The following is a 57671-nucleotide window of genomic DNA, read 5'->3' as shown; positions in this document are numbered from 1 at the left end:
CTGCGAGACGGCGGAGCCGACACCGCCGGCCCGGCTGTTGTCCTCGACGGTGACGACGACCCGGTGCCGTTCGGCGAGCGGGGCCATGGCGTCGTCGACCGGCTTGACCCAGCGCGGGTCGACGACGGTCGTCGAGATGCCCTGGGCGTCGAGCAGGCCGGCGATCTCCAGACACATGGGAGCGAGCGCGCCGACGGAGACCAGCAGGACGTCCGGCCGGTCGGTTCCGGGCTCGCGCAGCACGTCCATGCCGCCGACCCGGCCCACGGCCTTGACCGCCGGGCCGACCGCGCCCTTGGAGAAGCGGACCACGGTCGGTGCGTCGTCGATGTCGACGGCCTCGCGGAGCTGGGCGCGGACCTGGTCGGCGTCGCGCGGGGCGGCGATCCGGAGCCCGGGCACGCACTGCAGGATCGACATGTCCCACATGCCGTTGTGCGAGGCGCCGTCGGTGCCGGTGATCCCGGCCCGGTCGAGGACGAAGGTCACACCGCAGTTGTGCAGCGCGACGTCCATCAGGACCTGGTCGAAGGCGCGGTTGAGGAAGGTGGCGTACACCGCGAAGACCGGGTGCAGCCCGCCGGTGGCGAGACCCGCCGCGGAGACGGCGCCGTGCTGCTCGGCGATGCCGACGTCGTAGATCCGGTCCGGGAACTCCTTCTCGAACTGGGTGAGGCCGACCGGCTGGAGCATGGCCGCGGTGATCGCGACGATGTCCTTGCGTTCCTTGCCGAGCTTGACCATCTCCTCGCCGAAGACGGAGGTCCAGTCGAGGCCCGCGGTGGCGACCGGGAGGCCGGTGTCGGGGTGGATCTTGCCGACGGCGTGGAAGCGGTCCGCCTCGTCCTCGAGGGCGGGGGTGTAGCCGCGGCCCTTCTCGGTGAGGCAGTGCACGATCACGGGTCCGCCGAAGCGCTTGGCGCGCTGGAGCGCGGACTCCAGGGCCTCGATGTCGTGGCCGTCGATCGGGCCCACGTATTTCAGGCCGAGGTCCTCGAACATGCCCTGCGGGGCGATGAAGTCCTTCAGCCCCTTCTTCGCGCCGTGCAGCGTGTCGTAGAGCGGCCTCCCGACGACGGGGGTGCGTTCCAGGATGTCCTTGCCGCGCGCCAGGAAACGCTCGTAGCCGTCGGTGGTGCGCAGCGTCGCCAGGTGGTTGGCGAGGCCGCCGATGGTCGGCCCGTAGGAGCGCTCGTTGTCGTTGACGACGATGACGAGCGGACGGTCCTTGGCGGCGGCGATGTTGTTCAGCGCCTCCCAGGCCATGCCGCCGGTGAGCGCGCCGTCACCGATGACCGCGACGACGTGGTCGCCCTTGCCGAGCAGTTCGTTGGCCTTGGCCAGGCCGTCGGCCCAGCCGAGGACGGTGGAGGCGTGCGAGTTCTCGATGATGTCGTGCTCGGACTCCGCGCGGGAGGGGTAGCCGGAGAGGCCGCCCTTGCTCTTGAGCTTCGAGAAGTCCTGGCGACCGGTGAGGAGCTTGTGCACATAGCTCTGGTGACCGGTGTCGAACAGCACCTTGTCCTTGGGCGATTCGAAGACCCGGTGCAGGGCGATGGTGAGCTCCACCACACCCAGGTTGGGGCCGAGGTGGCCGCCGGTCTTCGAGACTGCGTCGACGAGGAAGGTCCGGATCTCTTCGGCGAGCTGGTCCAGCTGCTCGGGAGTGAGCCGGTCCAGGTCACGCGGTCCAGCGATGCGGGTCAGCAGATCCCACCCGCCCGCCGCCGCCCTTGCACGTCGCGCTTCGCGCGGCTGTGTCACCGTGCCTCCTTGCGTCTTGAGCTGGGTCGAGCATGCTGATCCGATGAGTCTAGTGTTCCGTCCGTGCGGGAGGTCATCGGGCGGGGCCTTCGGGACGGAGTCGGTACACGACCGGGACACGGCCGCGTACGCGCCCGGTACGCGACGCGCGCGACCGCGTGCGCCCGCCCGCGTGCACCTTCGGTACGTGAGGGGGCCCGGTGCCGGGACGGGCACCGGGCTCCGGGAGCGGGCGGCGTGAGATCACGCACGTCCTGCGGTCTTCTGGGTGCGGCGGGAGACCGAGTCGATGACCACGGCGGCCAGCAGTACGGCGCCGGTGATCATGTACTGAATGGCGTTGGCCATACCGATCATGTTCAGCCCCTGCTGGATCGACTGGATCACGATCATGCCGAGCAGCGCCGACCAGACCGTGCCGCGGCCCCCGAAGAGACTGGTGCCGCCGATGACGGCCGCCGCGATGACCAGCATGAGCGTGTTGCCGCCGCCGACGCTCTTGGTGGCGCCGCCGGACAGACTGGCGATGAACAGGCCGCCGAACGCGCCGAGCGTGCCGGACAGCGCGAAGACGGCGATCCGCACCCGGACGACGTCGACGCCGGCACGGCGCGCGGCCTCCGGGCTGCCGCCGACCGCGAAGACCCTGCGGCCGAAGCTCGTGCGCCGGGCGCCGAAGTCCGCGACGACCAGCACGGCGAGAAAGAGCACCAGGGCGAGCGGCAGCCCACGGGCGCCCGGGGGCTCGTTCAGGACGTACGCGACGGCGAAGCACAGGACCGCGACGGCCGCGGTGCGCAGCACGACCTCGCCGTTGGTACGGGCGGGCAGGCCCGCGGACCGGCGGCGCCGGCCGTCCACCAGGAGCGAGGCGGCGTACGCGAGGACGGCGAGGAGGGCGAGCCCGTAGCCGGCGGCCTTGTCCTCGAAGAAGTAGTTGGTCAGGTTCTCGACGACGCTGCCGGAGGGCGTGTTGATCGACCCCTCGCCGCCCATCATCCAGTCCTGGAGCCCGCTCCATCCGAGGAAGCCGGCCAGGGTCACGACGAAGGCCGGTACGCCGATCCGGGCGAAGAAGAAGCCGTGCAGCGCGCCGAGGGCCGCCCCGGAGAGCAGGGCGACGGCGATCGCGAGCCACTCGTTCCAGCCCCGGTTGACGTCGAGCACGGCCCAGACGGCGGCGCCGACCCCGGCGACGGAACCGACCGAGAGGTCGATCTCGCCGAGCAGCAGGACGAATACGATGCCGACCGCCATGATGCCGAGGCCGGAGCTGTAGACGGCGATGTTGGCGACGGAACCGGCGGAGAGGAAGTTGTCGTTCTGGAACTGGAAGACGCTCGCGATGACGACCAGGCCGACGAGGACCGGCAGCGAGCCGAGATCGCCCTCGCGCACCTTGCGGCCGAATGCGGACCAGTAGCCCTTGAAGCCCTCCTCGCGGACGAGCAGCCGGGGGTCGACGGCGGGGACGGGTGCTTCCACGGGCCGTCCGGGCTCCGTCCGTGCCGGGGTGCCGGAATTCCCGGGGGTCCCCGGAGTACCGGCAGTACCGGCAGTACCGGGAGTACCGGCAGTACCGGGGAGCTGGGAGTCCCCGGGGGTCCGGGGATTCTCGGGGGTCTTGGCGAGGTCGCTCACTTCGCGTCCTCCTTCGTGGCCATGCGGGCCTGGCGGCGCGTGACAGCGTTGTCGGTGGCTCCCGTGATGGCGGCGATGATCTCTTCGTGGGTGGTGCTCGACACGTCGAAGAAGCCGTTGTTGCGGCCGAGGCGGAGCACCGCCACCCGGTTCGCCACTGCCCGCACGTCGGCCATGTTGTGACTGATGAGGATGACACCGTGGCCGCGCTCTCGCAGCCGCTCGACCAGGTCGAGCACCTGGGCGGTCTGCTCGACGCCGAGTGCCGCGGTCGGCTCGTCCAGAATGACGATCTTGGGGTCGCCGAGCAACGCACGTGCGATGGCGACGACTTGGCGCTGCCCGCCGGAGAGCGAGGCGACGGGGATCCGGACACTCGGGATGCGAATGGAGAGGGTGTCCAGCAGTTCCCTGGCACGCTTCTCCATCGCGATCTCGTCGAGGACGGACGCCTTGCGCAGTTCGCTGCCGAGGAAGAGGTTGGCGACGACGTCGAGGTTGTCGCAGAGCGCCAAGTCCTGGTAGACGGTGGCGACTCCGAGGTCCTGTGCGTCGTTCGGCCGGTTGACGCGGACCGGCACGCCCTCCCACTCGATGACGCCTTCGTCGATCGGGTGAACGCCCGAGACGGTCTTGACGAGAGTCGACTTGCCGGCGCCATTGTCGCCGACCAGGGCGACGACCTCACCGGAGCGGATCTCCAGGTCCACATCGGTGAGCGCCTGGACGGCGCCGAACCGCTTGGAGATTCCGCGCAACACCAGCACGGGCGGAGCGGACACGTGAATCATCTCCTTCACCGCCTGAACGGCGGGAATGGTGTGCCGAGCACGGGGTGTGCGTGGGGGGAAGTCCGGCGCCCGCCCCCGCTCGCGGGCATTGACGGGACGGGCGCCGGACCGGCCGGGGCCCGCGGAAACGGCCCGGGCCACGGAAGCGGCCGGTCGTGGGACCGACACGGGACACGGCACCGACCGGATACAGGACCGGTCCGGGGCGCGGCGGCGACACGGGGGCACGGAAACCGGTAGGAGGTACGGAAGCGACACGGGGTACGGAACCGGGACCGGGACCGGGTACGGAACCGGGACCGGGTACGGAACCGGGACCGGGTGCGGGCCTGTGCGGGTACCGGGCCGACTCGGAGTGCGCGCCGGCGCCGTGCACGGACCGCCACCGGGTACGCAGCCGCCACCTGGTACGGACCGACAGGAGGCACGGGCCGACAGGAGCCACGGGCCGGCTCCGAGCACGGGCCGACAGGAGTGCGGCGTCCTACTTGATTCCGGCCGCCTCGCAGGCCGCCTTGTACTCGGGCGTGCAGATCTCCGCGGCCTTGTACACCTGGTCGGCGATGATCGTGCTCGCGACGTTCTCCTTGGTCACGACCTGCGCGTCGTACAACCGGGCGGGGATTCCCTTGAAATCCCCGGATAGGCTGTCGACCTGAGTGGGAGTCAGGTCATCGAACCCCTTGCCCTTGAGGAGCCTGACCGCGATCTCGGCGGTGGTCTCCGCCTCCGGCTTGATCTGCTTGTAGATCGTGAATGCCTGGTCGCCTTCAAGAATGCGCTGGAGTCCGGCGAGTTCGGAGTCCTGGCCGCCGACCGGGACCTTGATGCCGCGCTTGTTCAGGGCCGTGATGATGCCGCCCGCCATGCCGTCGTTGGCGGAGTAGACGCCCTGGAATCCGTTCTTGCCCAGGGAGTCGATGGCCGCGCCCATCTTCTTGTTGGCCTCGTCCGGGGACCAGTCCGGGATGTCCTGCTCGTAGACGACCTTCTTGACCCGGGTGTCCAGGACGCTGTGCGCGCCCTTCTTGAAGAACGGGGCGTTCGGGTCGGTCGGCGAGCCGTTGATCATGACAACGTCGCTCTCCGCGGCCCCGGCACCGAGCGCCTTGACCAGTGCCTCGCCCTGGAGGCGGCCGATCTTCTCGTTGTCGTACGACACGTACGCGGAGATCGGACCCTCCGCGAGGCGGTCGTACGCGACGACCTTGACACCCTTCTTCTCCGCCTGCGCCACCCAGGACTTGGTGGCCTTGTAGTCGACGGCGTCCAGGATGATGACCTTCACACCCTGCGTGACGAGGGCGTCGAACTGCTTCTTCTGGGTGTCGCTCTCCTGTGCCGCGTTGCTGTACTTGACCTCGCAGTCGCCGCACAACTGCTCGACCTTCGCCTCGATGAGGGGGCGGTCGAAGGTCTCGTACCGGGTGGTCTTGTTCTCCGGCAGCAGCAGACCGATGGTCCTGCCGTCACCTCCGCCGCCGGCCTTGTCGTCACCGCCGGCCTTGCCGCAGGCGGCGAGGGAGACGGCCATGGAGAGTGCGGCCGTTCCTAAGACGATGCGACGTGTCGTTGCGTTCATACGGATGCCTCCCTGACGAGGCCGCGGCGTCGCGGCCGAGGTGGCAGGCAGTCAACTCGGCCTTACTGTCAGCGTCAAGGAGTAAATCATTAACGAGATGACAACGGTGCCATTCATTCTCTAAGTGAAGGCAGGACCCTTGGTCGGCAACGTGCTTTCCAAAAGGGTGGAATCCCCCACCTCGCTCAGCACCAGGGCGAGCGCACCCAGCACCCCGGCCCGCGCGCCGAGCGCTCCGGGCAGCACCGAGAGCTGTCTTGCCGCGCTGGGGATGGCGTAGCGGGACACCGAGTCACGGATCGGTGCGAGCACCAGTTCGCCCGCCTCGGCGAGGGGCCCGCCGAGCACCACCCGGCTGGGGTTGAGCAGGTTGCAGAGGTTGGCGACCCCGCTGCCGATGTGGCGTCCGACGTCGGCGACCACCCGGCGGCAGCCCGGGTCCCCCTCCCGGGCCAGCCCGACCATCCCCTCCATGGTGAGGTCGGGGCCGTGGCCGGGCCGGAGCAGCGGCAGGACGTAGCGCGCCGCCGTGAACGTCTCCAGGCAGCCCCGGTTGCCGCAGCGGCACACCGGCCCCGACTCGTCGAGCGTGATGTGCCCGATCTCACCGGCCGTGCCGCCCGGCCCGCGGTAGATGCGGCCGTCGATCACCAGGCCCGCCCCGACGCCGTCGGCGACCTTGATGTACGCGAGGTCCTTCACGCCGCGTCCGCTCCCCCAGACCAGCTCCCCCAGCGCCCCGAGGTTGGCGTCGTTGTCGACGTGCACCGGCACGCCGAGGCGGCCGGCGAGCTCCTCTCGGGGATTGATGCCCTTCCAGCCCGGCAGGATCGACGTGGAGCCCAGCGCTCCGGACTCGATGTCGATCGGGCCGGGCACTCCGAGCCCCACCCCGATCACCTTGTCCGGGCTGACCCCGGTCGCCCCGATCAGCCGCTCGACCAGCCGCTGGGCCCGCCCGAACCCCTCCTCGGACGAGGCGTCGACGTCCAGCGGCTCGGCCTCCTCCGCGATCACCTGATGGGCGAGACTGCCGACGGCCACCCGCAGATGGGTATGGCCGAAGTCGACACCGACCACCACGCCCGCGTCGCCGCTGAGCGCGACGCTGCGGGCCCGGCGGCCGCCTGCCGAGGTGGGGGTCACCTCGACCGTGCCGCCTTCCTTCAGTTCACGAACGATGTTGGAGACGGTGGCCGCCGAAAGGCCGGTGGTCCGCGCGATCTCCGCCTGGGTGAGCGAGCCGGCCATGCGGACCGCGCGCACGACCCGCTCCAGGTTGGCGCGATGCAGGGATGTCTGCGACCCCGGAGTCTCCATCGACTCACTCCTAGTGTTCTCTCCAAGACGTGAACTCCAAGCTGAGCGTTTTGCGGCACTCCCCGTCAAGACCTTGAGCCTTTGAGCCCACCCGAAAGCGCCCGGCGCTTTGGCCGAACGCGCCTCCGGAAGCCGCGCGGGGCACGTGGCGTCGACCCGCCGGCCCGTCCCTGCGAACGGTCGCCCCACACGCGAAACCGCCCGTCGGCACGGGGCCGACGGGCGGTTGGGGAAAGGGACGGTGGGAGGGGACGTGGTGCTACTTCACCGCCCCGGCCGTGAGCCCGGCCACGACCTGGCGCTGGAAGACGATGTACGCCCCGAGGACCGGCAGCATCGCCATCACCAGACCGGCGAACAGACCGGACCAGTCGCCCTTGTACCCCTGGCTGTTGGCCAGTTCGACCAGTCCCTGGGAGAGCACCCGCTGGTTCGGGTCGCTGTTCAGCACCGTGGGCAGCATGTACTGGTTCCACTGCCCGAGGAAGTTGAAGATGCCGACGCTGATCAGGCCCGGCTTCGCCATCGGCAGCATCACCTGGAAGAACGTCCGGGTGTGCGAGGCGCCGTCCAGCATCGCCGCCTCCGCCACCGAGGTCGGCAGCGTCCGGAAGAACGAGGTGAGGAAGAAGACCGTGAACGGCAGCGAGTACGCGATGTAGACCGTGATCAGCCCGTGCCGCGTGTTCAGCAGGTCCATGTTGTTCATGACGAAGAACAGCGGGACCAGCGCCAGGATGATCGGGAAACTCATCCCGCCGACGAACAGGTAGTAGATGAAGCGGTTTCCGGGGAAGTCGAACCGCGCCAGGACGTACGCCGCCATCGAGCCGAGCAGCAGGGTCCCGACGAGCGAACAGCCCACCACCACGACGGTGTTGAAGAAATAGTCGCTCATGTGCGCCTGGCTCCAGGCGCGCGACCAGTTCTCGAAGTGCAGTGTGTCGGGCAGCTTCCACGGCGTCGACAGGATCGAGTCGTCCGTCTTGAACGACGACATGAGCGCCCAGAGCAGCGGCATGACGACCAGGATCGCCCAGATGATCAGCACACCGTGCGAGAAGACGTTGAGGACCTGCCCCTCACTGCTCTTCTCCTTGACCGCGGGCGCGGTCGCCCCGGTCACGGGGGCCGGCCGCCGCGCCGGGGCCGCGGGCGGGGTGTCAGTGGTCTTCACGCGTACTCACCTCGTACTGTCGAGCCGGACACGCAGGCCGACCTGTGGTGCCTGCCGGGAATTCCCGTTGATCGCCGCATCAGAACTCCAGCCGCTCGCGCCGGCCCAGACGCATCACGATGGCGGCGAAGGCCATGGTGACGACGAGCAGTCCGACACCGATCGTCGTCGCGTATCCGGCCTGCCCGTCGCGGAAGGCCGTGTGGTACACGTACAGCGGCAGAACCGTGGTCGAGTAGTCGGGACCGCCGGGACCGACGGTCATGACCTGTACGGCGGTGAACGCCTCCACCCCGAGGGCCAGGATGCCCATGTAGACCCAGCCCGACTGCACCGTGTCCCAGAGCAGCGGGAGCGTGATCCGGAAGAAGGTGGTGAAGCGGTTGGCGCCGTCGAGGAGCGCCGCCTCGTAGAAGTCCTTCGGGATGGACGCCATGCCGGCCGAGAAGAGGACGACGAAGAACCCGACCGTCGACCAGACCAGCACGGTCATGACGCAGATGAGCGCCAGGTTCGGGTCGCCGAGCCACTCCGGCTGGACGGAGTCCAGGCCGAGCGTCTTCAGCGTCCCGTTGATCATCCCGCTGCGGGGGTTGAACGCGAACTGGAACAGCAGGGCGACGATGACGATCGAGAGCACCTGCGGGAAGAAGTAGGCGATCTTGTAGAAACCCGAGCCTCGTACGCCGGAGATCGTGGCGTTCTTGCGCCGGCGGCCCCCCACGTTGAGCATGAAGGCGAAGAACAGCGCGAGGCCCAGCGTCACCAGCGGCAGCACAAGCACGAGCAGCACGCTGTGCTGCAAGGACTTCCAGAAGATGTCGTCCTTGAGCATCTTCGTGTAGTTGTCGAGCCCGACCATCGTGAAGTCGGGACTCAGGCCGGTCCAGTCCGTGAACGAGTAGTAGATGGACTGGAGGAACGGCCAGATCACGAAGACCGCGTAGAGCGCCAGTGGGACCAGCAGGAATCCCACGATGAAACGGTACTTGCCATGCTGCATCGTTTACCGACCCCGATCTTTCCGCGGGTGCCGCCGCTGGTGACGGTTGCTCACTGGTGCTTGTAGTGCTTGATGGACTGGTCCTTGGCCGCCGCGTCCGCGAATGCCTGGATCTTCTTGATGGTCTCCGCCGGGGTCGCGCGGCCGGCCATCATCTCGCCGAGTCCGGCGACACCGATCTGCTCCTTCTGGAGCTTCACGTACCAGTCCTGGAGACGCGGGTTCACCACGTTGTCGCCGGCCTTCTTCAGCACGTCGACGCCGGACTGGAGGGCGGTCGACAGGCTCAGCCCGTCCGTGCCGCCGTTGAACGCGCTGAGCGACTTGACCTGCTTGGTGAAGTTCTTCGAGGACTCCTCGGAGAGCATGATGCGCAGTTGCTCCATGGCACCCTCGCGGTTCTTCGCCTGGGCGGGGACGATGAAGGGCTCGCCGCCCGAGGCCCAGATGGTGCCGAACGGCAGCTTGTCGGACGAGTCGAGACCGGACGGCGGCGCCACCATCATCTTGAAGTCCCCGGGTGTGGTGGGCGCCGCCTCGTTCTCCACCCATGAACCGTTGGGAATGAAGAGCGCCTTGCCCTTGGTCCACTCGGTCTGCGACTGGATGTGCGTCAGGCCGGGGGTGCCCTCCAGGACGTACCCCTTCTTGTACAGCTCGTAGTACGCCTCGAACGCCGCCTTGACCGCGGGGTCCTTCCAGGCGTTCGGCTCCAGGTTGTCGATCTTGTCGAGGACCTCCCGGCCACCGATCTTGGCGATGAACGGGTAGAGCGAGAACGGCAGGTAGTAGGGGTACTTGCCGGGGTACGTCCAGCCGGCGATGCCCTTCTTCTTCGCCTTGGCGCACAGGGCGAGCATGTCGTCCCAGGTCTCGGGGTACTGCGCGTCGAGCTTGTCGAGCGCGGTCTGCGAGTACCAGACGCCGTACACGGTGTACGCGTAGTACATGATCCAGACCGGGTCGCCCTCCAGCTGGCCCATCTCCAGGACGCCCGGACGCAGGGTGTCGCGGACCTTCTTGTTCGGGTCGTCGTAGGACGGGGCGTCCATGAGCGTCGTCAGGTCCGTGAGCTGCTTCTTGCCGGCCAGGATGCCCATGTCCATCTGCTCGGCACCCGAGTTGTCGATCAGGTCCGGCGGGGTGCCGCCGTTGAACCGGGGCTGCAGCTGCGACTGGATCTTCTGCGTCGCGACGTGCTTGACCTTGGGGGCCTTCGGGAACGCCTCGTTGTACTTCTTCTCCGCGTCGATCGCGTACTGCTCACCGAATCCGCCGTTGAAGATGACCACTTCGAGCGGGGCCGTCTCGTTGACACCGAGCGGGTTCTCCTTGGTGACCTTGCCCTTCTCGACCTTCTCGTCGCCGCTGTCGCCGCCGCTCGCGCACGACGCCAGGAAGCTCATCGTCGGCACGGTGAGCAGACCGAGTGCGGCGGATCGCTTGATCACATCGCGACGGCCGAGGCCCTCATTCTTGTGGGCGGAGGTGGATCCCATGCTCAAGTCCTCGCCTTCTCCAGGACTCAGGCGGTGTGTACCGGTCGCCCGTCGATATTCGCCTCAGGCGAAGGGCCCCGCCACCGCGGTCAGTTGCGCTTGGGTAGTGCTGATGTTTCAGGCTAGCCACGTGCAAGGGGAGTCCGGGAAAGAACGGCCGGCGCGAGCACCGTCGTGCCCTCCGGTCCACCCCCTGCCCCCTAGTGCCACTCCCGGCACCAGCCCGCGTCACCGGGAAGCGGCTGCGCGGACGCCGACAGGTATAGTCCACTCGCGGCCAACTGAGCAAGATCAAAGGCAAGTTGAGCAGCAGTCTTTCCCGAGTTGAGACCTCGCGGATACGTGCCGCCCACACGTTCCGTTCCCGGCACGAGCCATTCCGCATGACGACCGATGCCGTCGGTGACACACCGCCAATATCCTTGGTACACAAGGAACTTGGATTCATGCTGGGCCGTACGCATCGGCTCGACGACGTGGTCCGGATGCACTTCTTCGGGAGGAGTTCCGATCACCCTTCGAAGCGAACGAAAGGCAACCGGACTGCATCGGTCGGGTGCGCGGGCCGGTGCCCGCAACGGCCCTACGGGACGGCGCGTCCCCGTCCCATGCCGCTCAGCCCCGTTGCGGTCCCTCCGGCGCCCCCTGCGGGAACAGGCTCTCCGGCAGGGTCACGTTCCACGCCGTGATCACCGGCCGGCCGTGCTCCGTGCCGAGCCGGGACACTGTCCCCGTGGCGAGCTGGAACAGCGTGCCCTCGGCGGGTGTCAGCCGGAGGTAGCGGGCGGTGAGCACCCGCAGGAAGTGGGAGTGGGCGACGAGGGCGATGTCCCCGTCGCGGCCCGCCTCCCGCGCCACCCCCGCCAGTACCCGGTCGGCACGGGCGCCGACCTCGGCGGGTGTTTCCCCGGGGTGTGCCTCGGGGCCGGGGGCGACGCCGTCGGTCCACAAGTTCCAGCCGGGGCGGGCGCGATGGATCTCGTCGGTGGTGACGCCCTCGTAGCCTCCGTAGTCCCATTCGTGCAGCTCGGGCGTGATACGGGGGGCGGCGAGCCCGGCGAGTTCGGCGGTGCGCCGCGCGCGCGTCGAGGGACTGACCAGGGTGAACGCGATCCGCCGGTCGGCGAGCAGGGGTGTCAGCGCGAGGGCCTGGCGCTCTCCGAAGGGGGTCAGGGGCAGATCGGTGTAGCTGGTGTGCCGCCCGGACCGCGACCACTCGGTCTCGCCGTGCCGGATCAGGATCAACTCGCCCATGGGTGCGTTCCGCCTTCTGCGCTCTGCTCTCGCCGTGCCAGTGGCTGGTCCCCGCGCCAGTGGCTCTGTGCATGAACCCGCCGGCCCACGATCGCATTCCATCGGCTGGTGGAGGCGCGCCCGCCCCGGGTGTCGTGCGAAACGCGAGGGGCCGCACCCCGGTGTTCCGGGATGCGGCCCCTCGCCGTTCGGCCTGCTGCCGGGGCGGCCCGGTCGGCCCCCCGGCGTCGCCTACTTGCGGATCAGGCTGCGCAGCACGTACTGCATGATGCCGCCGTTGCGGTAGTAGTCCGCCTCACCGGGGGTGTCGATGCGGACGACCGCGTCGAACTCCACACCGGTGTCGGTGGTGACCTTGACCGTGCGCGGCGTGGTGCCCTCGTTCAGCTCGGTCACGCCGGCGATGGAGAAGGTCTCCTGGCCGGTCAGGCCGAGGTTCTGGGCGTTCGCACCCTCCGGGAACTGGAGCGGGAGAACACCCATGCCGATGAGGTTCGAGCGGTGGATGCGCTCGTACGACTCGGCGATGACGGCCTTGACGCCGAGGAGCGCGGTGCCCTTGGCGGCCCAGTCGCGGGACGAGCCGGAGCCGTACTCCTTGCCGGCCAGGACGACCAGCGGGATGCCGGCGGCCTGGTAGTTCTGCGAGGCGTCGTAGATGAAGGAGACCGGCGCGTCGTCCTGCGTGAAGTCGCGGGTGTAGCCGCCCTCGGTGCCCGGCGCGATCTGGTTGCGCAGGCGGATGTTGGCGAACGTGCCGCGGATCATGACCTCGTGGTTGCCCCGGCGCGAGCCGTAGGAGTTGAAGTCACGACGCTCCACGCCGTGCTCGGTGAGGTACTTGCCGGCCGGGGTGTCGGCCTTGATGGCACCGGCCGGGGAGATGTGGTCGGTGGTGACCGAGTCGCCGAGCTTGGCGAGCACCCGGGCGCCGGCGATGTCCTCGACCGGGGCCGGGTCCATCGTCATGCCCTCGAAGTACGGGGGCTTGCGGACGTAGGTCGACTCGGCGTCCCACTCGAAGGTGTTGCCGGTCGGGATCGGCAGGGCCTGCCACTGGGCGTCGCCCGCGAAGACGTCCTGGTAGGACTTGTTGAACATGTCCTCGCCGATGGCGTTGGCGACGACGTCGTTCACCTCGGCCTCGGTCGGCCAGATGTCCGCGAGGTGGACCGGCCTGCCGTCCTGGTCGACGCCGAGGGCGTCCTTGGTGATGTCCACCTTCATCGAACCGGCGAGGGCGTACGCGACGACCAGCGGCGGGGAGGCCAGGTAGTTCATCTTGACGTCGGGGTTGATCCGGCCCTCGAAGTTGCGGTTGCCGGAGAGCACCGAGGTCACGGCCAGGTCGTGCTCGTTGACGGCCTTGGAGACCTCCTCCGGCAGCGGGCCGGAGTTGCCGATGCAGGTGGTGCAGCCGTAGCCGACGAGGTTGAAGCCGACCTTGTCGAGGTACGGGGTCAGGCCCGCCTTGTCGAAGTAGTCGGTGACGACCTTCGAGCCCGGAGCGAGGGTGGTCTTGACCCACGGCTTGCGGGTCAGGCCCTTCTCGACCGCCTTCTTCGCCACGAGCGCCGCGGCGACCATGACGTACGGGTTCGAGGTGTTGGTGCAGGAGGTGATCGCGGCGACGGTGACGGCGCCGTGGTCCAGCTCGTAGGTGGTGCCGTCGGGGGCGGTCACGGGGACCGGGTTCGACGGGACGCCGTTGGTGGCGGCCGGGGAGTCGGAGGCCGGGAAGGACTCCTTGCCCGCCTCGTCGGCGGTGTCCACGTAGTTGCGGACGTCCTGCTTGAACTGCTCGGCGGCGTCGGCGAGGACGATGCGGTCCTGCGGGCGCTTCGGGCCGGCGATCGACGGGACGACCGTGGAGAGTTCCAGCTCCAGCTTCTCGGAGAAGTCCGGCTCGGCGGCCGGGTCCAGCCAGAGGCCCTGCTCCTTGGCGTACGCCTCGACGAGCGCGACCTGCTGCTCGCTGCGGCCGGTCAGGCGCAGGTAGCTCAGCGTCTCGCCGTCGATCGGGAAGATCGCGGCGGTGGAGCCGAACTCCGGCGACATGTTGCCGATGGTGGCGCGGTTCGCGAGGGAGGTGGCGGCGACGCCCTCGCCGTAGAACTCGACGAACTTGCCGACGACACCGTGCTTGCGGAGCATCTCGGTGATGGTCAGCACGAGGTCGGTGGCGGTGGTGCCCGGCTTCAGCTCGCCGGTCAGCTTGAAGCCGACGACGCGCGGGATGAGCATGGAGACCGGCTGGCCGAGCATCGCGGCCTCGGCCTCGATGCCGCCGACGCCCCAGCCGAGCACGCCGAGGCCGTTGACCATCGTGGTGTGCGAGTCGGTGCCGACGAGGGTGTCGGGGTACGCCTGGCCACCCCGGACCATGACCGTGCGCGCCAGGTGCTCGATGTTGACCTGGTGGACGATGCCGGTGCCCGGCGGGACGACCTTGAACTCGTCGAAGGCCGTCTGGCCCCAGCGCAGGAACTGGTAGCGCTCCTTGTTGCGGCCGTACTCCAGCTCGACGTTCTGGCCGAAGGCTTCCTTCGTGCCGAACTTGTCGGCGATGACGGAGTGGTCGATGACCAGCTCGGCCGGGGCGAGGGGGTTGATCTTGGCCGGGTCGCCGCCCAGCTCCTTCACGGCCTCACGCATGGTGGCCAGGTCCACGACGCACGGCACGCCGGTGAAGTCCTGCATGATCACGCGGGCCGGGGTGAACTGGATCTCCTGGCTGGGCTGCGCCTGGGAGTCCCAGCCGCCGAGCGCCCGGATGTGGTCGGCGGTGATGTTCGCGCCGTCCTCGGTGCGGAGCAGGTTCTCCAGGAGCACCTTCAGGCTGTACGGGAGGCGCGCGGAGCCCTCGACCTTGTCCAGCCTGAAGATCTCGTACGACTCGTCGCCCACGCGCAGCGTGCTGCGGGCGTCGAAGCTGTTCGCCGACACGACAGTCTCCTTCATCAATGTGCGCGTACTCCGCGCCGCGCCTCATTACGGCGGGCGCCGCGTGGTGCCGCCTGCGGCCCCTCGCCCATCCGTTAAGGTAAGACTTAGTTAGGTAACCCTTACCCGATGGCGGACTGCGGTGCGCCTTCGGCAAATATCTCGATGTCGAGATAACTCTAGTACATCACCGCCGAACGGTCATGCGCGGGCACGTGTCGACCTCTCGCAGCGAAGTCTGCGCCTCTCCTTCCCCGGCTCCCTTCCGCGCCTCTCCTTCCCCGGCTCCCTTCCCGGCATGGACCTGCCGCGGGGCGCGAGCGCTCCTCCGGTACGGGGCGCCCGCGTGGCACGGGTCCTCCTCGGCTGCAGGCCGCGCGGCCGGGTCGCGAGCAGGGGAGGACCCGGACCGTCCGGCCGGGACGAGGTCAGAAAGTACGGGCCAGCAGCATGGCGCCCATCGCGAACATGGTGGCCGCGACCAGTGCGTCCAGCACCCGCCAGGCACCGGGCCGGGCCAGGACGCCGCTGAGGAGCCGGGCGCCGTAGCCGAGAGCGGCGAACCACGCCAGGCTCGCCAGCATGGCACCGAGGCCGAAGACCCATCGCAGCGAGCCGCGGTCGGCGGCGACAGAACCGAGCAGCAGCACGGTGTCCAGGTAGACATGCGGGTTGAGCCAGGTCAGGGCCAGGCAGGTGAGCACCGCGGCGCGGACGGAGCCCGCGGAGGCACCCTTCGCCGTCAGCGACTGTCCGGCGGCGGGTCGCAGCACGCGGCGGGCCGCCAGCACGCCGTAACAGATCAGGAAGCCGCCACCGGCCACGCCGACCGCTGTCAGGGCGGCGGGCCACGCGGTGACGACGGCGCCGAGCCCGGCCACGCCGAGGGCGATGAGGACCGCGTCGGACGCGGCGCAGATGCCGACCACCGCGAGCACGGCCCGGCCGCGCGCACCTTGGCGCAGGACGAACGCGTTCTGCGCGCCGATCGCGACGATGAGAGACAGGCCCGTGCCGAATCCGGCGAGGGCCGCCGGGAGGACGCCGTTGTTCATGTCGCCCGACGCTATGGGCCGCCACGTCATCAGTACAGCTAAAGTTTCTTACCTAACATTAGCTCCCATGATGACCGACCTGCCCTTCGACCAGGTACGCACGCTGCTCGCCGTCGTCGACGAGGGCACCTTCGACGCCGCCGCGGCGGCCCTGCACGTGACGCCTTCCGCGGTCAGCCAGCGGGTCAAGGCGCTGGAGCAGCGCACCGGCCGGGTACTGCTGATGCGGACGAAGCCGGTCCGGCCGACGGAGTCCGGGCAGGTGGCGGTGCGGTTCGCGCGCCAGGTGGCGGCCCTGGAGCGGGACGCGCGGACGGAGCTGGGGATCGCGACCGGGGCGGGCCCGGCCCGGGTGCCGATCGCGGTGAACGCGGATTCTCTGGCCACCTGGTTCCTGCCGGCCCTGACCCGGGTGCCGCAGAGCCCGCCCATCTGCTTCGACCTGCACCGCGAGGACGAGGCGCACACCGCGGCGCTGCTGCGCGAGGGGCAGGTGATGGCGGCGGTGACGTCGGCGGCGGAGCCGGTGGCGGGCTGCACGGTGCGTCCGCTGGGGCTGGCGCGCTATCTGCCGGTGGCGAGTGCGGAGTTCGTGGCGCGCCATCTGTCGTCGGGGCCGCTGGAGCACCGGCTGCCCGACGCACCGGTGATCGCCTTCGACCGGCGCGACGACCTGCAGGACCGGTTCGTCCGGTCGCTCACGCCCGACGGTTCGGGCGCCGGTCGCCTACGCCACCACGTACCCACGTCGGAAGGCTTCTGCGACGCGGTGGCCGCGGGGCTCGGCTGGGGGCTGGTCCCGGAACCGCAGGCGGAACCCCTGCTGCGGTCGGGCGTCCTCACGGAACTGGCGCCGGGGCGGCGTGTGGACGTACCGCTGTACTGGCAGCAGTGGAAGCTGGACGTGCCGGCGCTCGCCCTCGTGGCGCGGACCGTCGCCTCCGCAGCGGCCGAGTCCCTGCACCCCCAGGACTGACAACGCCCCCGCGCTCCGCCGCCCACCGGTCGGCGTCAAAACCGGCAGGGCGAGGCGTCGGCGGCGGGAACCCCGCCCGCTCCGAAGGGCGTCGACGGTTCAGACACGCAGGGATCGGGACTCGCGGGAAAGGCGCCGCACACCATGGCCGGAACAGCCGCACGCCATCTCTACCTCGCCCGGCACGGGGAGGCCACGGACGACGAGAGCGACCTCTCCGCGAACGGACGTCGGCAAGCCGCCTCGCTGGGTGAGCGGCTGCGTCGTGTTCCCTTCTCGGCGATCCACCACAGCCCGCTCCCCCGTGCCGCGCGCACCGCCGAGCTGATCGGCGAACGGCTCGACGGCGTTTTGCTCCGGCCGTCCGAACTCGCCGGGGACTACCTGCCCCACCTTCCCGAGCGGCACGAACTGCCACCGGGCATCGCCGACGCCACGCTGGAACGCCTGGCCCGGTTCCCCAAGGACCAGCGTGAAGCCGGCCCCGGGCTCGCCCGTGCGGCGCTCGCGCGGTTCACCGGGCCGGTTGACGGCGACGAACCCCGCCACGAACTGGTCGTCACCCACAACTTCCTCATCGCCTGGCTGGTCCGGGAGGCCCTCGACGCCCCGAAGTGGCGCTGGATCGGCCTGAACCACGCCAACGCCGCGCTGACGGTCATTCGCTACGCCCCCGGTCGTCCCGCCTCCGTACTCCTCTACAACGACACGGGACACCTTCCCGCCGACCTGCGCTGGACGGGCCTGCCGCCCGAACTCCACGTCTGAGGCCGCGCACACGGCTTCCCGTCCCCGTCCCCGTCCCCGTCCCCGTCCCCGAACGGGCGTGCACCGCGCGCCGAGGCGGCGAACCAGGTGGACCATGGAACGCACGTGCCACCCGTGCCGTGCCACGCCCGTGACGTGCACGTGAGCGGTCAACGGTCGCGCCTGCGCACTGTGGTCACCCGAACAGCGCACCCCACCGGAAGGCGCATCTCATATCTGAGATAACCTTTCGCCATGTCAGACGATTACCTCGTACGCATCGGCAAGCTCATACGTGACGCGCGTCAGCACCGGGGCTGGACACAGAGTCAGCTCGCCGAGGCGCTCGCCACCAGCCAGAGCGCCGTCAATCGCATCGAGCGCGGCAACCAGAACATCAGCCTTGAGATGATCGCGCGCATCGGTGAAGCGCTCGACAGTGAGATCGTCTCGCTCGGCTACGCCGGCCCCATGCACCTGCGGGTGGTCGGAGGACGCCGACTCTCGGGCTCCATCGATGTCAGGACGAGCAAGAACGCGTGCGTGGCACTGCTCTGCGCCTCACTCCTCAACAAGGGCCGTACGGTGCTGCGCCGGGTCGCCCGCATCGAGGAGGTCTACCGCCTCCTGGAGGTCCTGAACTCCATCGGCGTGCGGACCCGCTGGATCAACGACGGGACCGACCTGGAGATCGTCCCGCCCGCCCGGCTCGACATGGACGCCATCGACGCGGACGCCGCCCGCCGGACCAGGTCCATCATCATGTTCCTCGGCCCGCTCCTGCACCGCATGGACTCGTTCAAGCTCCCGTACGCGGGCGGTTGCGACCTCGGTACGCGGACCATCGAGCCGCACATGATCGCGCTGCGCCGGTTCGGGCTGGAGATCGCCGCGACGGAGGGCCTGTACCACGCACAGGTCGACCACGCGGTCACACCCGGCCGTCCCATCGTGCTGACCGAGCGCGGCGACACCGTGACCGAGAACGCGCTGCTGGCCGCCGCCCGTCACAACGGCACGACCGTCATCCGCAACGCCTCCTCCAACTACATGGTCCAGGACCTCTGCTTCTTCCTGGAGGCGCTGGGCATACGTGTCGACGGCATCGGTACGACGACACTGACCGTGCACGGCGTCCCGCACATAGACGTGGACGTCGACTACTCCCCCTCCGAGGACCCGGTCGAGGCGATGAGCCTGCTGGCCGCCGCCGTGGTGACGGAGTCCGAACTGACGATCCGTCGAGTGCCGATCGAGTTCCTGGAGATCGAGCTCGCGGTGCTGGAGGAGATGGGCGTCGACTGCGACCGCACGACGGAGTACGTCGCCGACAACTGCCGTACCCGCCTGGTCGACCTCACGGTCCGCCCCTCCAAGCTGGAGGCGCCGATCGACAAGATCCACCCCATGCCGTTCCCCGGGCTCAACATCGACAACGTGCCCTTCTTCGCGGCGATCGCCGCCTCGGCGCATGGCCAGACGCTCATCCACGACTGGGTCTACGACAACCGCGCCATCTACCTCACCGACCTGAACCGCCTCGGCGGCAGGCTCCAACTCCTCGACCCCCACCGGGTCCTGGTCGAGGGTCCGACCCGGTGGCGCGCCGCCGAGATGATGTGTCCGCCGGCGCTGCGCCCCGCCGTGGTCGTCCTGCTCGCCATGATGGCGGCCGAGGGCACGTCCGTACTGCGCAACGTGTATGTCATCAACCGCGGTTACGAGGAGCTGGCGGAGCGCCTCAACTCCGTGGGCGCGCAGATCGAGATCTTCCGGGACATCTAGGAAGACGGACAAACAGGGACCGAGCAGGGCAAGGCTGCGAGGATCCAAAATCGGGCCGTGACGTCGGAAACACCTTCCGGCACCTCTCGACACCTTCCAGCATCTTCCAGCGCCTTGCGCGGGTGAGGATCAACCACGGCCGCACCGCCGTCCGCGCGGACACCGTCGCCGGCCGCCCGCCCGCCACGGCCTGGCAACGGCACAGTGCCGGCAACGGCGCGAAGGGGCCGCGGTACTACGACTGGGCCTGGATCCACATCGGCACCGGCGGCCACCGCCACCTGCTCATCCGCCGCAACCGGGCCACCGGCGAACTCGCCTAGAAGTGTGCGGCGCGACGATGCTCAGGTGACGACTCGTCATGCTCGTCGGGCACGCCCGATCGAGGCTCCGTCACTCTTCGTGAAGAGTGACGGAGCCTCGGCCGGGGCCGGTCCCTGATGCGGCGAAGAGGTTGGCGGGAGGAGAGCCAGAAAGGCACCAGCGGCATACCGAGTATGCTCACACAATGAAGATCACGGTGTGCGCCCTCGTGGTAGGGGCCGGGTTCGGTGCGGTCACCTCGCTCGCCAATGCGCTCTCCTCACCGTATTCGGCACTCGGCGCCCCGCTGGCGGGCACTGTCTGGGCCGGCACCGCCAAGGTGCTCAGCCTTCTCGTGGGACTCGGTTGGGCGTGGGCCGCGCTCGCCGTGGTGATGGGGTGGCTGGCCAAGACGTGGACACGAGGTGCTGTGGCCGGGGCGCTTGCACTGGTCGCCGCCACGGCGGCGTACTACCCGATGGACGCGTTGGTCCGTGACGAACCGCTCGCCTTGTACTGGCCGGAGTTGCTCACGTGGTGGCTGGCGAGCGTGCTGTTCGGGTCTGTCCTGGGTGTGGTGGGTGCGGCCATCGAGCGACCCGGCGTGACCGGCCTGCTTGCCGGGCTGACGGTGCCCGTGGGTGGCGCCGCGCAGATGATCGTCCTGCCGCCTCGGCCGGACCTCGCCTTCGCGCGGGAGGTCGTTCTGGCCGAAGCTGTCATCTGGACGACCTTGGCCATCGGTGCCGGTTGGGCCGTCTACCGCTTCTGGGCCGGGAAGCGTGCGAGGACCGACAGCGGAGCCCCGACGGCCTTGTCAGCCACCTCGGCCCCCAGCCGGGTCGTGCCGTCGGACAACGACGCCACCACCGCGCACCTGCCGTCCGGCGGCCACACCCCCGTCGCACCCGCACCCGACCGCCCTCACGTCACCCCTGCCGCGCACCGGCCGCGGACCGGTGGCTCAGGGGCCACGACCGGGATGCCGAGTCCAGCCGACAGGCCGGGGGCGCGCCGCTAGGGCGTGTTTCGAAAGTGGCGTCGTCCGCCCGAGGGGCGGGGGCCGCGGCGTCCGGTGCGGTGCATCGCAAGGCGGAGGGTCGCCCTCGTACCGGGCGTACGTGGACGATCCCGACAACGCGGCGAGGCGCCGTGCCAGGCGTCGCGGGCCGGACGGGACTTGCGAAACACGCCCTCGTGCCGCTGCCCGCAACGTTTGCCCGTCAAGGAGCGTCGTCCGGTGCGTGCGGACATTGCCGGTCACGGCACTGGCTCGGGTAGTCGTGCCCCACCGTGCGACCCGGCGCCGTCGGCCCTGCACAGCCGGTTCGGTCAGCGGCGGATGAGGCCGAGGTCGGCGGCGGTCGCCACGGCTGCGGTGCGGGAGTCGACGCCGAGTTTGGTGTAGACGCGGGCCAGGTGGGACTTGACGGTCCCCTCGGTGAGGTGGAGCCGTTGGCCGATCGCCTGGTTGGACAGGCCCTCGGCGACCAGCGCGAGGACCTCGGTCTCGCGCCGGGTCAGGGCGGCGGCCGGGGTGCGGAGCCGGTTCATGAGGCGGTCGGCGACCGCGGGGGCCAGCGTGGTGCGTCCAGCGGCGGCGGTTCGTACGGCAGCGGCCAGGTCTTCGGGCGGGGCGTCCTTGAGGAGGTAGCCGGTGGCGCCGGCCTCGATGGCGGGCAGGGTGTCGGCATCGGAGTCATAGGTGGTGACGATCACCACGCGGGGCGCGCCCGGTCGTGCGGTGATCCGGGCGGTGGCCTCGGCGCCGCCCATGCCCTTGCCGAACTGCAGGTCCATCAGGACGACATCGATGTCTCCTTCGGCGGCGCGGGTGATGGCGTCCTGGGCGGTGGCCGCCTCGGCCACCACTGTGAGGCCGGGTTCGGTCTCCAGCACCGCGCGGAGCCCGGCGCGTACCACCGGGTGGTCGTCGGCCAGGAGCAGGCGGATGGGGGTGTCGGTCACGGGCGGGCCTCGGGTTCGCTGTCGGCGGGTGGGGTGAGGGGGAGCTGGGCAGCCAGGGAGGTGCCCTGGCCGGGGGCGGATTCGACGGTGAGGGTGCCGTCGAGGGCGCGCATACGGGCGCGCATCGCGGCGAGTCCGAAGCCGCCGCCGTCCTGTGCGGGGGCCGGTGGCCGATCGGGGTCGAATCCGGAACCGTCGTCGACGACGTCCACGGCGACGTGGTCACCGAGGTAGCTGAGGGTGACCTCGGCGGTGGTGGCGTGAGCGTGGCGGACGGTATTGGCCAGGGCGGACTGGGTGATCCGTAGCAGCGCGACCTCGTAGGCGGTGGGCAGCGTCACGGGAGTACCGGTGAGGTGGAAGCGGGCGGTGATCCGGTGGCGCGTGGAGGTGGTGGCGCACAGGCGTTCCAGGGCACCGGCCAGGCTCGTGTCCTCCAGGGCGGGCGGGGTGAGGGCGGCGACGAAGCGGCGTGCCTCGGCGAGGTTGTCCACGGCGGCCTGGCGGGCCTGGCCGACGTAACGGGTGGCGGCCTCGGGTTTTGCGGGCAGGGCTCGTTCGGCGGCGCGCAGCAGCAACTGGATGCTGGAGAGCCCCTGGGCGAGGGTGTCATGGATCTCGCGGGCCAGGCGTTCGCGTTCGGCGAGTACTCCGGCGGTGTGCTGGGCCTGGGCCAGGTCGGCGCGAGTGGCGGTGAGTTCCTCGATCAGCCTGCGGCGCTGTTCGCTCTCGCGGTACAGGGCCTGGTACCCCCACACCACCGCTACGGCCACGGCGGCGCCCAGGGCCGGGCCGATCGCCATGGCGACACTGAAGGAGTGCTGGTGGGCGGCGAAGGCGGTGATCGCCGCGAGTGCGGTGGCCGCGACCGCGGCCAGACCCGCCCAGCGCGACAGCAGGTGGAGCTGGAGGAAGTACAGAGGGAAAGCGACCCATACGCCGTCGGCGGACAGGGTCAGCAGCAGCAGCCACCCGGCGCCCGTGCACGCCAGCCACACCGCCGCGGCACGGCGTGAGGCGTGCACCCGGGGCAGCAGCGGCCCTGCCGCGTACACCAGGGCGCATGTCGCGGCGGCCGCGGTGGTCATCCCGGCGTGTGGCAGGCCGTCGACCACGGCCCGGCCGGCGGCCAGGGCGAGCAGGCCGAGGAAGAGCAGGTGCAGGCACCAGGCCAGCACCCGGCTGGTCGGGGTCAGGGCGGAAACGGGGGCGGAGGCGGTCACAGTGTGTACAGCCTACGAAAACAGACCCCGAGACGGCCTCCATCGAAAGTTGCAACCGGTGTGCCGCCCTTCGATCCGTGAAGTGCCGCCTGATGCCAGATGCCCGGACAAGGGGGCAGCAGCGATCGTGGAGACACACCGATTCCACGTGGAAAGGGCAGACCACGCCGTGTTCGTCGCCTGGAGAGACCTGAAGTTCGCCAAGGGGCGGTTCGCCTTGATGGGGACCGTCATCGTGCTGATCACCCTGCTGGTCGGGCTGCTGTCCGGGCTGACGGCCGGCCTGGGCCAGCAGAACATCTCCGCGATCACCGGACTGCCCGCCGACAAGATCGCCTTCCAGGCACCCGCCGGCGAGGGGGACGTGTCGTACTCCAACTCCACCGTCACCGCCGAACAGTGGCAGCGGTGGTCCAAGGCGCCTGGCGTCGAGAGCGCCGAACCGCTGGGGATCGCCACCACCAAGGCAACCGCCGGGGACACGAGCACCGGGGTCTCCGCCTTCGGTGTGACGCCCGGCTCCCACCTGGCCCCGGACAGTGGCAAGATCGACGACCGGTCGGTGGTGCTGTCCACCGAGGCCGCCGACGAGCTCGGCCTCGCCCCCGGGGACTCCTTCACCATGGCCGGGCAGCGGCTGACGGCGGCGGCTGTGCGGGGCGATGCCTCCTTCAGCCACACCCCGGTGATCTGGACCAGCCTGAACACCTGGCAGAAAATCGCGCCGCCCAGTGGCGACGGCGACCGTCCGACCGCGACCGTGATCGCCCTGAACACCGCCTCCGGGGCCGATGTGGCGGCCACCGACGAGCAGGCCGGCACCAAGACCGTCTCCACCGACGACTCGCTGTCCGCGATCGGGTCCTACACGTCCGAGAACGGCTCCCTGCAGATGATGCGCGGCTTCCTGTTCGCCATCTCCGCCCTGGTCATCGGCGCCTTCTTCACCGTGTGGACCATCCAGCGCAGCGGTGACATCGCCGTCCTGAAGGCGCTGGGGGCCTCCACCGCCACCCTCCTCAAGGACGCTCTCGGCCAGGCCGTCATCCTCCTCGCCGGCGGCACCCTGGTCGGTACGGCCATCGCCGCCGCCCTGGGCGCCCTCGTCGTCGGCAGCGCGGTGCCGTTCCTCCTCACCCCCGCCACCGTCCTCGTCCCCGCCGCCGTGATGATCCTCCTCGGCGCCCTCGGGGCCGCCCTCTCCGTCCGCCGCATCACCTCCGTCGACCCGCTGACCGCCCTGGGGAGCGCCCGATGAGCCTGAACCTGACCGACATCACCCTCACCTACCCCGACGGTGACACCCGCCTGACCGCCCTCGACAAGGTCTCCCTCGACGTGCCCAAGGGCAGCCTCACCGCCGTGGTCGGCCCCTCCGGCTCCGGAAAGTCCAGTCTGCTCGCCGTCGCCGCCACCCTGATCGCCCCCGACGCCGGCACGGTCACCATCGACGGCACCCCCACCACCGGCATGAGCCGCGGTGAACTCACCGACCTGCGCCGCCACAAGATCGGCATCGTCTTCCAGCAGCCCAACCTGCTGCCGTCCCTCACCGCCGCCGAACAGCTCCAGGTCATGGCGCAGCTCGACGGCCGCAGCCCCGCCAAGGCCCGCACCCGCGCCCTGGAACTCCTCGACGCGGTCGGTCTGGCCGACCAGGCCCGCCGTCGCCCCCACCAGCTGTCCGGCGGCCAGCGCCAACGCGTCAACATCGCCCGCGCCCTGATGAACGACCCCACCGTCCTCCTGGTCGACGAACCCACCAGCGCCCTCGACCACGAACGCGGCGCCGCCGTCCTCGACCTGATCACCCGCCTCACCCACCAGCAGGCCACCGCCACCGTCCTGGTCACCCACGACCGCACGCACCTCACCGCCGTCGACCAGATCACCGAAGTCCACGACGGACGCCTCCGCCCCATGGCCCTCACCCGCTGACGGCGTAGCACCATGGGCGCTCCACGGTCTGCCGCGTGACCTGCTGTTGCTCGGCTTGTTCCAGCGGCGGCCGGTTGCTCCAACAGCGAGCCGGTTGCTCCAGCGGCGGGCCGGCGCGGTCGGTGGCCGTGTGCCGTAGGGGCGGACACTCCTGTGAGTGCCCGCCCCTCTGCCGAGTGCCCGCCCCTCTTCCGCTGCGCTGTTGCGACGCGGGGGCTGTCGGCGACGCGCAGCCCGTGAGACGCGAAGCGCGTGAGCGCGGAGCACGACCGCGGCCCCGGACCGATCAGCACCGCAGTACGCCACGTCGCACACGACAGGAGCGGGTACGGACGGACGCGCGGGGTGCGCAGCGGCGCGGGCACAGCGTTCGGCCGGGCCTCGGCAAGGCCGAACCGCTACGGCCGGTCGTCGCCGTGGCCGCACGCCTGGTGCCGTCCGCCGTGCATCGCCGCGTACATCGACGGGCGGGGCGCGGCGGCGGCCCGGTCGAGCCGCGCGGCGGCGGCCCGGCCGGCCGCGGAGCGTGCGTCGTGGACGACCTTGCCTCCCACCAGGGTCAGCTCGACACGGGTGTCACTGATGTCCGCCTCCGGGCACTTCGTCACGTCACGGTCGAGAACGATCAGGTCCGCCGCCAGACCGGGGCGGACCGTTCCCGTCAGCCGGTCCATGCGCAACTGCCATGCCGTGCCGTGCGTGTGCATCCGCAGCGCCGACGTACGGCTCAGCCCCTCCAGCTCCCGGTAGAGCGGCCCCTCGCCCTCCGCGCCTGTGCGGTCGATCGCCGTACGAATCTGGTTCCATACCTGGAGCGGGTCCACCGGCCAGTCCGAACCGCCCGAGAGCCGGGCACCGTGCTGCTCCAGGGAGCGGGCGGGGTACATCCACCGGTGGCGTTCGGGCCCGATGTACGGCAGGAGCGCGTCCACCGTCCATGTGTCGCGGGCGGCCCACTGGAGCTGCATGCAGGCCACCACGTCCAGTGCGGCGAACCGCCGGAGATCCGCCGGGTCCACCACCTGGAGGTGAGCGATGGTGTTCCGGGCATCGCGCAGCCCCGTCGCGCGCCGGGCGTAGGCGTACCCGTCGAGCGCGGTGCGCACCGCGCGGTCACCGAGCCCATGGGCGTGCAGCTGCCAGCCTGCCCGGTTGAAGGCCACGGCCAGCCGCCCGTAGTCCTGCGCGGAGACGTACAGCTCGCCCCGGTTGTCCGTCGGATGTCCGGAGCCGTCCAGATACGGTTCCAGGAGTGCCGCCGTCTGTGCCGGGTACTCGATCACGCCGTCGAGGAACACCTTGATCGTCCCGAACCGCAGCCCCGGTACGTCCCGGTACGCGTGCTCCAGCCCGCGCGCATAGGCAAGGGCTGCCTTCGGGTCCTTCGCCAGGTCCGATTCGATCCTGATCGCGGGGACGATCCGCTGCGGCAACTTCCCTGCGTTCGCGAGGGCCTGATAGAGCATCAACTCCTTTTGCTGGACCCACGCGTCCATCATCGTGGTCACCCCGCAGGCCGCTGCCTGGGTGAGCACCCGGGAGCAGGCGGCGACCTGTTCGGCCTCGCTGGGCTCCGGGATGTGACGGGTCACCAGGGGCTGGGCGTCGTCCTTGAGCACCCCGCTGGGCTGCCCGTCCGGCCCCTTCACTATCTTTCCGCCCACCGGATCGGGGGTCGCCGCGGTGATGCCGGCGATCTCCAGGGCGCGGGCGTTGACCCAGATGTTGTGGCCGTCGCCCCCGAGGAGGGCGATCGGGCGGCGGGTGGGGAGGGCGTCGAGCAGGGAGTGGTGAGGGAGGGTGCCCTGCGGCAGCAGCCCGATCGGGTTCCAGTCCGAGACCACCAGCCAGCCGTCGGGCTCCTGGCCGGGCGTGTCCTCAAGGAAACCGGTGAGGATCGCGAGGAGTTCCTCGGCGGTCGTCTCGGCGCCCTCCAGGGAGGGGCGCAGCGAACGCTCGCCCGCGCCGAGCGGGTGCACATGGCCGTCGTGGATGCCGCTCATCACGGTCGCCCCGCGCGCGTCGACGATCTCGGTGTCCCGTCCGGCGAGGCGGCGCAGTTCGCGGCCCCGGCCGGTGGCGAGAATCCGGCCGTCGCGCCCGACGGCCACGGCCTCGACGGGGCGGGCGCCGGGGAGCCCGGTGAACACCCGGGCGTTGTGGATGATCAGGGCCGCGGCACTCCGATGCGGGGCGCCCTGGTGCGCGGCGGCCGCGGGACCGGCCGCCACGCCCACCAGTCCGGCCGCACCCGCGGCGAGGACGCTCCGCCGGGCGAGAGAAGAAGTCATGACCACTCCAAGGGTTGGGCTGCATTCGCTGTGGCCGGACCTTCTTTGATTAACGCCGTAACCAGAACCCGTCCGGAACGACTGAATCCGTAGGATGACCGCCATGTCAGGGCCCACTCTCGCCGATGTGGCACGTGCCGCGGAGGTCTCCACCGCCACCGTTTCGCACGCTCTCAACGGAACCGGCCGACTCGCCGAATCCACGCGCCGCCGGGTCCGCGAGGTGGCCACCACGCTCGGCTACGGCTCCCAGCGGATCCCGCGGGCCGGAAAAACTCTGGGCGTGGCCGTCACGACCTACGCCGGATCGTCCTGGAACTTCCTCGAAATCCCTTACTTCGCCCGGCTCCTGACCACCGCCGCCGCCACCGCGCACGCCCACGGCTACGCCCTGACGATCCTCCCCGCCACCTGCGGGGCCGAGACGCCCTGGCACACCCTCGCCGTGGACGGCATGCTGCTCCTCGACAGCCCCACGGACGACCCGGTGCTGCGTGCGCTGCGTGCCCGGGGCATCCCGCTCGTCTTCGACGGCCGCCCCGTCGATCCGAGGCCCGGGGACGTCTGGGTCGACAACGACCACACCGCCACCACCCGCGAGGTCCTCGGCCACCTGGCGGCCTCGGGCGCCCGGCGGATCGCCCTGCACGCCGGGTACGGCGACGAGCACTACACCCGGGTCGTGACCCGTACGTACGAGCAGTGGTGCCACGAGCGCGGGCAGGCGCCGCTGCTCCTCACCTTCGATCCGTACGACGCCCCGGGCCACGGCTTCGACGCGCTCTTCGCCGCCCGCGCCTGCGACGCGGTCTACGCGGTCTACGACCCCGGCGGCCGCCAGGTCCTGGCCGCGGCGGCCCGCCACGGGCTGCGGATCCCGGACGACCTGCTTCTCGTCTGCGCCAGCGAGGACCGGGCCTACGCCGACAACGACCCGCCGGTGAGCACCGTGACCCTGCACCCCGAGACGATCGGCGAGACCGCGGTGACGGCCCTGGTCTCCCGTCTGTCTCCCACCGCCCCGCCACCATCCCCTGGCGCCCTGGCGGTCCCGGCGACCCTGCACCCCCGCCGCTCCTCACGCCGTCGGGCCCGGCCCGGCCGTACCCGGCCGGGAGACCGGTGACCGGTCGGCGCCGGCGACTTCGAGAGCGATGAGAACTGCGTTGCGACGACCTCTCGTGCGGTCCAGAGCCAGGGTTCGGGGGCCGAACGAGCCGCCGAGCCGCTGGATGACCGAGATCGCGCTGGTCGCCCGGGGGATCGAGGCGGGCGGCCGCTCCGGCGCCGTGCGGCGTTGAACCGTTCCTGGCCGACCTGGTGGACCGGCTCCGTGCCGGACGAGTCACGGGTGCGGTTCCGGTAGCCGTGGCAGCAGCCCTCATGGGCTACCGCAGGCGCACCGGACGCTTGGGCGGGGGCACTGGTCATGTTGTCGGTGGCATGACCTATTCTTCGCTCACTCGTCACACGTGCAGCACAGGTCGCACACAGCAACACCACCCGACAACTGCGCGTAGTGGCCCCACACTCGTTCCGGGGGGTTCGAACCCACGTGCGTATGCGCACTCTCCCGGCCGCCACAGCGCTGGCGGTCCTCTACAGCTCGGCGGTACTCACCGTCGCACCGGCGTCCGCCGACACCACCAGGCCCATCGCGGTCTCGGACGCTGACGACACGGTCGTCGACGGCGTACACCAGCGGCTCTACTTCAGCGACCGATACCGGGACAAGATCGTCGTCACCGACTACGCCGGCAAGGTCGTCGCCACGCTCACCGGTCTGGCCCAGGTCCGTGACCTCGAACTGAGCCCGGACGCGGGCACGTTGTACGCCGCGCTCTATGGCGCCGACAAGATCGTCGCAATCGACACCGCCACGCTCACGCAGACCGCCGAGTACCCGACCGGCGACAAGACCATCCCCTCGCGGCTCGCCTACGCAGACGGCAAGCTGTGGTTCGGGTACGGCGACCAGTGGAGTTCCGGGCTCGGCTCCGTCGACCTGACCGCCGAGACGCCCACGGTGTCGCTGGACCTGGCGGCCGGACACGACTTCGCGAGCCCGCCCGAGCTCTACGCGGACCCCGACAACCCGGGCACGCTGCTTGCCCTCGACGCGCACATCAGCTCCGCCCCGATCATCGTCTACGACATCTCCACCGGTGCCCCCGTGATCCGCGTGTCCGCCCAGAAGGGCGGCTTCTACAAGGATGCGGCCCTCACCCCGGACGGCCAGAACGTCGTCGTGGCCGGACCCGGGAACCGGGCGCTCACCGAGTACCGCCTCTCGGACCTGGAACAGGTGCGCACCTACCCCGTCCCCGACGAACCGGAGATGGTCAGTGTCGCTCCGGACGGCACGGTCGCGGCGACCGTCCTCGACACCGACGACCGCGGCGACACGTACGTCTTCTCCGGCGGCAGCGACAAGCCCGCCAGTGTCCGCAACCTGTCGCACAACTGGATGCCCTGGTTCGGGCACTCGATGAACTGGTCGGCCGACGGCGGGAAGCTGTTCGTGCTGACCGGGTCCAACGACGCCACCCAGTTCCACGCCATCGACGAGCCCCGCAAGTACGTCGGCACGCTCAAGGTCGACACCCCCACCACCGCCACCCGAGGGAAGTCGCTCACGGTCAAGGGCTCGCTCACCACCGGCCTCGCGCTGCCCGCCGGAACTCCGCTGGCCGTCACCCGCACCGACATGGAGTCGCCGAAGGGGAAGTCGCTCGGCACCAGACCCCTCGGCACGGGCGGCACGTTCTCCTTCACGGACACCCCGCCGGCCGGCGGCAAGGTCACGTACACGGTGACGTACGCCGGTGACGCCACGCACTCCTCGGCGACCGCCTCGGACACCGTCGCCGTCTCCCGCGCCACGCCGACGCTGACGCTGAACAACAACGGCAAGGTGTACGCCTACGGCAAGGACGTCGCGTTCACGGCGCACCTCGGCACGACGTACACGAACCGGGCGGTCGAGATCTGGGCCGACCCCTTCGGGGCGGACAAGCCGAAGAGGCTGATGAAGACCGGCAAGGTCAACTCCAGCGGCAACCTGTCGGTCACCCTGGACATGACCCGGGACACCACGGTCACCGCCGTGTTCAAGGGTGACGCCCGCTACGCCCCGAAGTCGGTCAAGTCCACGGCGTACGCCGGGGTGAAGGTCTCGACGGCGCTGTCCAAGCACTACAAGACCGGCAGGATCGGCTCCACGACATACCACTACTTCCGCAAGAACACCGACGCCATCTCCACGACGACGATGAGCTACTACAAGGGCCGTAAGCAGCGGCTCGAACTCCAGGTGTACTACCAGGGCAAGTGGTACGACGGGACCACCGAGTACTTCAAGCTCGGCAGCAACGGAAAGTCGGTCGTCAACCTGGGCCACTCCGGCAAGTCCGGCATCCGCGCCCGCGTGCGCTCCGCGTACATCAACTCCGGTTCCGGGGACACCGTGAACTCGACGACGTACGGAGGCTGGAAGTACTTCATCTTCACCAGCTGATGCATGGCCGATGTCTCATGAGGCTGTGACATCAGGGGCGCGTTCCCCCCGCGGGGATGCGCCCCTGTGCTGTCTCCATCGCGTTCTCCGCCCGAGGTGCAGCGGGTGGCCGTGCCGACCTCAGGGCGTGGGCGGTGTCACCGACGCCAGACAGGTCGCCGACTGGTCCGTGTCGTTGGTGTAGCGGTGGGGTCGTGCGGCGTCGAAGGTCAGGCGAGTGCGCCGCCGCCGTCGACGGCCGGCCGCTGACAGCTCGCGCTCGGCGGGGCGTGCACCGTCCCCGCGTACCGCCGGGCGAAGTCCGTGTCACCGTCCGCGGTGATGGTGAAGTCGTACCGCCCGCCGTTCGCGGGCCAGCTCACGGCGACCCGCTCGTGCGGGCCGACCAGTTGGGTGCGCGCCGTGCCGCCGAAGTCGTTCGGGGTGAGCGTAAAACCTACGGTGGTCCCTCCGTCGTTGCCCAGCAGCAACTCGACCCATGCCTTGTCCTCGCCGGCCCCCAGGACCGCCGTCACCCGGGGAACGGCGGCGTCGGTCCGGCCGGCCTCTGCCACCGTCCCCGCGAAGCGGCAGACGAAGCCGTCGGCGCCGTGAACCGTGAAGTCGTAGCGTCCGCCGGTACGGACCGCGTCCCACACGTAGGTGGCGGTGCCGCTCGGCTCGACGGTGAACGGCGTTCCGGCGAAGGGCCGCGCGATGTTCGGGAACACCGTGAAGGGGAAGGCCGCGGTTCCCTCGTTGGCGAGAGTGCAGCGGACCTCGCCCGTGGCGCGGTCCACGGCGACGTCGGCCCAGGGGCGGTACGGCAGAGGTCGGCACGGGCGCGCGCCACCCGGCTCCTGGGCGGGCATGACCTGTGCGCCGGGTACCGGCGGCGCCACCGGCGGCAGCCGCGACGCCGCATCGGCTCGCTCGACGAGTGCGAGCGTGTCGGGCAGCACCGGGATCGAGAAGTCGGGACGGGTGAAGTCGAAGCAGCTCGTGAGGTCACCGCACACGGCTCTGCGCCACTGCGAGATGTTGGGCTCCCGCACGCCGGTGACGAGTTCCAGGAAACGCAGCACAGACGTGTGATCGAAGACCTGCGAGTTGACCCAGCCGCCGCGCGACCACGGGGACATCACCCACAGCGGGACACGGTTGCCCAGCCCGATCGGTTGCCCGTCCACGAACTCGTCGGGGGTTCCCGCGGGCGGGAACGGCGGCACCACGTGGTCGAAGTAGCCGTCGTTCTCGTCGTACATCACGAGGAACACCGTGTGCCGCCACACCTCCGGGTTCGCGAGCAGCGACTGGAGAACGGTGTTCACCCAATGCGCGCCGTAGGCGGGGCTGGCGGTCGGATGCTCGCAGAACAGGTAGGGCGAGACCAGCCAGGACACCGTCGGCAGGGTGCCGTCCTTGCAGTGCGCGTCGAACGCCGACAGGTCCCATTTCGTCATCGCGTTGATGTGGCGCGGGTCGTCCTTGCCGAAGCTGTGGAACTGGCGGAAGTATTCGAGGGCGTTGTCCTCGTAGTTGCCGTGGCGCTCGTCCAGGCCGGGCGTGTGGTAGACGCGCCAGGTGACGTCGGCGGCCGACAGGCGCTCCGCGTACGTGGTCCAGTCGCAGACCGGGCTTTCGGGCAGCGGTGTGTTGTCGATCCACGGGCCGGTCGTGCCGTCGCGGCCCGGGCCGACCGTGCCGGTCCACAGATAGAGGCGGTTGGGGCTGGTGGGCCCGGCCAGTGAGCAGAAGTACGCGTCGCACAGCGTGAAGGCGTCGGCCAGCGCGTACTGGTAGGGGATGTCCTCACGGGTGAGGTAGCCCATGCTCCGCTCACCCTTGGCGGACGTCCAGCGGTTCATCGCACCGTTGTTGATGGCATCGTGACCGCTCTCCCAGTCGTGCGGCAGGCCGTCCGCGTTCTGCGCGTCGAACTTCGTGGAGTCCATGCGGTAAGGCAGCAGGAACCCGCCGTCGGGCCGGGCCAGGGCGGGCTGGCGGAAGACGCTGTCGCCGTTCGGGAACGTCAGCGCCTGGCGGTCGTCGAAGCCGCGCACGCCGTTCAGCGTGCCGAAGTAGTGGTCGAAGCTGCGATTCTCCTGCATCAGGATCACGACGTGGCGGATGTCGTCCATGGCGTCAGTTCCTTGCCCTTGAGGTGAGAACGAAGGCGAGCAGCGCCAGGTCGGCGCGCTCCAGGGAGTCGAGGACGGTCCGGTTGGCCGCGGTCGGGATCGGCACGGTGGAGGGCACGGCCAGCACCGCGCACCCGGCGGCCTCGGCCGAGGCGACACCCGTGGGCGTGTCCTCGACGACCACGCACGCGTGCGGTTCGACGCCCAGGGCTGCGGCCGCGGCGAGGTACGGGTCGGGCATCGGCTTCGTGCGGACGGTGTCCTCGACCGCGAGGGTCAGAGCGAACCGGTCCTCGCCCAGCGCCTTGCGTACGAGGTCGACGACATGGCGGGGCGAAGCGGAGACGATCGCCGCGGGCACGCCGGCCGCGGCCAGTTCGTCCAGCAGGCGCTGCACGCCCGGGCGCGGGACGACTTCGCGGGCGACACGGGCGGCGAAAGCCGCGTCCAGCTCGGCGGTGAGCGCGTCGAGCCCGAGGTCCGCGGGGCCGCCGGTGCGGTGCAGGTGAGCGGCGGTGTGCGCGGCCGGACGGCCCAGCACATGAGGCAGGTCCGTGTCGGTCAGCGGTCGGCCGATCCTGTCGGCGACCTGTTCCGCCGCGGCCCACCACAGCCGTTCGGTGTCCACGAGGGTGCCGTCCATGTCGAACAGGACAGCGGCGGGAAGGGCGGGGGTCGCGATGCGATCGTTCACGGTGAGTTCTCCGGTACATGGCGAACGGGCCGATGTGCGGGGCTCCGCGCTTCGGCCGCCGGGTGTCGGGCGGGAGGATCCGGGGCCGGGCGTCGGGCGGGAGGATCCGGGACGGCAGCGTCCGGTCGAGCGTCGGCGGGAACCGTCAGCCCGCATCGCCGCCGCCTTCCCGGCGGCGGTCCACGAGCACGGGGCGGTCCGGCAGCGTCAGCGTCACCGTCGCACCGGTCGGGAGCGTGGTCATGGCGTGGGTCGGCACATCGGCCATCACCTCGCCGCCGCCGGCCAGTCGTACGGTCAGCCGCGTCGCCGCGCCCAGGAACGCCGCCCGCACGATCCGGGAGGTGCCGTTCCCGTCCGCAGCGACCTCGACGGCCTCCGGCCGTACCAGGACGTCGACTTCACCCGTACCACTGGCGACATGCGCGGCGCCGGGCAGCGTCCCGATGACCGGCAGCGTGCGGCCGAACACCTCCACGGTCCCGTCGACGGCTCCGGCCCGGGCCGGGATCCGGCTCATCACGCCGACGAATTCGGCGACGAACGCGGTCGCGGGACGTTCGTACAGCTCCGCCGGAGGCGCGCACTGCTCCAGCTTCCCGGCACGCATGACCGCGACCCGGTCGGCCATGGAGAGTGCCTCCTCCTGATCGTGTGTCACGAACAGGGTGGTGATGCCCAGTCTCTGCTGGAGGCGGCGGATCTCTTCACGGAGCGTCTGGCGCACCTGTGCGTCGAGCGCCGACAGCGGCTCGTCGAGCAGCAGTACGCGCGGACGCAGGGCCAGAGCCCGCGCCAGGGCGATCCGCTGCTGCTGGCCTCCGGAGAGCTGATGCGGAAAGCGGCCGGCGTGCTGGGGCAGTCCGACCAGCTCGAGGAGTTCGGCGCCGCGAGCCCGGCGCGCGGCTTTGCCGGCACCGCTCATCCGCAGCCCGAAGGCGACATTGTCGAGGGCGGTCAGGTGCGGAAAGAGGCTGTAGGACTGGAACACCATGCCCGCGTCGCGGCGGTGCGCGGGGACACCCGTGATGTCCTCGCCGTCCACGAGCACCTTGCCCGAGTCCGGTCGCTCGAACCCGGCGAGGGTCCGCAGCGCGGTGGTCTTGCCGCAACCGGACGGGCCGAGCAGCGCCACGAGCTCGCCCGGCTCGACCGTCAGGTCCAGGCCGTCCAGCGCCGTCGTGGCGCCGAAGGAACGGCGCAGGCCGCGGAACTCGACGGTGGCGCCGGTCCGCGTCCGGCCGATGGTTTCGGGATCGGTCATCAGGTCGGTCATGAGGTCTCCTTGGGACGGCGAGCGCGTCCGGCTCCGGCGATGATCAACAGCAGCACCCACGTGACGAGCAGGCCCGTCACCGACACGGCCACCGACATCTGGGCCTGCGACCCGCTGATGGCGAGGATCCACACGGCGAAGGGCTGGTAGCCGAGGATCGCGGCGACGGTGTACTCACCGAGCACCAGCGCCAGGGTCAGGAACGCCGTGTTGAGCAGTGCTCCGCGCAGGTTGGGCAGCACGACGTGCAGGAGGGTGCGGGGCCACGGCGCCCCGCAGGCCCGGGCGGCCTCGACGAGCACCCGCAGGTCGATGGCGGCGAGCCCGGTGTCGAGCGTGCGGTACGCCAGCGGCAGCGCCATCAGCGTGTACGCGAGAACCAGGACGAGGGGGAATTGCGGATTCTGGAGTGCGACCAGGGCTTGGAAGAGCGGTGTGCCGACGAAATGATCCGACCCCCAGCCCAACACCGCGCTGAATCCCGCGACAAGGGCGACGGCAGGTACGACCAGCGGCAGCAGACACACGATCTCGACGAGTGTGCGCAGGCGTGGTGCGGCCAGCCGGACCGCGACCAGAGCGGGCACGAGCAGCCCCAGAACGAGCACGATGGTGGCGGCGGCCAGCTTCAGGGTCAGAGCCAGACTGTCGGTGAAGCCGTCGGCGCCGAGGATGCCGGTGTACGCCTCGAAGCCGATGTCCTGGCCCGGGACACCGGCGCCGATGCTGAAGGCGACGGCGCATGCGAGCGGGACGAGGAAGTACGCCCCGGTGAGCAACAACACGGTGGCGCGCCCATATCGGAGCGTGCTCAGGCGAGCCATCGCGCGCTCCTGCGCCGCAGCGGCAGCTGAATGGCCATGACGAGCCCCGCGACCAGCACCATGTCGACACCGAGCGCGAGCGCGATGTTGCCCTGGCCGACCAGGACGTTCCCGGACAACGCGTCCGCGATCTGCATGGTGACCAGCGGTACCGAGCTGCCGACCATCGCCGCGGCGGTCGCGTAGGCGCTGAACGCGGTGCCGAACAGCAGCACATACCCGCCGAGCAGCGAGGGCATGAGGACGGGCAGTGCGACGTGCGTCCAGTACTGGAAGGCGTTCGCGCCGTTGTTGCGGGCGGCTTCCCGCCACTGCCGTCGCAGCCCCTCCAGAGCCGGGGTGAGCGTGAGCACCATGAGCGGCACCAGGAAGTAGAGGTAGACCAGGGTCAGCCCCCAGAAGCCGTACAAGCTCCAGCCATGACTGAGCAGGTCGAACCGGCTGGTCAGGACGCCGGCGTTGCCGAGCGTGGCCACGAACGCGAACGCGAGCGGCACACCGCCGAAGTTCGCCAGTACGCCCGACGCGGCCAGGACCGCCTCGCGCAGGGCGCGAAATCGCGAGGTCACGACCACGTGCGCGATCGGCAGGCCGACGACGGCGGCGATCAACGCGGAGACGGCGGAGAGCTTGACGCTGCCGAGCAACGCGGTCAGGTAGGGGCCTTGCAGCGAGGAACTCATGTTCGCGCCGGTGAGGCGGGCCCCTCCCGGAGCGGACTGCGGTGTCGTGAGAGCGCCGAGGACCATCGTCCCGAGTACCACACCGAACACCACGGCGGTGAATACGAGCAGCGGCACGGCACCGAGCCACCCGGCCGAACGCGGAATGCGCCGCCTGGCCGACCCGAGCCCGGGCCTGATGCCGAAGGAGCGGATCCGGCTGCCACTCCCGGCTGTCTGGATGGCGCTCATCCGGCGACTGCCTGGGACCAGCCCTGGACGACGGCCTGCTTGGCCGTGCTGATCTGCCCTTCGGTGGGGAAGGCGACCGTTCCGTTGCCGGGTGTCTGCGGCAGTTCGGCGGCGAAGGCCGCGTCGAGCGTCCCGGACTTCTGCATCTCGGACATCAGCACCGGCCGGGCGTGTCCCTTGAGCCACAGGTTCTGACCCTCGGGGCTGTACAGGAACTCCTGCCACAGGCGGGCCGCGGCCGGGTGCGGTGCCCACTTCACGATCGCCTGCGAGTAGTACTCGGCGTACACACCGTCGGACGGGATGCTCACCTTCCAGTCGACGCCCTTGGTGCGGAGCTCGTCCGCGTACCCGGTGTTGAGGTAGTCCCAGGTGATGCTGATCGGCGTCTCGCCCTTCTGGATGGTCGCAGGGCTCGACTCGACAGGATTGAAGTTGCCGGCCTTCTTCAGGCGGGCGAAGAAGTCCAGGCCGGGCTTGATGTCGTCGAAGGAACCCTTGTCGGCGAGTGCCGCGGCGTACACGGCGCCGAAGGCCGAGCTGGACTTCGTCGGGTTGCCGGTCAGCGCGATCTGACCCTTGTACTGCGGATCCATCAGGTCGGAAAACGTCTTCGGACACTTCCTTACGCGGGCCGCGTCACAACCGATGGAGACATAGCCGCCGAAGTCGTTGTACCAGCGCGCCTGGGCGTCCTTCTGCGCCTTCGGGATCTGGTCGAACGCGCTGACCCGGTAGGGCGCCAGCAGGTTCTGCCCGGCCGCGCTGACGGCGAAGGCGCTGCCCACGTCGATGACGTCCGGGGACCGGTCCTGGCCCTTGCGGGAGGTCACCGCGTTGATCTCGTCCTGGCTGGAGGCGTCCGGATTCTCGACCTCGACCTTGATTCCGTACTTCTTCTCGAAGGTGTCGATGATCTCGCCGTAGTTCGCCCAGTCACGGGGAAGGGCGATGGCGTTCAACCTGCCCTCCTTCTTCGCGGCAGCGACAAGGGCGTCCATGCCGCCGAAGTCCTCCGCCGAAGTGGCGGTCGCGGCCTTGCCGCCGCCGCCACTGGACTCGTTCGTGCTGGTCAAGCCGCATGCACTGAGCCCGAGCGCGGCCACGACGACGGAGCAGGCAAGGCCCGCGGAGCGAGCGCGGTGCAGTCTCACAGGGTTCTCCCGGAAAGAAGTGGAGTTGGCTGTACAACTTGGCCCATTACCTCGGGGGACCGTGTACGGGAGGTGAACGCCGATGTGCGGGACGGGGAGCTTCTCCGGAAGAGATCGCGGGTCGCGCGACGAGAGCGCCCGGCCAGTGGGCCGGGCCCGGGGAACGGATAGAGTCGGCCGGAGCGCCGACGGGCGGCCGAGGGAAGGAGAACGGCATGGCAGTCGCGGGGGGCGGCACCACCGAAGCCCGGTATCGACGGTTGGCGGCCAGCTTGCGCGAGGCCATCACCGCCGGCGCCTTCGGCTCGGACGGCCGGCTGCCCAGCGAGGAACAACTCGCCCAGCAGTACGACGTGTCACGCGGCACCGTCCGTCAGGCGCTGGCGGTCCTGCGCGCCAACGGCCTGGTCACGTCCCGACGCGGCACGCGGCGGGTCGTGCTCGGCACCGCACGCACCCAGAGTTTCTTCGAACTGCTGAGCTTCACCCGCTGGGCACGCTCGCTCGGAGAGGAACCGGGAGGCCGCACGATCGACATCAAAAGTTGTCCGGCCAACCCTTCGGAGTGCGAGCAACTCAGCCTCGCGCCCGGGTCGCAGATCTACCGGGTGCTGCGGCTGCGGACGCTGTCGCGTGTCCCGATCATGATCGAGCGGACCCTCTACCCCGAGCACATCGGCGCCATGATCACCCGCCTCGAGCCCCATGCGATTTCGCACACCGAGCTGCTGACGGAGGAGGGAGTGGTGTTCGCGGACACGGAACACACCATCGACCTCGTCCAGGCCGAGGCCGACGATGCGCGCCTGCTCGGCTGCACCCCCGACGCGCCGCTGCTGCGAGAGCGGCGGCGGGCCACGGACCAGTCGGGCCGACCGTTGCTGTGGTCGGACGACCGCTTTCTGCCGGGCACGATCGCCTTCACCGTGCACAATTCCGTAGCGACAACGGCGCTGTTGCGCCGACGAGGCTGACTGATCGCGCCGCCGAGCGGCCCGGACGTCTCCTGCCCGCCGGGGCGCTCGCCGGCACCGGCCCCTTCGCCCCGGCCATCGCCGACGAAGCCGCGCGGCCCCGGGATCCCGGCGCTGTCCGCCTCGCCGCACAACTGATCGTCCCGTCGTCCGTTTCGCATTCCTGTGACGGGATCGCCGGCCTCGGTCAGGGCAGGAACTTGTCGGCCAGCAGGCGGGCGACGGCCCAGTCCTGCATGGCGACGCCCACGGTCTTGAAGACGGTCCGCTTGCCTCGCGGGACGTCGGGCCCCGACAGCGCGGTGCCGAGTTCGGTCAGGTCGCCCTGGGTGATGGCGTCGGCCTGGAGCGCGTGGAGGATCTCCCCGGACTCTTCGAGGATCGCGCCGAGTTCGTCGATGATCACGGTGCTGCCGGCGAGGAGTTCGTCGGGCAGTTCGCGCATGGTGGGGCGGAAGGCGCCGATGGCGTTGACATGGACCTGGGCGGGCAGGGCCTGCTCGGAGAAGAGCGGGCTGGTCGCGTTGGTGGCGCAGCAGACGATCTCAGCCTCTCCCACCGCGGACTGCGCGTCGGCCGCGGTGCGGATGTGCACGCCGGCCAGTTCGGGCGCCATCTTCTCGGCGAGCGCTTCCGCTCGGCGCGGGTCGGCGTCCACCACGGTCAGCTCGCGCAGCGGCCGCACGGTGTGGACGGCACGCACCTGGTCGGGCCCCTGCCCGCCCGCCCCGATGAGGGTCAGCCGTCCGGCCTCGGCCGGGGCGAGGAGGTCGGTGGCGACACCGACGGCGGCGCCGGTGCGCAGGGTCGTGACCGCTCCGGCGTCGGCGACCAGGCTGTCGACGCGGCCGGTCTCGCTCCACACCACCGTGCCGGCGATGGCGGGTGTGCGCTCGAAGTTCAGGCTCAGCGTCTTGACCATGGCGGAGGCGGTGGCGCGGTGATGGGCGGACATCACCAGGAACTGCCCGTTCCGCAACGCGGTACGGGTGGGCATCTCGAACTCTCCGGCGGCCAGGTCGACGAAGCCGGCGCGCACGGCGTCGATGGCTTCGCGCATGGTGACGGCTTCGCGGATCTGGCGCGGGCCGACGGTGATGGTCTGCATGGTGCTCCGCATCGTCGTGGGGACTCTCCCGCCAGGACCGGCGGGGAGAATGTAAGGTATTACACCTCACATTCTTGCGACAGGTCGGGGACGGACGGCCTTGTGTTATGCATGAGGTGTGAACGCTTCCCGCTCCGCGCCAGCCAGTAAGCCCACCGCCCGCCTGAAGGCGGTGAGCCTGCGTGAGCAGGCGCGAGAGGCGGTGCGTACCCGGATCGTTCTCGGGCAGATCAAGCCCGGGGAGGTGCACAGCGTCATCGGTGTCGCCGAAGAACTCGGGGTCTCCATCACGCCGGTACGCGAGGCGGTGAACGACCTGGCCAACCACGGCATGGTGGAGGTCATGCGCAACCGCGGCTTCCGGGTGCCGGTACTGACCGAGCACGACCTGGACGAGATCTTCCGCATCCGTACCCTGCTCGAAGCGCCGGCGATGGTTGACGTGGTCCGGGTCCTGGACGGGGCGCCCGTACCGCAGTTCCGGCAACTCGCCGAGGACATCACCGCCGCCGCACGGGAAGGGGACCTGGCCGCGTTCCTGGACAAGGACCGGCAGTTCCACCTCGGCCTCCTGGAGTTGCTGGGCAACGGCCGCCTGGTGACCATGGTCGCCCAACTGCGCGACCAGGCCCGCATGCAGGGGCTGCAGAAGCTGGCGGACCAGGGCGAGCTGACCGAGTCCGGCGAGGAGCACATCACGCTCGTGGAGGCGATCGAGGCCGGGGAGGGTGAACTCGCTGCCGAGCTGATGCGCAAGCACCTCGCCCATAGCCGCGGCATCTGGGCCGGCCGCGCGGAGCCCGCCTCCTGAGACGCGGGCGCGTCAAGCGGTGCGGGCCCTCTCCGGGAAGAGGGCCCGCACCGCTTGACGCGCTGGACCGGAGCACCTCGACCGGGCGCCGACCGGGGAGTGTCGTCGCGCACCTCCTCGCGCGGCCGGCCTTCAGTTGGTCGATCCCGCCCGCTCGTGCCGCTGTGTGCCGACGCCGCCATTGACGGGTGTTGGGTAATGTATTACACCTAGCCCTGTCCATGGCGAGAGCCGGAATCACCGGTGACCGAGCGGCGATCTGCGGCGAAACGCACTGCACAGGGAGACGACCATGACCGGGCAGCCCAAGACGATCAGCACCGCCGACTACCACACGGCCGGCGAACCCTTCCGGATCGTGCTGGGCGGTGTCCGCCCCCCGCAGGGCGCCACCATCCTCGACAAGCGCGACGACGCCATCGCGCGCCTCGACGACGTTCGCAAGCTGCTCACCCTGGAGCCGCGCGGCCACGCCGACATGTACGGCTGCTTCGTCACCGAACCCGACGACGACGGCGCCGACCTGGGCCTGGTCTTCTTCCACCGCGAAGGCTTCAGCACCGCCTGCGGCCACGGCTCCATCGCCGCCGCCGTCTGGGCCAGCACCACCGGTTACGCCGCCCCGCGCGAGGACGGCACCCTCGTCCTCGACGTGCCCTCCGGTCGCGTGACCTGCCACCTCGGCGACGAAGGCGGCCACCCCTCCGTCCGCTTCGTCAACATCCCCTCCTACCTGCATGCCAAGGACGTCAAGGTCTCCACCACACACGGCACGACGCACGCCGACATCGCCTACGGCGGCGCCTTCTACGCCATGGTCGAGGCCGGCAGCCTCGGACAGGAGGTCACCCCCGCCCACCTGCCGCGCCTCATCGCACTCAGCGCACAGATCAAGGCCGACATCGTGGCCCGGCACCGGCTCGCAGGCCCTGAGGACGACCGCGTCAACGGCCTGTACGGCGTGATCTTCTACGACCGCCTCGCCACCGAGGACGGACGGATCGAAGAGCGCAACGTGACCGTCTTCGCCGACGGCCAGGTCGACCGCTCCCCCTGTGGCAGCGGCACCTGCGCCCGCCTCGCCACCCTTCACGGCCGCGGCGAACTCGGCACCGGGGAGCTGGTCAACCGCAGCATCATCGACACCGTCTTCACCGGCCGTGTGGCGGAGACCACCACCCTCGCCGGGCGTCCGGCGATCATCCCGGAGGTGACGGGCACCGCCCACCTCACCGGCTACAGCACCTTTGTGGTGGAGGCCGGTGATGATCTGCCCCTGGGTTTTCTGCTGCCTACCGCTTCAGCCGATCATTGAGCGGTGATCCACCGCAGGCCCCGAAGCGGGATGCGACAGCCGGGGACCTCCCGGTCGCTCCCGACACCCCTGGGTGACGCTCACAGGGTGTTCGTGCCGACCGTGGCCAGCGGGGTGGTGTCGCGGCTCACGAGGAATTCCGGTCGGGTCAGCCGCTCGGGGGCGTTGCTCACGGCGTTGTAGGTCACCAGCAGGAGTGCCCGGCGGTCGGGCGAGAGGTTGTTGGACGACGCGTGGACGATCGTCGGGTGGAAGGCGTAGAGCGAGCCCGCCCGGCCCGTCACCAGTGTGGTGCCCAGTTCTTGGGCGAGGTCCTCGGCCCGTTTGTCGGGGACGGTGTGTTCCAGGTCCGCGGAGACGTGCTTGCGCCAGTCGCCGCCGCTCCCGCCGGGTGTGCCGTCCGTCTCGGAGTCGATCAGTCCTTGCCGGTGGCTGCCGGGGATGATGCGCAACGGGCCGTTCTCCTGGTGGACGTCGTCGAGGAGGACCGCGATGTTGACCGCCTTGTCGGCGGGCATTCCGTCCTCCCGGTTCCAGAACGCGAAGTCCTGGTGCCAGGGCCACGCGGCCCCCTCTCCGGGCTGCTTCATGTTGACCTTGAACTGGTAGACGTAGACCGGCTCGCCGAGGAGCTCCTCGGCGAGGCCCAGGAGCGCGGGCAGCCGGACGAGTCGGCGGCACACGTCGTCGAACAGGTGGCATCCGTGGATGCCGCGCACGGTCCGGGTGTCCTTCTCGTAGACGACTTCGGGGCCTTCCTGGGCGCTCAGGGCTTCGATCCGCTCCGTCACGCGGGCGATCACGCCCTCGTGCAGGATGTCCGGTGACAGGAACCAGCCCTCTCGCTCGTAGAAGCTCCTGATGCTCGCTGACGTCTGAATCGGTTCGTTCACGGCGCCTCCCGGCACTCGGGCTCGTACTGCGTGGTCGTCATCGGGCGCGTCCCCGGGCCGGCCCGTACGGGACGGCGTCGTCCAGCCGCCTCGCATCGGAGGAGAAGAGGTTGTCGGGCCGTCGGGGACCGGCCCGCCGCTTCGGTGGTGCGCGTCACGCACCTCTCCGACGCGGGCCTGGCACAAGGGACTTCGCGTGGGAACCCGTCGTTCCCCCGTGTTCATTGCGCCGGATCGGGCCGGCCTGCGTTGCGCAGTGGCCTTCGGCGCACCGCCGTGAGCGCACGGGGGGAGTTCATCGACGCCAAGGGACGTTCCGGATGGGCCGCGACCGTGCGCAGCAGCGAAACGAACCTCTCCACGAGGTCCTTGATCGTGGAATGCTCGAAGAGGTCGACGCTGTAGCGGAGCTCTCCGACGACTCCTTCGCATTCCCCGTCGGGGGATTTCGACTCCGTCAGACCCAGCCACATGTCGAAACGCACGACGGGAAAGTCGACGGGTTCTTCCGCGCACCGCACGCCGGGCAAGCGCAGGACGTCACCCGATTCGTTCAACATGAACATGATCTGGAACAGCGCGTGGCGGGACAGTGAGCGGTGCGGGTTGAGTTCTTCGACGAGGCGGTCGAAGGGCACGTCCTGGTGGCTGAACGCCTCCAGGTCCACGTCCCTCACGCGTTTCAGCAACTCCTCGAACGTCGGGTTGCCGGACGTGTCCACCCGCAGGACCAGGGTGTTGACGAAGAAGCCGACCAGGTCGTCGAGGGCTTCGTCGGTACGACCGGCCGTGGGAGAGCCGATCGGGATGTCGTGCCCCGCCCCCATACGGGTCAGCAACGCGGCGAACGCGGCCTGGAACACCATGAACAGGCTCGTCCCGGTCCTCCGGGCCAGTCCGGTCAGAGCCCGGTGCAGCTCCGCGTCCAGGACGACCGGAACGAGAGCGCCGCGATGCGAACTCACCGCCGGACGCGGTCGGTCGTACGGCAGGGCCAGCCCATCGGGTATCCCCGCCAGCGCCTCGCGCCAGTACCGCAGTTGTCGGCCGACCAGGCTGCGGGGGTCGGACTGCTCGCCCAGCACCTCGCGCTGCCACACCGCGTAATCGGTGTACTGGACCGGCAGCGGCTCCCACTCCGGCTCCCGTCCCTCCAGCCTGGCCGTGTACGCCGTCGACAGGTCACGGAACAACGGCTCCAACGACCAGCCGTCCATCGCGATGTGATGCATCGTCAGCAACAGAACGCCTTCCCGGGGCCCGACCTCGAACAGCCGGGCTCTGAGCGGGAGTTCGCAGGAAAGGTCGAAACCCCGGTTGGCCTCGGCCGCCAGTTCGCTCTCCAACTGGTCCTCCGTCACCGCCACCACGTTCAGCGGGACGTCGAACTCCCCCGGCTCCAGCACCCGCTGCCAGGGAACGCCCCCCTCGTCGACGAAGACCGTTCGTAGGCTCTCCTGACGGATCATCGTGTCCAGCAACGCGGCGCGGAACGCGTCCGGTTCAACGGATCCTCGCAGTCGCAACGCGACGGGCACGTTGTAGGTGCCGCTGGCGTCCTCCAACTGATTGAGGAACCACAACCGCTGCTGTGCCAGCGAGAGCTCGACCGGTCCCGTGCGGTCCTGGCGCTTCAGGGGTGGGCGGGTCTCCTCGTTGCTGTTGATGATTCCCATCAGCGAGGCGACGGTCGGCGCCTGGAACAGTGCCTTGAGCGGAAGTTCCACGCAGAACGTGGAGCGCACGCTGTTGATCAGTTTGGTGGCGAGGAGCGAATGGCCGCCCAGGGAGAAGAAGTTGTCGTGCAGGCCGACCTGTGCGAGGCCGAGCGCTTCGGCGAACAGGCCGGAGAGGACGCGTTCCTGTTCGGTGGCGAGCGTACGGTGCGAACCAGCGGGCCCGGCACCGGTTCCAGCGCCGGACGCGGTGCGGCCGGGCGCGGGCAGTGCCCGGCGGTCCAGCTTTCCGTTCGCGGTCACCGGGATGGCGTCGAGCACGACCACCGCGGCCGGGACCATGTACTCCGGGAGCCGGGACGCGGCGAATCGCCGTACCGATGACGCCAGTTCGCCATCCTCGACGGTCCGCGGCGCGGCGCCGCCCGTCTTCGGGGGCCGGCCCGCCGGGACCACGTACGCGACGAGGCGCCGGTCGCCGGGGACGTCCTCGCGCACCACGACCACGGCCCGGCCCACCCCCGGGGTCCCCAGCACGACCGTTTCGATCTCGCCGGGCTCGATCCGGAAACCACGGATCTTCACCTGGTCGTCCGCACGGCCCGCGAACTCCAGCACCCCGTCGGGGCTCCACCGGACCAGGTCGCCCGTACGGTACATGCGTGCGCCGGGCGGGCCGAAGGGACAGGCGACCAGGCGCTCGGCGGTCAGGCCGGGGCGGTTGTGGTAGCCCCGCGCCAGACCCGCGCCGGAGGTGTACAGCTCGCCGATCACACCCGGCGCCACGGGGGCGAGGTGTTCGTCGAGCACGTACACCCGTGTGTTGCCGATGGGCCGCCCGATGGGCACACCGGTGTTCTCTGTCAGGTCGGTGGCCCGTACGGGGTGGGTCGTGGTGAACGTCGTGTTCTCCGTCGGCCCGTAACCGTTGATCAGCGCGACCGAGGGAGCGGATTCCAGCAGCGTCCGGCACCGCGAGGCGGCGAGCACATCGCCTCCGGCCAGCAGGTAGCGCAGACCGGCGAACGCCTCGGCGTCCGCGTCGACCGCCTGGTGGAACAGCTCGGCCGTCAGCCACAGCGCGGTCACCCGGTGCGTGGACAGGAAGTCGCGCAGTTCCGCGTTCGACAGCAGTCCCTCGGGGGGAATCGCCAGGGTCGCGCCGTTGAGGAGTGTTCCCCAGATCTCCAGGGTGGCCGCGTCGAACGACACCGAGGACATCTGCCCGAAGACGTCACCGGAGCCGAGCCGCATGAATCCCGAGCCGCGCGCCAGACGGATCACCGCGGTGTGCGGGACGGCGACCCCCTTGGGCCGGCCGGTGGATCCGGAGGTGTAGATGATGTAGGCGAGGTGTCCTGGCAGCAGGGGCAGGGCGCGATCGGTCCCGGTCGGGTCGTTCGACGCGGCCTCGGCCGGGTCGGCCGCCGTCGCGGGACCGTCGAGCGCGAGGACCTCGGTGTTCGTGTCGTGCGCCGCCCGCAGGATCGTGTCTCCAACGGTGCCTGCCGTCACGATCAGGGCCGGTCGCGCGTCGTGGAGCATGAACGTGACGCGATCGGTCGGGTACCGGTCGTCGACGGGCAGGTACGTCCCGCCGGCCTTCAGGACGGCCAGGAGCACGGCGATGAGTTCGGCCGAGCGTTCCATGGCGACCGCGACCACCGACTCGGGTCCGACGCCGTGGGTGACGAGGGTCCGTGCCAGCCGGTCGGCCCGCGCGTTCAGTTCCCGGTACGTCCATGTGGTGTGCCCGTCCACCAGTGCGATCGCTTCCGGAGTGCGGGCGGTCTGCGACTCGAACAGGTCCGGGATCGTGCCCTCGGGCAGCGCGCGGGTGGTGTCGTTCCACTCGTCGAGAATCCGTACGCGTTCGTCCGGGGCGAAGAGGTCGATGTCGCCGATCGCCCGCTCCGGGTCCGCGGAGACCTCTTCGAGGACTCGCAGCAGCCGCCCCGCCAGAGCCTCCGCGGTGCCGCGGTCGAACAGATCGGTGGCGTACTCCAGGTATCCGGTCAGACCGCTCGGGACGCCGCTGCGTCCGGGCGTCATGGACAGGGTCAGATTGAGGTCCCACCGCGCGCTGGGGAGGTGGAGGGGCTGCTCCTCGCAGACCACCCCGGGCAGTCGCAAGGTCCCCTCGTTCTCCTCCAGCGAGAGCATCACCTGGAACAGTGCGTGGCGGGACAGTGAGCGGTGCGGGTTGAGTTCTTCGACGAGTCGGTCGAAGGGCACGTCCTGGTGGCTGAACGCCTCCAGGTCCACGTCCCTCACGCGCTTCAGCAACTCCTCGAACGTCGGGTTGCCCGACGTGTCCACCCGCAGGACCAGGGTGTTGACGAAGAAGCCGACCACGTCGTCCAGTGCCTCGTCGGCACGACCGGCCGCGGGAGAGCCGATCGGGATGTCGTGCCCCGCCCCCATACGGGTCAGCAACGCCGCCAGCGCGGTCTGCAGCACCATGAACAGGCTCGTCCCGGTCCGCTGCGCCAGGCCGGTCAGCGCCCGGTGACGTTCCGCGTCCAGTACGAGGGGTACGAGAGCGCCGCGATGCGAACCGACCGCCGGACGCGGGCGGTCGTACGGCAGAGCCAGTTCCTCCGGGACACCCTTCAGCGTCTCCCGCCAGTACTCCAGTTGCCGGCTCACCAGGCTCTCGGGATCGGACTCCTCCCCCAGCACCTCGCGCTGCCACACCGCGTAGTCCGCGTACTGCACCAAAAGCGGCTCCCACTCCGGCTCCCGTCCGTCCAGCCTGGCCGTGTACGCCGTCGACACGTCCCGGAACAGGGGCTCCAGCGACCAGCCGTCCATCGCGATGTGATGCACCACCAGCAGCAGGACATGTTCCTGCGGACCGACCTCGAACAGCCGGGCCCTGAGCGGGAGTTCCGAGGACAGGTCGAAACCCCGGCCAGCCTCGGCCGCCAGCTCCCCCGCCAGCTCGTCCTCCGTCACCGCCACCACGTCCAGCGGGACGTCGAACTTCCCCGGCTCCAGCACCCGTTGCCAGGGAACACCCCCCTCGTCGACGAAGACCGTCCGCAGGCTCTCCTGCCGGACCACCGTGTCCAGCAACGCGGCACGCAACGCGTCCCGGTCCACGGCCCCCCGCAACCGCAGCACGAAAGGCAGGTTGTAGGCGGCACTGGCGTCCTCCAACTGATTGAGGAACCACAACCGCTGCTGCGCCAGAGACGACTGGATCATGCGGGCTCTCCCAACTGGCGGGCCTGAGAAGACCAGGGCGCGTGCAATCGAAACTGTTGGCTTCGTGCGGAGACCACGGCGGGTGCCGATGAGGGCCGTCCGACGGCGGTGCGGGCCGCCGACGCCGGTCCGTTCCCCGGGCCCAGGACGCCGCTCGGCCCGACGGCCGGTCCGGCGGCTGGTCCGAAGGCCCGGTCGGCCCGAAGGCCCCCGGCCTCCCCCGCTTCCCGGGCGGCACGCGCGATCCGTCGCACGGCCACCGCCGAGGCACAGTGCGTCGGCCGCGAGCACCATGGGCGTGAAGAACTGCCCCCCTTCTCGACGGTTCATCGCCTCCGAGCGGGCCCAGAGTAGGTGGGCCCAGTTCTGGTTCGGTTACGAGCCTCGGCCCATGGCCTCGGCCGGTCGCAGGGCCGTATCCGGTGGAGCCGATCATTGCCGCAGAACGCCCCTTGATCCGGCGTCGCGAAGGCGCACGCAGGGCGGGGCGGCAGGACAGCCACGCCGGAACGGGGGCTTCCTCTCGCGCCGGAAGAGCCGGTTCGACGCCTTCCGGCCGCATAACCGTCCGATAACCACGGTGGGTTACTTTCTCCGCCGCTACGACGCAGGAGGGGGCCGCGCCACGTTCGGCGAGTACCCTCGTATTTCTACCGGCGAGGGCTTATGGACGATGTGGTGTCCGCACGGCAAAAATGGTGGTCGTTCGCTGTCGAACGGCCGAACTTCCGCAGGCTCTGGTGCGCGCAGTCCATCTCGGTCTTCGGTTCCCAGATCACCCTCATCGCCTTTCCTCTCATAGCGATCTCGCTGCTTCACGCCAGCGTTTCGGAGGTGGGCATCCTCTCCGCACTGGAGAGGGCACCGTTTCTGGTGTTCGGTCTGATCGCCGGTGTCCTCGTCGACCGCTGGCGACCGCGGACCGTGCTGCTCGTCACGGACTGGATCCGCGCCGCACTCCTGGGTCTGATCCCGGTAGCGGCGTTTTCCGACGCCCTGACCATCGAGTGGCTTTTCTTCATCGCATTCGCGGTGGGTTCCTGCACCGTCTTCTTCGACATCGCCTACCAGAGCGTCCTCACCTCCCTCGTGGAACCGGGCGATCTGCTGACGGCCAACCGCTGGCTGGAGACGAGTCGGTCGGTGGCGGAAATGTCGGGGCCGGGGGTCGCCGCGGGACTCCTGAAAGTCGTGTCCATACCGGTCTCCATTGCGGTGGACGCCCTCTCGTTCGTATTCTCGGCGCTGTTCGTCCACTCGACACGCACCACCGAACCGGCACCCTCGACACCTCGTGATTCCTCACTCTGGTCGGATTTCAAGGCCGGCCTGCGCTTCATCCGTGAGACCAGTTTCCTTCGATGGAACGCCGTCATCGGCGCGACGTGGAACCTGCTGTACCAGGCCCTGCTCGCGGTCTTCTTCGTCCACCTCGCGCGTGAGCTGCATCTGAGCGCGGCGAACGTCGCGATCGTGGTACTCGCGGGAAGCGTGGGCGCCGTGCTCGGGGTCCTGACGATGGGCACCATCAACAGGTGGTGCGGTCTGGGCCGGGGAATCGTGCTCTCCATGTGCTCGGCCAGCGCCGGCGGCATCCTCTTGGTCACGGCCCACGGCTCATCGCTCCTGGCGATCGTCGTCGTCGCCTCCGGCTTCATGCTCATCAATGCCAGTCAGCCGCTCTTCAACGTCAATGTCATCAGCATCCGGCAGATGATCACCCCCGATCATCTGATGGGGAGAACAACGGCCGCCATTCGATTCCTGGTGTGGGGAACACTCCCCATCGGGGCACTCGTCGGCGGGTTCCTGGGCGAGGCGTTCGGAACCCGGTCCACGATCGCCGTGATCGGCGGCGGATACCTGATTCCGGCACTCATGACGATGATCTCGCCCCTTCGGCGAATTCGGGACATCTCCGATGTAGAGATCGAGAAAAGCAAGCAAACGGTCAGCAAGGAGTGTTAGGTGCTTGACGCTCAGGAATACCGGAGCGACCTTGTGCGGTTAGGGATGCACAAGGTCGCGCATCAGGACGTGACCTTGATGGATCACATGCTTCGCGCATGTACCATCCTCCAGGACATGAAGGCGAAGGAACACATCTGCCTCGCCGGGCTCTTTCACGGTGTCTACGGCACGGAAGGACTGCACAACGACGACGTCGAGTCCATTCCGGACTGGAAGCGCGTCGAGGTCCGTGAGGTCGTCGGGCCACAGGTCGAGCAGGTCATCTTCAATTTCTCCGTCATGAGTTACGCGTCCTTGGGGAAGAGCTTCCGCAATGCGATGCGACCGAACGGGAAACCGGAGATCAAGGACCGCCGGACCGGCGAGGACATTCCGATGGACCGGGAAGAGTTCCTGGACCTCCTGCGCATGAAGCTGGGCGATGTCCTGGCCCACATGCCTCCGCAGGTCGGTCACTCCCTGGTGGACCTTCCGACGGAATACGGAGGGTTCTGGAAGATGGCCGCGGAATACCTCGGGCCGGATGCGATCAATACCTGGAACAAGTTCACGGGAGGCGAGCTGTGCATCGACACGGAACAGAACTGACTTCCCAGACCTGGGACGGCTTTCGCCTGTCCAAGCAGCAGGAGCACGTCCTCGGTCTCGTGTCCGGCGAGTTGTCGAGCCGAACCGTGGCCGGGGTGCGCCTCGCCGCCCCCTGCGACCGTGAGGTGCTGGAGCGGGCGGCCCACGACGTGGCATCGGTGCACGAGAGCCTGCGCACCACCTACCGCAAGGTCCTCGGCGAGAACAGCAGCGTGCTGATGGTCATCGAGGACGAACCGCGCGTCCTCGTGTCGGAACGCTCCGGCGACGACGACGCGCTGCGCGCGATCGTCCGCGAGGAAGTGCGCGCAAACTCCGACGCGGGCGACGAGGGCGACGAGGGCGCGGTGCGTCTGTTCCTGTTCACCCACACCGACCAGCGCCGGTCGCTCGTCCTGTCGGCACCGCGGCTGAGCGTGGACGCGGCGTCGGTCGAGATCTTCTTCCGGGATCTGCAACAGGCGTACGCCTCGCGGCTGAACGGCGACCCGTGGCACCGCGAGGACATCGTCCAGTACGCCGACTACGCCCAGTGGCAGTTCGAGGAGGGGCCGCCGAGCACACCGCAGAAGGAGATCGCGGCCGACCGAGAGGCGCGGCTGACGGCCCTGCCTCCCCTGCACCTGCCGCTCGAACTCCGCTCCGACGAGGCGGGTCACGAACAGGTGCGGTGGACGGTACCGGCGCCCCTGGCACGGAAGCTGCGGAGCCTCGGCGATACGTGCGACGGCGGTCTGCGCACCGTGTTGCTGACCGGTTGGACCGCCGCCCTCTGGCACGCCACCGGACGGCCGGAGAGCCTGGCGGTCGACACGATGCTCACGCGGCGGCCGTTCGGCGAGATGACCGCGTCCATCGGGCATTTCGAGAACCCGATGCCCGTCTTCGCCTCGGTGGCGGACGAGACCACGCTGAGCGATCTGCTGCGCACGGTGGGCCTGGAGACCAGTTCCTGCGAGCACGCGGACGAGAGCTCCATGCAGCCGGCCAGGCAGCACGCCGCCGGCGTTCCGGGCTTCCGGTTCAGCGATGTCGCGGAGCTGACCGCGCAGGACGCACCGGCCTTCTCCGGTCTGTGGATCGAACCGGCCGACGACGGGCGGAAGATCGGTCTGTGGGTGGAGGGCGCGGGCGAGGAGATCCGCCTCCGGCTGCGTCACCAGACCCTGGGCATGGCCGAGGGAGGCGCCGAGGCACTCCTCACCTGCCTGCGGGCCACCCTGTCGGCGCTGGGCGAGGACCCCTCGGCGGTCGTGCGTTCGCTGCCCATGCTCGACGAGGACGACGCGCGGGCGGCCGTCGCGGCCACGAACGGCGCCGAGCCGCCGTTGCGGCCCGCGGAGCACTGGCACCGACGGGTCGAAGGGACCGCCCGACGCACGCCCGACGCCGTCGCGTTGAGGTCGGACAAGCGGGACTGGAGCTACCGCGAACTCGACGAGGCCGCCAACCGCCTGGCCAACGAGCTGATCGCGCGCGGCGTACGGGCCGGGGCCCTGGTCGGTCTCTGCCTCGAACGCTCCGACGTCGCCCTCGTCTCGATGCTGGCGATCGCCAAGGCGGGCGCCGGTTACGTCCCGGTCGACCCGAACCTGCCCCGGGGGCGTCGTTCCGCCATCGTCGACGCGGTCGGCTTCGCCCATGTGGTGGCGACCGCAAAGACGGCCTCGGACCTGCCGCGGGACCGCGACATCGTCCTCGTCGACGCGGACCTGACGGTCTGCGCGGGCCGCGGCGACGAGCGGCCCGACGTGCCGACGGCCGACGACGACCTGGCCTACGTGCTGTTCACCTCGGGCTCCACCGGGACGCCGAAGGGGGTGATGGTCGGCCACGGGCAGCTCGCCGCCTACCTGGACGGCGTGCTCGACCGGCTGGGCCTCGACGGCGCGATCGACTCGGTCGCCCTGAGCACCCTCGGCACCGACCTGGGCAACACCGCCCTGTTCCCGCCGCTCATGACGGGCGGCCGGCTCCGGGTCGTCGCCGCGGACGTCTCCTCGGACGCGCAGGCGCTCGCGGAGCTGCTGGCCGAGGAGAGCTACGACCTCCTCAAGATCACGCCGTCGCACCTGGAGGCCGTCTTCGCCGTGGCCGACGCCCCGGAGAAGCTGATGCCCCGTCAGGCCCTGGTGGTGGGAGGCGAACCGGTCGGCTGGGGCACGTACAACCTGTTCCGCGGCTTCCTCGGCGACTGCAGGCTCTACAACCACTACGGCCCGTCCGAGACGACCGTCGGTGTGCTCTGCGGGCGGATCACCTCCGACGACCTGGCCGGTCTGGCCTCCACCCTGCCCCTCGGCAGGCCGATGCGGCACGCCCGCGCCTACATCCTGGACCCGGGGCGCAGGCCGGTGCCGGCCGGTGTCCCCGGTGAGCTCTGGATCGGCGGTTCATCGGTGTCCCAGGGGTACCTGGCCGGGACGGCGGACCAGCGGGAGCGGTTCGTCGACGACCCGTTCAGCCCGGTCCCCGGGGCCCGGATGTACCGCTCCGGCGACAGGGCCCGGCTGCTCCCCGACGGCGGCATCGAGTTCCTGGGCCGCGTCGACCGCCAGATCAAGGTACGCGGGTTCCGGGTGGAGCTGGGCGAGATCGAGGCGGTCATGCGGCGGCACCCGAGGGTGACGGGCAGTGTGGCCGTGGTGGCCGGTGAGAGCACCGCCCGGCACATCGTGGGCTACGTGACCGATGCCGAGGGAAGTCGCGGGTCGGCGGAATGGCTGCGCGAGTTCCTGGCGGAGCATCTCCCGGAGTTCATGATGCCCGCGCACTTCGTGGCGCTGGACGCCTTCCCGCTGACCAGCACCGGGAAGATCGACGCCTCGATGCTTCCCGCGCCCGGCTCCTACAGCGAGGTCTCCACCTCGTACGTCGAGCCGCGGACGCCGACCGAGAAGAAGGTCGCCGACATCATGGCGCAGCTCCTGCTGCTGAAGTCCGCGGGCGGCGACGACGACTTCTTCGAGATCGGCGGCCATTCGCTGCTGGCCACCCAGCTGATCGCCAGGCTGCGCGACGAGTTCAAGGTGAACATCAAGCTGCGCAACCTCTTCGAGCGGCCCGTCGTGTCGGAGCTCGCCGAGTTCATCGACGAGCTCCTGGAGAAGAAGGCGGGAGGGGAGTGATGTCCCGGACAACGGCGACAAGTCCGAAGGGACGCTTCGGCAGCGCCCGGAAGTCCATCTCGGTCAGCGGCGAGGCGCTGGTCCGCGTGGCCCCTGTCTTGGAGGGCACACGCGCGGTGGTGTGCACCCCGACGGTCGCGCGGCTGGACGCGCGGGAGTGGCTGGCCGGTTCGGGGAGCACACTGGCGCGGCTGCGCGACGAGCACGGGGCCGTGCTGCTGCGCGGCTTCAGCCCGCTCGACGCCGAGGGGCTGGGCGAACTCGCCACGGCCCTCGCCGGTGACCTGCGCGACTACGACAACCGCTCCACCCCGCGCACGCGGGTCAACGACCGGGTCTTCACCTCGACGGAGTACCCGCCGGACCAGACCATCCCCCTGCACAACGAGATGTCGTACACGGACTCGTGGCCGGGGACGCTGTTCCTCGCCTGCATGGTCCCGGCGGCGACGGGCGGTGAGACGCCGCTGGCCGACAGCGCCCGCGTCCACGACCGGGTGCCGGCCGCGGTCCGTGAGCGCTTCGAGCGCGACGGCGTGATGTACGTGCGCAACTTCGGCCACGGTCTGGACCTGAGCTGGCAGGAGGCGTTCCAGACGCGGGACCGCGACGAGGTCGGCGCCTACTGCGAGCGGCACGGCATCCAGGCGGAGTGGCTGGGCGGCGAGCGGCTGCGCACCCGGCATGTGGTGCAGGCGACCCTGGAGTCGCGGCGGACCGGGAAGAGGGTCTGGTTCAACCAGGCGCATCTGTTCCACGTCAGCTCGCTGCCCGGGAGCGTGGAGCGCGAGCTGCGCGAGAGCTTCTGTGAGGACGAGTTGCCGCGCAACGCCATGTACGGGGACGGCAGCCCGCTGGACCCGGCCGACCTGGCCGCGATCCGGGACGCCTACGCGGCGGAGGAGATCGCGTTCCCGTGGCAGGAGGGCGATGTCGTGATCGTCGACAACGAGCAGTTCGCACACGGCAGGAGGCCCTACACCGGGTCCCGTTCAGTGCTGGTGGCCATGGCATGAACGACTCGATCGTGTTCGAGGCCGTGCGCGAGGAGATCGCCTACGCGTACGACAGCACCGTCTTCTTCCGCGAGCACATGGACGCCAACGGCCTGCGGCCGCAGGACATCCGGGACGCGGAGGACTTCCGGCGGATCCCGCCGACCTCGAAGCCGCACTACCGGCGCAACTTCCCGGCGGGCGTGCTGGCCAAGGGATACAGTCTCAACTCGCCCAATGTCATGCGGTTCCAGAGCTCCGGAACGTCCGGGGACCGCCTGAACAGCGCCATCCTCTCCTTCGATCTGGCGCGGCGTCAGGCCACCGCGATCAAGGTCAACCGCGGCTTCGACGCGCTGTGGCGTCCCGGCAGCCGGCCGAGGATCTGCCGGTTCGCGCCGCCCAACTGCTCGGACGTGGAGTGCGCGACGGGTTTCTCGGCCCTGGAGGACCGTACGCTCCCGGACGGCACGCTGGTGCTGACCGTCGCCCACGACCTGCTGGCGACCCCGGAGTGGCAGATCGTCAAGGCGCTCGACGAGATCGAGATCTACCAGCCCGACATGCTCGTGGTGGATCCGACACACTTCGCCTTCCTGACCCGGTGGGCGCGGCGGCTCGGGCGGCGGATCACCTCGCCCCGTACGTTGCACATGGTGTGCGGGTACACGCTCATGACCCGTGTCGCGCGGCGCCAGATCGAGGACTTCATGGGTGAGGACCTGCCGATCGGCGACATGATCGGCATGTCCGAGCTGGGGTATCTGGGGTTCGAGTGCCATCACGGGAACCGGCACATCAACAACCGTGACTTCTACATGGAGTTCGTCCGGGACGGCAAGCCGGTCGAGGACGGCGAGACGGGCGAGTTGTACGTCACCACGCTGGACGACGGTCTGATTCCGCGCATCCGCTACGCCACCGGGGACCATTTCACCCCGCTGGGGAACACGTGCGGCTGCGGCAGTGATCTGCCGGTGGTGCGGATCGAGGGCCGGGCCACGCACATGGTCCGGCTGCGGGACGGCCGTGTCGTCACCCCCGGCGCCGTGGACGCCGTGGTCGGCGACGCGCCCTGGCTCGATCTCTACAAGCTGGAGCAGGACCGCGGCGGTGACTGCGTCTTCCGGTACGTCGCGAACGACGGGGCGCGGGACGAGGACGCCGCGGCGCTCGGGCTGCGGCTGGCCGAGGCCCTGGCCCCGAACCGCGTCCATCTGGAGGCGGTGGACTACATCGCCTGCGAGCGCAGCGGGAAGTTCCAGCCGTGCGTCTCCCACATCTCTGCGGAAGGTGCGTGATGACCATGCACAAGAGCCGGCGGGGCGATTTCCCGGCGCTGCGGCGGGAGATCGACGGACAGGCGATCTCGTACCTGGACAACGGCGCCACGACCCTGAAACCGCGCCAGGTCGTCCAGGCCGTCAGCGAGTACTACGAGACGAACGGCGCGAACATCCACCGCGGGAAGCACCGGCTGTCGGAGGAGGCGTCCGACGCGTACGAGGCGTCCCGCACGGTGATCGCCCGGTACATCGGCGCCGCGGCGAACGAAGTGGTCCTGGTCCGCAACACGAGCGAGGCGCTGAACCTGGTCGCGAGCGGTCTGGGCCTGGGCCCGGACCCGTACGTCGTGGGGTGTCTGGACGCGCACCACTCGCAGATGCTGCCGTGGCGGCGGGTCGGGCGCCTGGACCTGACGCGGGTGGACGCCCACGGCCGTCTCGACCGTGATCATTTCCGGTCTCTCCTGCGCGGTCGGCCGCAGGTGGTGGCGCTCACGCACTGCTCCAACGTCACGGGGGTCGTCCACCCGGTCGAGGAGCTGATCGCCGAGGTCCGGTCCGCCTGCGACGCGGTGATCGTGCTCGACGCCGCGCAGTCCCTGCCCCACCAGCGGGTCAACGCGCATGAGCTGGACGTCGACTTCATGGCGTTCTCGATGCACAAGATGCTGGGCCCCACCGGTGTCGGCTGTCTCTTCGGCCGCAGCGAGCTCCTCACGAAGCTGCGGCCCCTGGCGGTCGGTGGCGGCATGGTCGACTGGGTCGACCTCGACGGCAGCGTGGAGCGGCGCATCCCGTTCAAGTTCGAGACGGGGACGCCCGACATCGCGTCCGTCATCGGATGCGCCGCGGCGATCCGGTACCTGGAGGCGGTGGACGGCCCGGAACACCACCAGCACGCCCGTGAGCTGTGCGCCGCGCTGGTGGGCGGGGCGCTCGCCCGCCCCGGGGTGCGCCTGATCGGGCCCCCGGACCAGCGCGACCGGATCGCGCTCGCGACCCTGCGTCTGGAGGAGGGGGTGCCCACCGGGGAGATCGCCCGCCTGCTGAGCGACTCCTACGGCTTCATGGTGCGCAGTGGTCACATGTGCGCGCAGCCCCTGGTCACCGAGCTGGCCGGTGGCGAGACCCTCCGGGTCTCGGCGTATCTGTACAACGAGGTCTCGGAGATCGAAGGCTTCTACCAGGCGTTGGACGAACTGCTGAGCCTGATGGCCCCGGTCGCGGTCGGCGCGCGCCGGTGACCGGACGGGCCGCGGCCCCGCCGCGACCGGTCGGCCGTCGCCCCGAGCGGGGCCACCGGGTCTCCCGCGCGTGCAGACCCTCAAGGGCGCGTCCCCGGTCGTCACGACCGGGCGCGCCGCCCGTCCGCCGGGACGGGCCGCGGTCCAGTCGAGACAGGAGCGAAACCATGAGCACCAACCCCTTCGACGACGAGGGTGCGTTCTACGTGCTGGTCAACGGTGAGGACCAGCACTCCCTGTGGCCGTGCCACGCGGATGTGCCCGCCGGCTGGAGCGTCGTCTTCGGTCCCGGTGACCGCGAGGGCGCCGTGGAGTACGTGGAGGCCAACTGGACCGACATGCGGCCGAGGAGCCTTCGCGCGCTCACGCCCCACGGCTCGTGACCCGGCGGGAGCGGCCGTGCGCGTCCCCGGACGGGTACGGGTGCCGGCCGCTCCCGCCGGCTGCCGCGGGGGTCCCTTTCCGGTCCGCGCCGCCACGCCGACGGGCGGCGCGGACCGGGGCGGCGGGACCGTATGCGGCGGCGGAGCCTGCCGTCGAACGTGCCGTCGCCCTGCCGGCGGCCGGGCCGGGCGACGTCCGGCGCGTGCGATCGCCGGGCGGAGGATCGTCCCCGTACGGCACGTACGCGTGCGATCGCCGACGCCGCGAGGGACGGGGTCTCCCCTGCTCGGGCGAGGCCGAGAGCCCGGGGACGCGCCGGGCGTCGCACG

The 57671-nt window shown here is 70.0% G+C and carries 42 protein-coding genes (1 of these 42 only partly in view); 19 read left to right on the top strand and 23 right to left on the bottom strand.

Translation table 11 applies throughout. From position 1 onward, the window contains the following. The 11 genes from dxs to ACGF2V_RS05085 form a co-directional block, all read right to left on the bottom strand. On the bottom strand, positions 1 to 1710 hold the 5' portion of the coding sequence (dxs, locus tag ACGF2V_RS05135) for a 1-deoxy-D-xylulose-5-phosphate synthase (protein WP_362705697.1). 228 nt of this gene lie to the left of the window's left edge; only the first 1710 of its 1938 coding nucleotides appear in the window; the start codon lies at positions 1708 to 1710; the stop codon falls past the left edge of the window. Between the two features lie 297 nt (positions 1711 to 2007). Continuing rightward, a complete protein-coding gene (locus tag ACGF2V_RS05130) occupies positions 2008 to 3249 on the bottom strand; it encodes a sugar ABC transporter permease (protein ID WP_362705490.1) in 1242 nt (413 codons plus the stop codon). Between the two features lie 152 nt (positions 3250 to 3401). After that, the gene (locus ACGF2V_RS05125) at positions 3402 to 4196 is read right to left on the bottom strand and encodes an ATP-binding cassette domain-containing protein (protein WP_362705493.1); all 795 of its coding nucleotides are present in this window, start codon (positions 4194 to 4196) and stop codon (positions 3402 to 3404) included. 484 nt (positions 4197 to 4680) lie between these two features. Then, positions 4681 to 5778, bottom strand: coding sequence for a substrate-binding domain-containing protein (locus ACGF2V_RS05120; RefSeq protein ID WP_362621586.1), 1098 nt, complete (start codon positions 5776 to 5778; stop codon positions 4681 to 4683). A gap of 120 nt (positions 5779 to 5898) precedes the next feature. Beyond that, positions 5899 to 7098: an ROK family transcriptional regulator gene (locus tag ACGF2V_RS05115; protein WP_362621584.1), complete on the bottom strand. Its 1200-nt coding sequence runs from the start codon at positions 7096 to 7098 to the stop codon at positions 5899 to 5901. A 259-nt stretch (positions 7099 to 7357) separates the two neighbouring features. Continuing rightward, on the bottom strand, positions 7358 to 8275 hold the full coding sequence (locus ACGF2V_RS05110; protein WP_389045921.1) for a carbohydrate ABC transporter permease: 918 nt from the start codon (positions 8273 to 8275) through the stop codon (positions 7358 to 7360). 79 nt (positions 8276 to 8354) lie between these two features. Continuing rightward, on the bottom strand, positions 8355 to 9278 hold the full coding sequence (locus ACGF2V_RS05105; protein WP_362621582.1) for a sugar ABC transporter permease: 924 nt from the start codon (positions 9276 to 9278) through the stop codon (positions 8355 to 8357). A 50-nt stretch (positions 9279 to 9328) separates the two neighbouring features. Further along, the gene (gene ngcE, locus ACGF2V_RS05100; protein WP_362705496.1) at positions 9329 to 10777 is read right to left on the bottom strand and encodes an N-acetylglucosamine/diacetylchitobiose ABC transporter substrate-binding protein; all 1449 of its coding nucleotides are present in this window, start codon (positions 10775 to 10777) and stop codon (positions 9329 to 9331) included. A 615-nt stretch (positions 10778 to 11392) separates the two neighbouring features. After that, positions 11393 to 12031: a histidine phosphatase family protein gene (locus ACGF2V_RS05095; RefSeq protein WP_362705499.1), complete on the bottom strand. Its 639-nt coding sequence runs from the start codon at positions 12029 to 12031 to the stop codon at positions 11393 to 11395. 231 nt (positions 12032 to 12262) lie between these two features. Next, positions 12263 to 14977, bottom strand: coding sequence for an aconitate hydratase AcnA (gene acnA, locus ACGF2V_RS05090; RefSeq protein WP_362705501.1), 2715 nt, complete (start codon positions 14975 to 14977; stop codon positions 12263 to 12265). Positions 14978 to 15402: 425 nt separating this feature from the next. Continuing rightward, a complete protein-coding gene (locus ACGF2V_RS05085; RefSeq protein ID WP_362621574.1) occupies positions 15403 to 16029 on the bottom strand; it encodes a LysE/ArgO family amino acid transporter in 627 nt (208 codons plus the stop codon). 70 nt (positions 16030 to 16099) lie between these two features. Between ACGF2V_RS05085 and ACGF2V_RS05080 the strand changes: the two genes are divergently transcribed. The 5 genes from ACGF2V_RS05080 to ACGF2V_RS05060 all read left to right on the top strand — a co-directional run bounded on the left by ACGF2V_RS05080 (position 16100) and on the right by ACGF2V_RS05060 (position 20861). After that, entirely contained in the window at positions 16100 to 17005 is a 906-nt protein-coding gene (locus tag ACGF2V_RS05080) for a LysR family transcriptional regulator ArgP (RefSeq protein ID WP_362621601.1), read from the top strand. A 144-nt stretch (positions 17006 to 17149) separates the two neighbouring features. Then, positions 17150 to 17773, top strand: coding sequence for a histidine phosphatase family protein (locus ACGF2V_RS05075; RefSeq protein ID WP_362621572.1), 624 nt, complete (start codon positions 17150 to 17152; stop codon positions 17771 to 17773). 234 nt (positions 17774 to 18007) lie between these two features. Further along, positions 18008 to 19537 (top strand): UDP-N-acetylglucosamine 1-carboxyvinyltransferase, encoded by a 1530-nt coding sequence (locus ACGF2V_RS05070; RefSeq protein ID WP_362621570.1) that lies wholly within the window; start codon positions 18008 to 18010, stop codon positions 19535 to 19537. Between the two features lie 122 nt (positions 19538 to 19659). Continuing rightward, positions 19660 to 19860 carry a hypothetical protein gene (locus ACGF2V_RS05065; protein ID WP_389045126.1) on the top strand — a complete coding sequence of 67 codons (201 nt, stop codon included), beginning with the start codon at positions 19660 to 19662 and terminating at the stop codon, positions 19858 to 19860. Between the two features lie 185 nt (positions 19861 to 20045). Then, the gene (locus tag ACGF2V_RS05060; RefSeq protein WP_362705503.1) at positions 20046 to 20861 is read left to right on the top strand and encodes a hypothetical protein; all 816 of its coding nucleotides are present in this window, start codon (positions 20046 to 20048) and stop codon (positions 20859 to 20861) included. A 311-nt stretch (positions 20862 to 21172) separates the two neighbouring features. On the opposite strand, the gene ACGF2V_RS05055 is transcribed toward ACGF2V_RS05060, so the two are convergent. Next, complete coding sequence (locus tag ACGF2V_RS05055) at positions 21173 to 21808, bottom strand: response regulator transcription factor (RefSeq protein WP_362629742.1); 636 nt, start codon at positions 21806 to 21808, stop codon at positions 21173 to 21175. Beyond that, positions 21805 to 23031 (bottom strand): sensor histidine kinase, encoded by a 1227-nt coding sequence (locus ACGF2V_RS05050; RefSeq protein WP_362705505.1) that lies wholly within the window; start codon positions 23029 to 23031, stop codon positions 21805 to 21807. Before ACGF2V_RS05050 ends, ACGF2V_RS05055 begins: the two co-directional genes overlap by 4 nt. 169 nt (positions 23032 to 23200) lie before the next feature. Between ACGF2V_RS05050 and ACGF2V_RS05045 the strand changes: the two genes are divergently transcribed. Together ACGF2V_RS05045 and ACGF2V_RS05040 are read left to right on the top strand one after the other, a co-directional pair. Beyond that, entirely contained in the window at positions 23201 to 24289 is a 1089-nt protein-coding gene (locus ACGF2V_RS05045; RefSeq protein WP_362629782.1) for an ABC transporter permease, read from the top strand. Continuing rightward, complete coding sequence (locus ACGF2V_RS05040) at positions 24286 to 24969, top strand: ABC transporter ATP-binding protein (protein WP_362705508.1); 684 nt, start codon at positions 24286 to 24288, stop codon at positions 24967 to 24969. Before ACGF2V_RS05045 ends, ACGF2V_RS05040 begins: the two co-directional genes overlap by 4 nt. Positions 24970 to 25367: 398 nt before the next feature. Here ACGF2V_RS05040 and ACGF2V_RS05035 read toward each other — a convergent pair whose 3' ends face one another. Continuing rightward, positions 25368 to 27260 (bottom strand): amidohydrolase, encoded by a 1893-nt coding sequence (locus ACGF2V_RS05035; RefSeq protein ID WP_362705510.1) that lies wholly within the window; start codon positions 27258 to 27260, stop codon positions 25368 to 25370. A 103-nt stretch (positions 27261 to 27363) separates the two neighbouring features. Between ACGF2V_RS05035 and ACGF2V_RS05030 the strand changes: the two genes are divergently transcribed. Next, positions 27364 to 28386, top strand: a complete 1023-nt coding sequence (locus ACGF2V_RS05030) for a LacI family DNA-binding transcriptional regulator (RefSeq protein ID WP_362705512.1) — start codon at positions 27364 to 27366, stop codon at positions 28384 to 28386. Positions 28387 to 28821: 435 nt separating this feature from the next. Further along, positions 28822 to 30777, top strand: coding sequence for an Ig-like domain repeat protein (locus tag ACGF2V_RS05025; protein ID WP_392910800.1), 1956 nt, complete (start codon positions 28822 to 28824; stop codon positions 30775 to 30777). 209 nt (positions 30778 to 30986) lie between these two features. On the opposite strand, the gene ACGF2V_RS05020 is transcribed toward ACGF2V_RS05025, so the two are convergent. The 6 genes from ACGF2V_RS05020 to ACGF2V_RS04995 all read right to left on the bottom strand — a co-directional run bounded on the left by ACGF2V_RS05020 (position 30987) and on the right by ACGF2V_RS04995 (position 37759). Further along, positions 30987 to 32897: a phosphocholine-specific phospholipase C gene (locus tag ACGF2V_RS05020; protein ID WP_362705517.1), complete on the bottom strand. Its 1911-nt coding sequence runs from the start codon at positions 32895 to 32897 to the stop codon at positions 30987 to 30989. Between the two features lie 4 nt (positions 32898 to 32901). Then, complete coding sequence (locus ACGF2V_RS05015; protein ID WP_362629762.1) at positions 32902 to 33591, bottom strand: HAD family phosphatase; 690 nt, start codon at positions 33589 to 33591, stop codon at positions 32902 to 32904. 145 nt (positions 33592 to 33736) lie between these two features. Beyond that, positions 33737 to 34867, bottom strand: coding sequence for an ABC transporter ATP-binding protein (locus ACGF2V_RS05010; RefSeq protein ID WP_362705519.1), 1131 nt, complete (start codon positions 34865 to 34867; stop codon positions 33737 to 33739). Next, entirely contained in the window at positions 34864 to 35691 is an 828-nt protein-coding gene (locus tag ACGF2V_RS05005) for an ABC transporter permease subunit (protein WP_362629768.1), read from the bottom strand. Before ACGF2V_RS05005 ends, ACGF2V_RS05010 begins: the two co-directional genes overlap by 4 nt. Beyond that, positions 35679 to 36605, bottom strand: a complete 927-nt coding sequence (locus ACGF2V_RS05000) for an ABC transporter permease subunit (protein ID WP_362705522.1) — start codon at positions 36603 to 36605, stop codon at positions 35679 to 35681. Before ACGF2V_RS05000 ends, ACGF2V_RS05005 begins: the two co-directional genes overlap by 13 nt. Beyond that, entirely contained in the window at positions 36602 to 37759 is a 1158-nt protein-coding gene (locus tag ACGF2V_RS04995; RefSeq protein WP_392910795.1) for an ABC transporter substrate-binding protein, read from the bottom strand. Before ACGF2V_RS04995 ends, ACGF2V_RS05000 begins: the two co-directional genes overlap by 4 nt. A 215-nt stretch (positions 37760 to 37974) precedes the next feature. Between ACGF2V_RS04995 and ACGF2V_RS04990 the strand changes: the two genes are divergently transcribed. After that, positions 37975 to 38733, top strand: a complete 759-nt coding sequence (locus tag ACGF2V_RS04990) for a GntR family transcriptional regulator (protein ID WP_362629773.1) — start codon at positions 37975 to 37977, stop codon at positions 38731 to 38733. Between the two features lie 187 nt (positions 38734 to 38920). Here ACGF2V_RS04990 and ACGF2V_RS04985 read toward each other — a convergent pair whose 3' ends face one another. Then, positions 38921 to 39841: an ornithine cyclodeaminase family protein gene (locus ACGF2V_RS04985; RefSeq protein ID WP_362629776.1), complete on the bottom strand. Its 921-nt coding sequence runs from the start codon at positions 39839 to 39841 to the stop codon at positions 38921 to 38923. A gap of 118 nt (positions 39842 to 39959) precedes the next feature. Here ACGF2V_RS04985 and ACGF2V_RS04980 point away from each other — a divergent pair, with 118 nt between their 5' ends. Next, positions 39960 to 40652 carry a GntR family transcriptional regulator gene (locus ACGF2V_RS04980; protein WP_362629779.1) on the top strand — a complete coding sequence of 231 codons (693 nt, stop codon included), beginning with the start codon at positions 39960 to 39962 and terminating at the stop codon, positions 40650 to 40652. A 292-nt stretch (positions 40653 to 40944) separates the two neighbouring features. After that, positions 40945 to 41967, top strand: a complete 1023-nt coding sequence (locus ACGF2V_RS04975) for a proline racemase family protein (RefSeq protein WP_362705525.1) — start codon at positions 40945 to 40947, stop codon at positions 41965 to 41967. 80 nt (positions 41968 to 42047) lie between these two features. Here ACGF2V_RS04975 and ACGF2V_RS04970 read toward each other — a convergent pair whose 3' ends face one another. Together ACGF2V_RS04970 and ACGF2V_RS04965 are read right to left on the bottom strand one after the other, a co-directional pair. Beyond that, the gene (locus tag ACGF2V_RS04970; RefSeq protein ID WP_362617571.1) at positions 42048 to 42860 is read right to left on the bottom strand and encodes a phytanoyl-CoA dioxygenase family protein; all 813 of its coding nucleotides are present in this window, start codon (positions 42858 to 42860) and stop codon (positions 42048 to 42050) included. Positions 42861 to 43081: 221 nt separating this feature from the next. After that, complete coding sequence (locus ACGF2V_RS04965) at positions 43082 to 47746, bottom strand: amino acid adenylation domain-containing protein (protein WP_362705528.1); 4665 nt, start codon at positions 47744 to 47746, stop codon at positions 43082 to 43084. A gap of 666 nt (positions 47747 to 48412) precedes the next feature. Here ACGF2V_RS04965 and ACGF2V_RS04960 point away from each other — a divergent pair. The 7 genes from ACGF2V_RS04960 to ACGF2V_RS04930 all read left to right on the top strand — a co-directional run bounded on the left by ACGF2V_RS04960 (position 48413) and on the right by ACGF2V_RS04930 (position 57341). Then, positions 48413 to 49714 carry an MFS transporter gene (locus tag ACGF2V_RS04960; protein WP_362705530.1) on the top strand — a complete coding sequence of 434 codons (1302 nt, stop codon included), beginning with the start codon at positions 48413 to 48415 and terminating at the stop codon, positions 49712 to 49714. Next, the gene (locus ACGF2V_RS04955; protein WP_362617578.1) at positions 49715 to 50305 is read left to right on the top strand and encodes a DUF6817 domain-containing protein; all 591 of its coding nucleotides are present in this window, start codon (positions 49715 to 49717) and stop codon (positions 50303 to 50305) included. Beyond that, positions 50281 to 53433: an amino acid adenylation domain-containing protein gene (locus ACGF2V_RS04950; RefSeq protein WP_362705533.1), complete on the top strand. Its 3153-nt coding sequence runs from the start codon at positions 50281 to 50283 to the stop codon at positions 53431 to 53433. Before ACGF2V_RS04955 ends, ACGF2V_RS04950 begins: the two co-directional genes overlap by 25 nt. After that, on the top strand, positions 53433 to 54449 hold the full coding sequence (locus ACGF2V_RS04945; protein ID WP_362617584.1) for a TauD/TfdA family dioxygenase: 1017 nt from the start codon (positions 53433 to 53435) through the stop codon (positions 54447 to 54449). Before ACGF2V_RS04950 ends, ACGF2V_RS04945 begins: the two co-directional genes overlap by 1 nt. Continuing rightward, complete coding sequence (locus tag ACGF2V_RS04940) at positions 54446 to 55729, top strand: hypothetical protein (RefSeq protein ID WP_362705536.1); 1284 nt, start codon at positions 54446 to 54448, stop codon at positions 55727 to 55729. The genes ACGF2V_RS04945 and ACGF2V_RS04940 overlap by 4 nt, the downstream gene beginning before the upstream one ends. Further along, complete coding sequence (locus ACGF2V_RS04935) at positions 55729 to 56958, top strand: aminotransferase class V-fold PLP-dependent enzyme (RefSeq protein ID WP_362705539.1); 1230 nt, start codon at positions 55729 to 55731, stop codon at positions 56956 to 56958. The genes ACGF2V_RS04940 and ACGF2V_RS04935 overlap by 1 nt, the downstream gene beginning before the upstream one ends. Before the next feature lie 167 nt (positions 56959 to 57125). Continuing rightward, complete coding sequence (locus ACGF2V_RS04930) at positions 57126 to 57341, top strand: MbtH family NRPS accessory protein (RefSeq protein ID WP_362617592.1); 216 nt, start codon at positions 57126 to 57128, stop codon at positions 57339 to 57341. The last annotated feature ends 330 nt before the right edge of the window (positions 57342 to 57671 follow it).

It is taken from the genome of Streptomyces sp. NPDC047982, assembly GCF_043204165.1.
Classification (GTDB): Bacteria; Actinomycetota; Actinomycetes; order Streptomycetales; family Streptomycetaceae; genus Streptomyces.
Note: the sequence above shows the minus strand (reverse complement) of the source record. Positions and strands in the feature narration are given on the sequence as shown.

What these genes read in the sequence shown, in the direction of transcription:
- ACGF2V_RS05125 (WP_362705493.1), bottom strand. Translation starts at nt 4,196, where the DNA reads ATGATTCACGTGTCCGCTCCGCCCGTGCTGGTGTTGCGCGGAATCTCC.
- ACGF2V_RS05120 (WP_362621586.1), bottom strand. Translation starts at nt 5,778, where the DNA reads ATGAACGCAACGACACGTCGCATCGTCTTAGGAACGGCCGCACTCTCC.
- ACGF2V_RS05115 (WP_362621584.1), bottom strand. Translation starts at nt 7,098, where the DNA reads ATGGAGACTCCGGGGTCGCAGACATCCCTGCATCGCGCCAACCTGGAG.
- ACGF2V_RS05105 (WP_362621582.1), bottom strand. Translation starts at nt 9,278, where the DNA reads ATGCAGCATGGCAAGTACCGTTTCATCGTGGGATTCCTGCTGGTCCCA.
- ngcE (WP_362705496.1), bottom strand. Translation starts at nt 10,777, where the DNA reads ATGGGATCCACCTCCGCCCACAAGAATGAGGGCCTCGGCCGTCGCGAT.
- ACGF2V_RS05095 (WP_362705499.1), bottom strand. Translation starts at nt 12,031, where the DNA reads ATGGGCGAGTTGATCCTGATCCGGCACGGCGAGACCGAGTGGTCGCGG.
- ACGF2V_RS05085 (WP_362621574.1), bottom strand. Translation starts at nt 16,029, where the DNA reads ATGAACAACGGCGTCCTCCCGGCGGCCCTCGCCGGATTCGGCACGGGC.
- ACGF2V_RS05080 (WP_362621601.1), top strand. Translation starts at nt 16,100, where the DNA reads ATGACCGACCTGCCCTTCGACCAGGTACGCACGCTGCTCGCCGTCGTC.
- ACGF2V_RS05075 (WP_362621572.1), top strand. Translation starts at nt 17,150, where the DNA reads ATGGCCGGAACAGCCGCACGCCATCTCTACCTCGCCCGGCACGGGGAG.
- ACGF2V_RS05070 (WP_362621570.1), top strand. Translation starts at nt 18,008, where the DNA reads ATGTCAGACGATTACCTCGTACGCATCGGCAAGCTCATACGTGACGCG.
- ACGF2V_RS05060 (WP_362705503.1), top strand. Translation starts at nt 20,046, where the DNA reads ATGAAGATCACGGTGTGCGCCCTCGTGGTAGGGGCCGGGTTCGGTGCG.
- ACGF2V_RS05040 (WP_362705508.1), top strand. Translation starts at nt 24,286, where the DNA reads ATGAGCCTGAACCTGACCGACATCACCCTCACCTACCCCGACGGTGAC.
- ACGF2V_RS05035 (WP_362705510.1), bottom strand. Translation starts at nt 27,260, where the DNA reads ATGACTTCTTCTCTCGCCCGGCGGAGCGTCCTCGCCGCGGGTGCGGCC.
- ACGF2V_RS05030 (WP_362705512.1), top strand. Translation starts at nt 27,364, where the DNA reads ATGTCAGGGCCCACTCTCGCCGATGTGGCACGTGCCGCGGAGGTCTCC.
- ACGF2V_RS05025 (WP_392910800.1), top strand. Translation starts at nt 28,822, where the DNA reads ATGCGCACTCTCCCGGCCGCCACAGCGCTGGCGGTCCTCTACAGCTCG.
- ACGF2V_RS05020 (WP_362705517.1), bottom strand. Translation starts at nt 32,897, where the DNA reads ATGGACGACATCCGCCACGTCGTGATCCTGATGCAGGAGAATCGCAGC.
- ACGF2V_RS05010 (WP_362705519.1), bottom strand. Translation starts at nt 34,867, where the DNA reads ATGACCGACCTGATGACCGATCCCGAAACCATCGGCCGGACGCGGACC.
- ACGF2V_RS05005 (WP_362629768.1), bottom strand. Translation starts at nt 35,691, where the DNA reads ATGGCTCGCCTGAGCACGCTCCGATATGGGCGCGCCACCGTGTTGTTG.
- ACGF2V_RS05000 (WP_362705522.1), bottom strand. Translation starts at nt 36,605, where the DNA reads ATGAGCGCCATCCAGACAGCCGGGAGTGGCAGCCGGATCCGCTCCTTC.
- ACGF2V_RS04990 (WP_362629773.1), top strand. Translation starts at nt 37,975, where the DNA reads ATGGCAGTCGCGGGGGGCGGCACCACCGAAGCCCGGTATCGACGGTTG.
- ACGF2V_RS04985 (WP_362629776.1), bottom strand. Translation starts at nt 39,841, where the DNA reads ATGCAGACCATCACCGTCGGCCCGCGCCAGATCCGCGAAGCCGTCACC.
- ACGF2V_RS04975 (WP_362705525.1), top strand. Translation starts at nt 40,945, where the DNA reads ATGACCGGGCAGCCCAAGACGATCAGCACCGCCGACTACCACACGGCC.
- ACGF2V_RS04965 (WP_362705528.1), bottom strand. Translation starts at nt 47,746, where the DNA reads ATGATCCAGTCGTCTCTGGCGCAGCAGCGGTTGTGGTTCCTCAATCAG.
- ACGF2V_RS04960 (WP_362705530.1), top strand. Translation starts at nt 48,413, where the DNA reads ATGGACGATGTGGTGTCCGCACGGCAAAAATGGTGGTCGTTCGCTGTC.
- ACGF2V_RS04945 (WP_362617584.1), top strand. Translation starts at nt 53,433, where the DNA reads ATGTCCCGGACAACGGCGACAAGTCCGAAGGGACGCTTCGGCAGCGCC.
- ACGF2V_RS04940 (WP_362705536.1), top strand. Translation starts at nt 54,446, where the DNA reads ATGAACGACTCGATCGTGTTCGAGGCCGTGCGCGAGGAGATCGCCTAC.
- ACGF2V_RS04935 (WP_362705539.1), top strand. Translation starts at nt 55,729, where the DNA reads ATGACCATGCACAAGAGCCGGCGGGGCGATTTCCCGGCGCTGCGGCGG.
- ACGF2V_RS04930 (WP_362617592.1), top strand. Translation starts at nt 57,126, where the DNA reads ATGAGCACCAACCCCTTCGACGACGAGGGTGCGTTCTACGTGCTGGTC.